Raw genomic sequence first — 53,896 nt, forward strand, 5'->3', positions numbered from 1 at the left:
TATTTTTTTTACTAATTTTCTGTGGATAAGTTTAATTTTGTATTTTGCAACTATCTATTTATGTATTTAACAATACACAATGAAATAAATTCTATTTCTTTCCCATATCTCCACCTTTCTGTCTAAATTTTATTTCATTTTGTGTTGCATTTACATTTTACGACACCTTGCGACGTTATTCAAGTAAAATTATGTAAAAATCTTGTGACAACTTTGTGACGATTTAAACCACTAATTATTTTCTTACTTTTTTGACAATGTTTTTGGTAGGCATAATTGACTTATTAACGATTAACTAATAAAATAAAAATAAGTGTAATTTATTAAACAATTGTAATTATTTTTAGTCAAATATTAATTTTGGCTATATTTCCTACTTTTCAATTTAAACTAGTATAGGAGGAGTAAAATGAAATACGATTTTGATAAAATTATTGATCGCTGGAATACACATTCAGAAAAATGGGATGGTATGCTTGAAAAATTTGGTACAAATGACCTTTTACCAATGTGGGAAGCTGACATGGACTTTGAAGTTGCCCCACCTATTAAAGAAGCTATGATTAAGAGAGCTGAGCACGGAGTTTATGGATATACAGTACGTGAAGACTCTTTCTTTGAAGCTATAATAAATTGGCAGAAAAGAAGAAATGGTTGGGATATACAAAAGGATTGGATTAGAAATACAGCTGGAGCTATCCCTGCTATTGCAGTCGCAGTTAATGCATTTACTAAGCCCGGCGAAAAAGTAATCATTCAAGACCCTGTATATTATAGATTTTTTAACTCTATCACTATGAATGGTAGACATGTAGTGCATAACACAATGATTTATGAAGATGGTGAATATAAAGTAGACTTTGATGGTTTAATAAAACAAATAGACCCAACTGTAAAAATGATAATATTATGTAATCCACAAAACCCTGTAGGTAAGGTATTCACTAAAGAAGAATTGTTGAAAATAGGTGAAATTTGTTTAGAAAATGATATTGTTATAGTATCTGATGAACTATATTCAGACATAGTTTTCTCAGAAAATAAGCATATACCTATTGCATCTTTATCTAAAGAATTAGAGATGAATACTGTTACTGTATTTGGTCCAGGTAAAGGATTTAACTTATCAGGATTAAAGGCATCTATTACTGTTATACCTAATCCCAAATTAAGACAAGCCTTTGATTATGTAGCAGATGCGATGCAAATCTGTCTAAAAAATCTATTCTCTATAGAAGCTGTAGAAGCTGCTTATAATTATGGTGAAGAATGGCTAGACGAAGTTGTTAAATATTTAGAAGAAAATAGAAACTTTATGGTAGACTATATTGAAAACAATATACCTAAAGTTAAAGTCATAAAGCCAGAAGGAACATATATAGCGTGGATTGATTTCAATGAACTAGGTATGACTGATGAAGAACTTGAAAAGTTTGCAGTTGAAAAAATGAAGGTTGGTTTCAAATACGGATATACCTTTGGACGTGGTGGAAGCGGATTTGTGCGTATAAACTTTGGTTGTCCACGTTCCATGCTTAAGGATGGCCTTCAAAGAATTGAAAATGCAGTAAAGGAATATCTTAAAGAAAATAATATACAAGAGTAATTTTTAAGTATATACTGGGCTGGATCCAACCAGCCCATTTTCAATATAATTCCTGTAATGTACTTTTTCTATTGAATTTAAATAATTCTAAATCAGGTGATGGATTTCCTAGATATAAATCCCTTAGCATCTGTCCTCCTAATATAGCATAAAGAATACCATTTGCTCCGTATCCTAAACAAAAATAACAGTTAGGTAATCCCTCATATTCTCCGATATAAGGCAAACTATCATTTGTATCACCAAATATTCCATTAAAATTATATTCTATCTCTAAATCATTGATGTCAGGAAAATATGATTTTAAATTATTGAATAGGGTATTATATTTTTCCTTTGATATAGGGTCGCTATTAGTTAATTTAGATAGTTTACTTCCCCTATTTTTTATTTGTAAATCCTCTCCACCGATAATTATTCTATTATCTAACGTTGCTCTTAAATAAGTGTATGGTGATTCTGTATCCCTTATAATGCATTGATTATGCCATCCATTAAAGCTCTTTATAGGTTTAGTAACTACTGTAAAACTTCTATAAAGGTTAACTATTTTCTCTTTTACATAGTTTATAGCCTCAAATCCTGTTGCTATAATTACTTTTTTAGCCTTTATTTTAAATCTATTTCTTGTAGATAAAATTACATAATCATCTTTATTAATAATCTTTGAAATTTCAGTATTTTCATAAATTCTCATTCCATTATTCAAGGCATCAGATATAAGGGCATGGGTAAATCTATATGGGTCAATTTCAGCAGCACCACTGTTTGAATATATCCCTGCTTTTACTGGAAATGAAAATCTATTTTTTGCTGAGTTTTCATCTAAAAACTCCACATCAAAACCATTTTTCTTTCTTAATTCATATTCATCTTTCATACTTTTATATTCTGCTTCATTTTTACTATAATAAAAACAATCTCTATAGGTAAAGCTACACTTATCATCTAATGTATCAATAATACTCCCTATATCATATACTGCTTTTTCACATAATTTAAAACACCTTGTAGCTTTTTCTTCTCCTATCATCATCTTTAATCCAGTCAAATCTGTATCTATCTCATATTGAAGTATAGAAGTTGATGCACTGGTGCTACCATACCCTACAATATTTTTATCTACAATTACTGTATCAATTCCTGCTTTAGCAAAATAATATCCGCAAATAGCTCCTGTTATTCCCCCACCAATAATAGCAACATCACATTCAATATCTTCGCTTAAATATGTAAATTTCCTTGGTATATCATTTATTTCAGTCCAAAGGGTATTTTCTGATACTAATTCCATATTATATTATCCTCCTGTTTTTATATCTTCTGTTTATAATAGTTTTTTCATTAAGTTTAAATATATACTTATGTTTTCTGATATTATATAATTAAAAGAGGGTAATAAATATATATGAAATTTAACACAGTGTTGATGGAGACTAATAATCAAGTATGTTACAATTTTGTAAATACAGTTTATATTAAAAACTTCATAATCTTATTTGTTTAAAGGGGGATTTCTATCTTGACTAAAAAAACAAGAAAAACTTCTAAAACATTCTACAACTTTTTACAACTTACCCTTGGTACTTATCTAAAGAAAAGTCACAATATTAAGGCTGATACTAAAGATATAGATAATCTTAAACCACCGTTCTTACTACTCGGTAATCATACTAACTTTTGGGACCCTTTTTATATGGGGATATATATAGACGAGCCTGTATATTATGTAACATCAGATGCCCATTTTAGAATACGTAGCTTAAGATTTTTACTAAAATTGATAGGAGCTATACCAAAAACTAAGTTTTTATCTGACCTTAGAACAGTAAAAGAAATTATTAGAGTGAAAAAAAACAAAGGAATAGTAGGAATTTTCCCTGAAGGTAAAAGAAATTGGGATGGTAAAACAGAAAAAATACTATATCCTACTGCTAAACTTGTTAAAATGCTTAAAATTCCAGTTGTTGTATCTTTAATGAAAGGGGCTCACCTAGCTAAACCAAGATGGGCCAAACATTCACGTAAGGGTGAAATTTTCATTTCATATAAAAAAATATTAACTCCTGAAGAAATTTCGTCTTTATCAACTGATGAAATTTATGAAAAGCTCTGCCAAGCCCTTGCACATGATGAATATGAATATCAAAAGAAACATATGATTCCATTCAAAGGTAAGAAACTAGCAGAAAATCTAGAACTTTTTATATTCACTTGTCCTCATTGTAAGACTATTGGGTCTTTAAAATCTGATGACAACAAATTCTATTGTACAAGCTGTGGATACACTACCTATTATAATGAATACGGGTTCTTAGACAAGGGCTCTGAGGAATTTTATTTTAATAATACACGAGACTGGAATGAATGGCAACTAAAGAACCTTGAAAGCATAATATACAATTCTAAAGATAACTTAGAAGAAAATATTCTACAAGACAAAAAAGTGACACTTTTTAAAGGTCGTGGGCTAAAACCACTTAAGAAATTTTCTATTGGTGACATAAATATAAATCATAAAACCTTTAATTTTATTAGTTCATTAGGAGATAAGTTAACTTTTGAACTAGACAAAATTAATGGAGCAAATGTTCAATTAAATTACAAACTCGAATTTTATTATGAAAAAACTCTTTACAGGTTTATATTTGATGATTCTAGTGTTTCTGCTTATAAGTGGGTAAAAGCTCTAGAAATATTAAAGAAAAAAGCAGAAGTCTCTAAAAACATACCAAAAACAACTGTATCATAACAAATTAAAGGAGGACTTTAAGTGGATGCATCATGGTCAATTGTTGTAGATTTTACTTTATTATCTCTTTTTCTTGGAATAGCTACTTATCTTAAAAGAAGGGTTCATTTTTTACAAAGGTTTATAATACCTACATCTATGGTAGCTGGTTTTATTGGTCTTATACTTGGTCCAGAAGTATTAAATATAGTGGATTTGGATATTCAAAGACTAGGTAATATCGTATACCATCTTATGGCCATAGGATTTATAGCTTTAGCATTAAAAGACAGAAATCGTGAAAAAAACAAAGAAGTTACTAAAACTGGGGCTTATATTGTCTCTACATACCTAATTCAAGGTATAGTAGGCTTAGGTGTTTCTTTAATACTAGTCAATACTTTGTATCCTGACCTATTTCCTCCATTTGGTTTACTTTTACCATTAGGATATGGTCAAGGTCCTGGTCAAGCATACTCTATAGGTACACAGTGGGAACAACTTGGTTTTTCTAATGGTGGAAATATTGGTTTATCTGTTGCAACATTAGGTTTTTTATGGGCTTGTATTATAGGTATACTTCTTATAAACTTCTTAACCCATAAGAAAAAGGCTTATAAGATTCTTGAGCCAAAAACTACTGAACCTAAAAAAATTTATGAAGAAAGTGAACAAGGAGATATACCCCTTAGTGGTTCGATAGATAGAATCTCTATTCAGTTGTTTTTAATAGGAATTGTATATTTAGCTACTTATCTTACTCTTAGAGGTTTATCTATTGTATTAAACCCATTAGGTAATTTCGGACAAACTCTATCTCAGCTTCTTTGGGGATTCCACTTTATTATAGGTACAATATATGCTATCCTTCTTAGAGTAATATTTGATTTTCAAAAGAAAAGAGGAAAAATGACACACAATTATCCAAATAACTACTTGCTACAAAGAATATCAGGTGGAGCCTTCGATTTTATGATAACTGCTTCAATATCTGCTATATCTATTTATACTCTTAAAGAATATATAGTGCCTATATTATTGATAACTTCTTTAGGAGGATTAGTTACGGTATTATATACAATCTTTTTATGTAAAAAAATATTTAAGAAACATATTCTTGAATACATAGTTGCTTTATATGGTATGTTGACTGGTACAATCTCTACTGGACTTGCTTTATTAAAAGAGGTTGACCCTAATTTTGAAACACCAGTTGCAGAAAATCTCGTATTAGGAAGTGCAATTGGATTATTCCTTGGACTACCTCTAATGTTAATATTAAATATACCTGTATTTGCATATGTATCTAATCAACCTCAAATGTATGCTTATACTTTTCTTGCATTCATAGGTTATTTAAGTGTATTATATATCTTTGTTTTAAGGAGGAAATAATGAAAGCAGGTAACTTGCTTTTAGCTGTTCGCTTTTTGCTAAAAACAAAGGTGTAAAAAGTAAAGCGGTCCTTTAAAGGACCGCTTTATGCTACGCAGCTTTTTCTTTTCTGTGTAATGAAATTGCTCTTTCTATTACATAAGAGGTGACAAGGAAACAAGCTTTCAACGCATGGACTAAGTCATTATCTATATTCCATTTATTATTTTTATACGATTCTTCAACAGATAATATAGTTTTTAATAAATTACTTCTCTTAAGCTTTCCTAGTTCATAGTCAGAAATATTTAATATGTCTTTTTTATTTATCTTTTTGAATCTATTATGTATACGGTATTCGTACATAATATGCTCCATCATATTACCTTCTATTTCATCTTCATAATAATGGGCACTACAGAAAAAGTCAGTCATAAAGTGATTTATTACTCCTAAATCTACGGAAAATTGTTTTAATGTAATATTTTCAGCATTAATTATTCTATTAATTTCTTCAATTACAAAACCTAATGAATCCTTCATAGTATGAGATTTAGTAAATAACCTATATGCTATATCTGGCTTTACATTACCATACATGAAATGGTTTTTGTCCAATTCAATGTTAAAATGTGTCTTAACGTAATCATATATCTTCAAAGATATTAATCTGTGTGTAGTTATGAACACATTAATCATCTCCCTATATCCTTGTAATATAATTTTATATTTATAATGTTAATTTCTTAAGAAGTTTTTGTAAAAGTTATATAAAGATATATATTTCAATAAATTTTGTATTGCATTTACCCATTCTATATTTTACATTTTTTGTATAGTTTGTATGCTTTACTGTTTTTTATTCTGATTCAATGTAAATAAATAAAGTTTTTATGTCAATGGTGTTTATTTGTAACATTTAAATAAGTTATAATAAATGTATAATATATCCTTTCATTATATTAGTATCTTATAAGGGGGTTATCACTTTGACTATAAAAACAGAACAAAAACTAAAGATTCATCAAAAAATATTATTTGGTATTGGGGATTTAGCTGGTTGCTTATCAAATACCATAATAGGCTTTTTTTATTTATTTTATTTAACTGATGTCGTAGGCTTAAGACCAGCATATGCTGGTGCAGCTATTCTACTAGGAAGAATATGGGATGCTATAACCGACCCTTTGATAGGCAATATTTCTGACCGCACTAACTCGAGATGGGGACGAAGAAGAGTGTTTCTATTATTTGGTTCTATTCCATTAGGATTAACCTTTTTCTTATTGTGGACAGTATCTAAAAATTGGACTCAATTCGAAATGTTTATATACACTACTATAACCTACATAATACACATGACAGCTTTAACTTCAGTTATGGTTCCTTATCAAACACTTACCGCAGAAATGACTAATGACTACGACGAAAGAACTTCCCTTACTGCTTATAGAATGTTATTTTCAATATTAGGTGGTTTAGTTGGAGTTATTGTACCTAAATTAATTGTTGATGGATATTCGTCTGATATTAAAGGATTTCTTATTATGGGAATCGTATTTGGTATAAGTGTAGGTTTAGCACCTCTTTTCCCTTTCTTAGGAGGTCGTGAAAGAGGTAAACCTATCAAATCTTCATTTTCAGTAAAAAAAGATATTAAAACAATATGGGAAAATAAACCCTTTAGATTTATATTACTAATGTTTTTAATGACATGGACTGCTATTAACTTACTTGAAGCTATGTTTATGTATTTCTTTAAATACTGGCTAAAGTTGGACAATCAATTTGAAATAATCGTAGGTCTTATATTCATTGTTGCAGCTATATTTATACCCTTCTGGGTTAAGGTCAGCAAACATCAAGGCAAACGTCGTGCCTACATATTAGGTATAGGTTTTTTTGGAATCTGTATTATTGGTATTACATTCATTCAACCTGGAATGCTTGTAACAACCTTTATCATGGCAAGTTTAATAGGTATAGGGGTTTCAGCTGCCCATGTTATACCCCATTCTATAATTCCAGATAGCATTGATTATGGACAAGTTCAAACTGGAGAACAACGTGAAGGTATGTACTATGGAGTTTTAACATTCCTACAAAAGGTTGGTACAGCTTCTGCTATAGGTATTTCTGGTATGGTACTTGATTATGTAGGATATATACCTGATACTGTACAGTCTAGTCAAGTATTATGGACAATTAGAATTTTATTAGGTCCTATACCCGGCATTTTTCTTTTAATAGGTATAATTTGTATATACTTTTATCCAATTGACCGAAATATGTTCCAAGAAATGATTCTTGAAATGGAAACATCAAAGGGGGAGGCTTAAATTATGATAGACATTATAGAAGTTAAAGATAAAAAGGGATTAAAAGCATTTATTGACTTACCGTGGGAATTATATAAAGATGACCCTAATTGGGTTCCTCCACTGAAACATAGCATGTATAAAACTCTAAAGGGAATAAATAATCCATTATTTATGTGTGGTCCTCATACATTCTTTTTAGCTTATAAGGATAATAAACCAATTGGTAGAATACTTGTTGGCATTAATGAAAAGCTAAACAAAGAAAAAAACAAAAAGGAAGGTTATATAAGTTTATTTGAATCTATAAATGATAAAAAGGTTGCTTTTTCATTACTTGACCAAGCAATAAATTGGTTAAAAGAACGTGGAATGAACTCAGTTACTGGCCCTGTATCTCCTACTAATGGAGATGACAATAGAGGACTGCTTGTTAAAGGTTTTGATGGGCCTCCTGTATTAATGAACTCATATAATCCTAGTTACTATCCTGAATTTTTCGACCAATATGGCTTTGTTAAAGACATAGATTTATTAGCATATTATTTTGATCCTAATACTGTACCAGAAAAAAAATTTAAACGAGTAGTAGAATATGCTATGAAAAAATTTGATTTTAGAGTAGATAAATTTAATTTTAAAAATCTAGATAGAGAAATTAAAGATATGAAAAAGGTCTTAGATGTGTCAATGCCTGAATCTTGGGAACATCTTACTCCACCATCCTTAGAAGAATTAAACGCTGAGGTTAATGCATTAAAATCCTTTGCAGACCCAGACTTACTTTATATGGCTCGTTCTAATAAAGACAATGAACCCATAGGTTTTGTAATAGCTTTACCAGATTATAATCAGGTGCTAAAAAAACTAAATGGTAAATTACTACCATTTGGTTTCTTAAAGTACCTATGGTATAAACATAGAATTACAGGCATGAGAATATTTGTTCAGTTTGTAGTTCCTAAATTTAGAAATAAAGCTGTAAATGGAGCAATCTTTTATAAATTAATGGTAGAAAGCAAACGTAAAGGTTATACATATGGTGAAGGCTCAACTATAGGAGAAATGAACATAGAATCTAGGCGTAGTGTAGAGGGTGCTGGAGGACAGCTTTATAGAATATATAGGCTTTACAAAAAGGATATTTAAACTATACATTAGAAAGTAGGTAAATGATATATGGAATATAAAAACATACTAAAAAAATTATCTTTAATTATTTTAATACCACTCGGAATACTAATTACTCATATTTCTTCCCATCATCCTACTTTTGTAGAGAAAATATATTCAACTAAAATTAATAAAATATTTATTCAAATTTTAAGCTCAATAACTGGGATAGTAAGTTTTTCTATAGGTGAATTTATTGTTTTATCAATAATAATATTATTTATCATTACTTTAATTAAAACCATCACTAAACTTATAAACTCAAAATCAAACTGGCAATATACATTACTATCATTTATATTAAATATTCTTATGTTTATAAGCATTGTATATTTTATGTTTATAACTATGTGGGGACTTAACTATCACCGTCTATCCTTTGGTGAAATATCGGGACTTAATACATCTAAGGCTTCTATAGATGAATTGGAATTACTTTGTGAAGTACTAATAAATCGTACCAATAGACTAAGAGAAAAAGTTACTGAAAATGAAAACGGCATAATGACATTTTCATATCAAAAATCGATGCTATATAAAAGGTCTAAAATAGGGTATAACAAAGTATCTGACATTTTTCCAGAGCTTAGTGGTAACTATGGTATACCTAAAGGTGTATTTTTATCTGAAGCTTTATGTTATATGGGGATTACCGGTATATACTTTCCCTTTACCGGAGAAGCAAATGTAAATACAAAAACCCCTGCTCCAATGCTTCCTGCTACTATATGCCATGAAATGGCACATCAGCGTGGTTTTGCAAGAGAGGACGAAGCAAACTATATTGCATATCTTACATGTAATATGCACCCTGATATTGAATTTAAATATTCAGGAAATCTATTAGCGTTAATTCATTCAATGAATGCATTATACAAATATGATAGGGATAGATATATAGAATTAGCAAAGAAATATACTGATAAAGTATATCGTGATTTAAAATATATAAAAGAGTTTTGGAAGCAATATGAAGGTCCATTGAAAAAGCATCTACTGAATTAAATGATACTTATCTTAAATCTAATATGCAAAAGGATGGGGTTCATAGCTATGGAAGAATGGTTGATTTGCTTATTGCTGAAATGCGAAAGAGTAATTAAAAGCGGCCTACGGCCGCTTTATGGGGGATTGATAATGAGTTAATTTGGGTATATAGGTAACTAATAATTTAAGCTTTTAGCTTAATTATTAGCTGTCCTGACTCAACTTGTTGACCTTCTTTAGCTATTACTGCTTCTACTGTTCCAGATGTTGAAGTTGTAATATTTGTTTCCATCTTCATAGCTTCAATAATAGCTATAGTCTGATTTTCTTTCACTTTTTCACCTGGACTAACTAACATTTTTGTAACTGTACCAGGAATACTAGCTCCTATCTCTAATGGATTATTAGGGTCAACCTTTTGTACTAAATCAGATTTTTCTGCTGCTACAGTACTAGCTTTATCACGTATCTTTATGGCTCTTCTACTATCATTTACTTCAAATTGAAGTGTTCTATTGCCTTTTTCATCTAGTTTCCCTATTTCTAATAGTTTGATAGCTAATACTTTCCCCTCTTCTATTTCAACTTGACATGTTTCTCCTTCATTTAAGCCATGGAAGTAAATATCACTTCCCATTTTACTTAAATCCCCGTGTTCTTTAATATATTTGAGATACTCTTCAAATACCTTTGGATATAAAGCGTAACTTAAAATATCCTTCTTAGTAGGCTCTATATCAAACTTTTCTTTTAGTTTTTGTGCTATTTTATCGAAATCCTCTGCTTCAAGTAGCTCCCCAGGTCTACAAGTAATAGGCTTTTCACCCTTTAAGACTAATTGCTGTAGCTTCTCAGGGAATCCACCCATAGGCTGCCCCATCATTCCTCTGAAATAGGTAACTACTGAATCAGGGAAACTCATATCCTTAGCTTTTTCATATATGTTTTCAGGTGTTAAATCATTTTTTACCATGAAAATTGCCATATCCCCTACTACCTTTGAAGATGGGGTTACTTTAACTATATCTCCTAACATTTCATTAACCTTTTTATACATTTCCTTTACTTCATCGAATCTATGACCAAGTCCAAAGCTTTCAACCTGAGGTCTAAGATTAGAATACTGACCTCCTGGTATCTCGTATTTATATATTTCTGCTGTACCTGATTTCAGTCCTGATTCAAATTGACTATATACTGGTCTAACTGCATTCCAATAATTAGAGATTTTTTGAATGTCATCTAATATTAACCCTGTTTCCCTATCTGTATTTTCTAATGCTGCAACTACTGAATTTAATGGTGGTTGACTCGTTAAACCTGACATACTATCAAAGGCAGTATCTGCTATATCTAATCCTGCTTCTGCTGCCATTAGTATTGTCGCTACACCATTTCCACTTGTATCATGGGTATGAAGATGAATTGGTATACCTATTTCATTTTTCAGTGCTTTTACAAGCTTATATGCAGCATAAGGCTTTAATAACCCAGACATATCCTTTATTCCTAAGATATGCACACCTGTTTTCTCTATCTCTTTAGCTAAGTTTACATAGTAATCTAAAGTGTATTTATCTTTTTTATCATCTAATATGTCCCCTGTATAGCATATACATGCCTCTGCTATTTTCCCACATTTTAATACTTCATCAATTGCTACTTCCATTCCCTTAAGCCAGTTTAAGGAATCAAATATTCTATATACATCTATCCCACTTTCTGCTGATTCCTTTATAAACTCTCTAATTACATTATCAGGATAATTTTTATATCCTACGCCATTAGACCCACGAATAAGCATTTGTAGTAATATATTTGGCATTAATTTTCTTAATTCTTCTAGTCGTTTCCATGGAGATTCCTTTAAGAATCTATAGGCTACATCAAATGTAGCTCCTCCCCACATTTCAACTGAAAATAAATCCTTAGCCAATACTGAAGTAGCTTTGGCTATTTTAGTCATATCTATAGTTCTCATTCTTGTAGCCATAAGGGACTGATGAGCATCCCTCATAGTTGTATCTGTTAATAATAGCTTTTTCTGATTCTTAATCCAATCTACAACTCCGTTAGGTCCTTTGTCATCTAGTAGTTGCTTTGTACCTGATAACAATCTGTCTTCTACTTTAGGCACTATAGGTACATCAAAGTCCTTTTTATTTCCCTTTGTCTCATTAACTACCTTTTCACCTATATAGTTTAATACCCTTAGCTCTACATCTACCTTTGGAGTTATATCAAATAGTTCAGGATTATTTTCAATAAAGTTAGTATCACACTGACCTTTCAAAAAGGTTTCATGATTTAAAACATTTATAAGAAAAGCTGTATTTGTTTTTACTCCTCTAATCTTAAGCTCCCCTATTGCCCTAACCGATTTTCGAACGGCATCTTCAAAGGTTCTAGCCCAAGAAGTGACTTTTACTAATAAACTATCATAATAAGGACTTATTACTGAGCCTGTAAAACCATTACCTCCATCTAATCTAATACCAAATCCTGAACTAGTTCTATATATATCAATAATTCCTGTATCTGGTGCAAAGTTATTAAGTGGGTCTTCTGTTGTTACCCTACATTGTATTGAATAGCCTCTAGGCTGTATATCCTGTTGACTCTTAATCCCAATCTCTTTAGAATCTAAAGAATAACCTTGAGCTATTAAAATTTGACTTTGTACTATATCTATACCTGTAACCATCTCTGAAACGGTATGCTCAACTTGTATCCTAGGATTCATTTCAATAAAGTAGTGGTTTCCATCCTTATCTAAAAGAAACTCTACTGTTCCTGCTCCTCTGTAATTAACTGCTTTTGCAAGTTTTAATGCATCATTACAAATAGCTTCTCTTTGCACTTGTGTAAGACAAAGTGCAGGAGTGAATTCTATTACCTTTTGATGACGTCTTTGTATTGAACAGTCCCTTTCATATAAGTGGACTACATTCCCATATTTATCTCCTAAAATTTGTACTTCTATATGTTTAGGCTTTTCTAGATATTTTTCTATGAAAATATCATCTATTCCGAAAGCTTTTTTAGCTTCATTTTTAGCACTTTTAAATTGAGTTAATAAATCCTTTTCATCCTTAACTATCCTCATTCCTCGTCCACCGCCGCCGGCAGCAGCTTTAAGAATTACTGGATATCCACATTTTCTTGCAAACTCTAAAGCTTCTTCCTCTGATTTTATTGGTTTTTCAACTCCAGGAATAGTTGGTACTCCAACATTTTGTGCTAAAAGTTTAGATTTAATCTTATCTCCTAGTTCTTCTATCATTTGATAGCTAGGTCCAATAAACTCTATTCCAGCCTCTTCACATTTCCTAGCAAACTCTGCATTCTCAGATAAAAAACCATATCCCGGATGTATAGCATCTACTCCTTTGTTTAAAGCGAGGCTAATTATCTCATCTATATTAAGGTAAGCTTCAATAGGCCCTTTATTTTTACCTATCAAATATGACTCATCTGCTTTAGTTCTAAAAAGAGAGTTCTTGTCTTCTTTTGAATATATAGCCACTGTTCTAATTCCTAATTCTTTACATGCTCTAAATACCCTTATTGCAATTTCTCCTCTATTCGCTACTAAAACTCTTTTAAATTTCTTCATTCAAACACCTCACCTTAATTTGATTAGCTAATAATATAATATTATTATTCCATTCTTTTGATTATCTCATTAGCAAATTCTCTAGTTCCTAAATTTCCTCCTAAATCCTGTGTTAAGCTTTTTCCTTCTTTGATTACTTCAGATAATGCTGTTTCTATTTTTTCAGCTTCTTCATACTTTCCTAAATATTTAAGCATCATTATTCCAGATAATATAGTAGCAGTAGGATTTGCTATATTTTTTCCTGCTATATCTGGAGCTGACCCGTGTACTGGTTCAAATACAGCTATATCGTCACCAATATTTGCTCCCGGCACTACTCCTAATCCCCCAACTAATCCAGCTGCCATATCTGATAGGATATCACCATATAGATTAGGAGCTACTATTATATCATATTTTTGTGGCTGTTGTATTAATTTCATACTCATTGCATCTACTATCATGTCTTGAAATTGTATATCTTTATATTTTTTTGAGCTTTCTATGGCACTTTGTAAAAACATACCATCTGAAAGTTTTAAGATATTAGCTTTATGCACTGCTGTTACTTTCTTATATCCTTCTTTTTTAGCATATTCAAAGGCAAACTTAATGATTCTATCACAAGCCTTTCTCGTTACAATCTTTATACTTTCAGATGCATCATTTCCTACCATATGCTCTACGCCTGAATACAATCCTTCTGTATTCTCTCTTACTATAATTAAATCTACATTATCATATAAAGATGGTATCCCTGCATATGACTTTATAGGTCTAACATTAGCATATAAATTTAGATTCTGACGTAAAGCCACATTCACACTTCTAAATCCCTTACCTACTGGAGTTGTTATGGGTCCCTTTAGTGCCACTTTATTCTTTTTTATACTTTCAATAACATACTGAGGAAGAGGGGCTCCATAAGCAGGCACTACTGAAGAACCTGCAGTTACTATCTCCCACTCAATATCTACACCACTGGCATCTATTACATCCTTTGTAGCTGATGTTACCTCTAAACCAATCCCATCTCCTGGGATTAATGTAACCTTTAAAGCCATTTATATTCTCCTTTCAAGTTATCTATATTTTTTCATTAAATTTAATAATCCTCCAGCCTTTAAAATATTTTTTTGTCTTTCTGTAACATCTAACGTCATAGTGTATTCAACATTCTTGGTTACATTTTTTACAATAATCACGCCTTTGTCGATGCTCTCTAAAATATTTTCAATTGCTAAATCATTCATTATGTCTATATCTTCATAATCCTTTTCAGATTCGAAGGTAAGTGGTAAAATTCCGTTATTAATCAAGTTCTGTTTGTGTATTCGTGCAAATGATTTAGCTAGAACTGCTTTTATTCCTAGGTATAATGGTACTAATGCAGCATGTTCCCTACTAGAACCCTGCCCATAATTTATACCTCCTATTATCATTCCACCACCTAATTTTTTTGCTCTTTTAGGAAAATCTGAATCACATGGGGTCAAGCAATATTCGGATAGATACGGTATATTAGATCTGAAAGGCAAAAGTTTTGCATTTGAAGGCATAATATGATCAGTAGTAATATTATCTCCTACCTTTATAAGAGTTTTACCGCCTACTTTATCTTTAAGAGGCTCTGTCTTTGGAAAAGGCTTTATATTTGGTCCTCTTATTACCTCTACATCATTATTTTCAGGTGCAGGTGAAATAATTAAGTTATCGTTTATAAAGAATTTTTTAGGCATATCGATTGCATTTATTTTTTTATCTTTTAAATAGGTAATTGGGTCTGTAATATATCCTGTTAATGCAGATACTGCAGCTACTTCAGGACTTATTAAATAAACATCTGCTGATACTGTTCCTGACCTGCCTTTGAAATTTCTATTAAATGTTCTTAACGAAACTCCATTAGTATTAGGAGCTTGTCCCATACCAATACATGGTCCACATCCACATTCGAGTACCCTAGCTCCTGCTTTTATCATTGTAGATAATGCACCGTTATCCGCGAGCATATTTAGTACCTGCTTTGAACCCGGTGATATCACTAGTGAAATGTTCTCTGCTATAGTTTTGCCCTGTAGAATCTGTGCAACCTTCATTAAGTCCATATATGAAGAATTTGTACAGCTTCCTATGGCTACTTGATTAACTTTTTTACCTTCTAATTCCTTAACTGTTACTACATTATCAGGGCTATGGGGACAGGCTATCAATGGTGTTAATTGATTAAGATTAATCACTATTTCTTCATCATAATGTGCTCCTTCATCAGCTTTTATCTCAACAAAGTCTTGTTCTCGTCCCTGTGCCTTTAAAAACTCATAGGTAACTTCATCAGACGGAAAAATCGATGTAGTAGCACCAAGCTCTGCTCCCATATTTGTTATTGTAGCCCTTTCAGGTACAGTCAAGTTTTTAACTCCTTCGCCACAATATTCAAATATTTTATTAACTCCACCTTTTACTGTATATCTTCTTAAAACTTCTAATATGATATCCTTTGCTGACACGCCTAGACATAATTCCCCTTTTAGCTCTACTTTTACTATTTGTGGCATATTGATATAATATTCTCCACCTGCCATCGCAACAGCCACATCTAGTCCTCCTGCTCCAATAGCTAGCATTCCTAATCCTCCAGCAGTTGGTGTGTGACTGTCAGAGCCTAAAAGAGTCTGCCCTGGTATTCCAAATCTTTCTAAATGTACTTGATGACAAATTCCATTACCTGGTTTTGAAAAATATATACCATATTTCTTAGCTACTGTTTGTATATATAAATGGTCATCGGCATTTTCTGGTCCTGTTTGAAGCATATTATGGTCGATATATGCTACTGACCTTTTAGTCTTTACCCTATCCACTCCAATAGCTTCAAATTGAAGATATGCCATTGTACCTGTAGAATCTTGAGTCAAAGTCTGGTCAATTTTTATTCCTATTTCACTACCCCTATTTAAACTACCTTTGACTAAATGCTGTTTTATAATCTTTTCAGTTACAGTGAGTTTCATATTTTAACTCCTTTCTCTTTATACTGCTTCTACTTCACCTTTATTAACTAATTCAGGAAAATAAATTTCAACTATTTTTTTAAGTTCCTTATTTCTAATCGAGGACGTTCTACCGTTATCGTATTGGTCATCTATCCATTTTTTTATTTGAAAAACTCTTGGGTCATTTTTCTGTATTTTATCAACACCCTTTATTCTAAAATAGCTATTTATCCACGCTGCTATTCCTGCTAGTCCAGAATACTGATTTACTGCTACTACTACTGGTTTATTAAGTATCTTTTCAGTATCAAAGGCATTATATATTTCTTCATCCTTTAATAAACCGTCTGCATGTATTCCTGCTTTAGTTACATTGAATTCACTACCTACAAATGGAGTACGAGGATGTATTTTATAGTTCATTTCTTGCTGAAAATATTCTGCTATTTCTGTAATTATATTTAAATTCATATTTTTCATAGTTCCACTTAATTGTGCATACTGTATAAGCATTGCCTCTAGTGGACAATTTCCTGTCCTTTCACCTATACCAAATAAAGTTGCATTAACAGATGATGCTCCATATAACCACGCTGTAGTTGAATTAGTAACTACTAAATAAAAGTCATTATGCCCATGCCATTCTAAGCTTTCAGATGGAACGCCACAATAATATTTAAGTCCATGTATAATAGCTGGAATACTTCTAGGTAATTCCACACCAACATAAGGCACTCCAAGTCCTAATGTATCACAGGCTCTTATTTTTACCTCTGTTTTATACTTTCTTGATAACTCCATCAAATTACTCACCAAAGGAATTACAAACCCAAAGAAATCTGCCCTTGTTATATCCTCTAAATGACATCGTGGTTTTATACCACTAGCTAAAGCCTCCTCAGCTATTTGTAAATAATTATTTAATGCTTCCTTTCTATTCATTTTCAACTTCTTAAATATATGATAATCAGAACAAGACATAAGCATTCCTGTCTCCTTTATTCCCATATCCTTTACCAATTTTAGGTCCTCTTTTTTTGCTCTTATCCAAGATGTTATTTCTGGATACTTATATTCCCTATCCATGCAGGCTTGTACAGCTAATCTGTCCTTTTCAGTATATAAAAAAAATTCAGTTTGTTTGATTACTCCAGAATTATTATCTAATTTATTGAGATAATCATATAATGTAACTGTTTGTTCAACTGTAAAAGAGGATAACGACTGTTGCCCATCTCTAAACGTAGTATCAGTTACCCATATACTTTCTGGTAAATCCATTGGTTGATGAACGTTATTAAAACTAACCTTAGGTATTTCAGAATAAGGAAATGTATCTTTAAATAAATTAGGCTTGATTGTATCTACTACACTATAAGTACTTTTCTTAGATATGTTATTATTTGATTTTGCCATTAGGCTACCTCCTTTTCTCCCCGCCCTTATTTGCAAGTTTCATTTCATTTCTTGCAATAAATTTTATTTTTTCATTTGCTTTAATTTGTTTATTTATGCATTATAATATATTTTTATTATTGTAAATAGTATTATTCTCTACTTTTAGGCAAGAGTTGTTAAAAAATATTCGTATATTTTTTATATTTTTGTAATATTTACTTAAAATGATTGTAACATATTTCTATATAAATAACAAGTTATATATGCAAGAAAATTTTGGTTACTTGCATTAAAGAAAACAAAATCGGCTAAAGCCGATTTATTAGTTAGTAGCATTTGATTCAGTTCTTAGTTCTCAGGAGAGTATTAGAAAGAATTGGGCTATTCGCTGTTCGCCTTTCGCTTTTCGATAATAATCTTACAAATATTCTCTCTACCTTTAAAACTTGTATTCAACTTAATTACAACCTATAATGTAAATATACTTTTTTAGTCAATAAAAAAACGGTGGAGCTTTTCCACCATTTTTTGCTAATTTTTATTGAGTAATATATGAATAGTAGGATTATCTAAAACTTTTTTCGCTATTTTATAAACATCTTCTGTTTGAATTTTATCTAATAATTCTAAATCATCTATAAATGCGTCTATTCTTTTTCCCATAAGTTTTTGATGTAAAACATAATTTCCTAACCCTTGTGAGTTTTCTAATATTGATGCAATTGCAGTCTTAATAATTTTTCTCATAAGCTCTACATCTTTTTCATCAATTCTAATCTCTCTATTTTTTATTTTATCTATACATTCCTGTATTATTTCTTTTGCATTATATACATGTTCTTTTCCTACTGCAGTGTATATATATAATGTCTTTATTGACTCAGTAGTATCCATTTGTGAGTAAACATCATATGCTAATCCCTTTTTCTCTCTCAATTCTCTAAAAAGTATAGAATTTGAACTTTCTCCAAGTCTGTGATTTAATATATCAAGTGTTAATTCTTCTAAGCGTGTAAGTCCATGAAATGTATATAAGTATACTAACGTGTTCTGTTCAATGTGCTTTTTATAGGTCACCTTTTCAATACCAATGTTTTTCTCTACAACTACATCCTTCTCAATTATCTCTTTTTTTGTCCATTCAATAAAATACTTTTCTATTAATGTCTTAACATCTTCATGGGCATACGGAGATACAACGCTAATTACACATCTATTTGGTACATAGTATGAGTGATAAAATTCTACTAACTGCCCCCGAGTAAAACTTTTTACTGTACTAACTTCACCTAATATATCATGTCTAAGGGGGCTTTTTTTAAAGGCATATTCATGGGCTTTATTTATACTATATTGCTCTATATCATCAACGCTACTTCTTATTTCTGCTAATATTACTCCTTTTTCCTTTTCAACCTCTTCTTCTGGAAATGTTGAATTGATTATAATATCATACAAAACTTCTATAGATGATTCTAATTCATCAGATAAAGAAGTAATTGAATATACAGTACTTGTATAATCTGTATAGGCATTATATGAGCCTGCTCTTTCCTCTAAATCTTGATTAACCTGTGCGTTATCTCTTTTTTCAGTACCTTTAAACAACATATGCTCTATAAAATGACTAATACCCTTTTCATCCATATCTTCATACAATGAACCAACTTTTAAACCTATATGAATAGATGCAAGCTTTGTTTCCTTTTTTATTGTAACAAGCTGTATTCCATTATCTAATATATATTCCTTAGCATCAAATAATCTTTCTCTCATGCTATACTACTCCTTATTTTGGCATCTATTTGTAATATATTAAAAAAGGTTACTGAACAATTATAAATTAAATTTTAATGTTTGTACATATGTTTTTTGAGAAATATAAAAGCCACTCTATTCACCTATGTGTAAATAAAGTGGCTTTTACTGAACTTTTAAAATACTTCTTTTGGAATTATATATGGTCTACTATCTTCAGACAGTTTAATCAATTCTACATCTACTCCATATACTTCCTTTATTATTTCCTTCGTTATTACTTTTTCTGGCGTATCCACTATTTTGACCTTGCCTTCATGAAGAAGAACTATATAATCACTATATCTACTAGCTAAATTAATGTCATGTAAAGTTGTCAATATAGTTAAGCTCTTTTCTGTATTTAGTTTCTTACATAAATTTAATATGCTAATTTGGTGTTTAATATCTAAATGTGAAATAGGCTCGTCTAAAAGTAATATTTCAGGCTGTTGTGTCAATGCCCGAGCAATCATAACTCTTTGTTTTTCTCCTCCACTTATTTCATTTATGTTTTTTTCTTTTAAATGCCAAGTTGAGGTGTTCTTCATTGCTTTTTTAGCAACTTCGATATCTACCTTTTGCTCTTGTTGAAATTTCTTTAAATATGGAAACCTTCCCATTAATACAATGTCAAATACAGAAAAATTAAATCTTATGTCATTTCCTTGATGTACTACAGCCATTTTTTTAGCTAATTCCTTATATTTTATTGTTCTAACGTCCTTATTATCAATTAGTACATTTCCTTTATTAGGCTTTAACAAATTACAAATATTTTTAAGTAATGTAGTTTTACCACTACCATTTGGTCCCAGAACACTTACAAAGCTACCTTTAGGAATACTAAAGTCTATGTAATCTAGTACTTCAATTGCTCTGTCATAGCTAAACTCTAATTCCTTTATTTGAACTGAATTTTTCATATATATACCCCGCTATACCAATTTTTTACTTTTGCTCTTCTTTAATAAATACAAGAAGAATGGGCCTCCAAATATAGAAGTTATTATACCAACTGGTATTTCTGCTCCTTCTAAAGCTGTTCTTGCTATTGTATCGCAAGTTACTAGAAAAATTGCTCCTCCTACTAATGTAACAGGTAATAATATTCTATGGTCTGCACCAAATATTAATCTAAATAAATGTGGTACAATCAACCCTACAAACCCAATAATACCACTTACTGATACTGCACAAGCTGCAAGAAAAGATGAAACCACAAGGATTAGTTTCTTAGTACGTTCTACATTGATTCCAATGTTTTGTGCATCCTCTTCCCCTACAACTATAGCGTTCATTTCTCTAGATAAGGATGTTAATACTATTAATCCTATTATTGAAGGAATTAATATTACTATTATCTGTTTCCAATTGGCTCCATTAAAACTTCCCAATGTCCAAGAAATAATATTGCCTAATTCATCATGATTAAATATCATCATTAATGAAATTATAGACGATAATAAGGAGCTCATAACTATACCAGCAAGCAAAATCGATGTTGTCGATATCCTATTTCCATTTCTGGCTAGATTATAGACTATAATAGTTGTCACCAAAGCTCCAGCAAAAGCAAGGATAGAAACAAAACCAAATCCCCAGTATCCTGTATTTAATCTTAAGATTATTCCAATAGTAGCTCCAAAAGCTGCTCCAGATGATACCCCCATAACATAGGGTTCAGCCATTGGGTTTTTGAAAATAGCTTGGTAGGATGCACCTACTAAGGATAGAATCGCTCCTACCAAGCCTGCTAGTATTATCCTAGGAAGTCTTAGATTAAGTATAATAAATACATCTGATTTTTTTATATCGCTTATATCTACTTCTTCTCCTATTAGCTTTATCTTACTTAACAATATTTTGGCCACATTAGAAACAGGAATATTTACTGTACCTAATGACGTAGATATTAAAACTAATGCTATTAATACTATTATTAATAAACTGATATATACTTTATGTAATCTTCTATTATTAATATATGACATTTTACACACCACTTTAGAAGTTTAATTCTTCAATCTTGTTTTCATGAAATATTTCTAATAATAGTTTTAATCCTTCATTTACTGCCCTTGGTGAAGGTCTACTGAATATATCAGGATTTACTATTACAAAATTCTCCTCCTGAATAGCTGTTAATGCTTTATAATTTTCTCCTGTTTTCATCGTGTCATACGCAAACTCTGGTCCAAACATAATTTCTGGGTCATGCTGAATTAACTTTTCTAAGCTATACTTCCATCCAGTTACATCATCAGCTACGTTTATTCCTCCTGCAATAGAAATAAACTCTGAAATAAAGGTATCTCTACCTGCACTATATTCCCCCCACTGACCTGTTCCTACTACATAGTAAGCTGCTGGTCTTTGATTGTTTGGTATATACTTTGTAACTTCTTTTGTTCTCTCTACCTTAGCTTTCAGACTCGAAACTAATGCCCTTGCTTCATACTTTTTATTTACTATTAAACCTAAGTCTATAATGTATTGATACATTTCATCAATAGAATTAGGTGAAGATTGTGCTACTATTGATATTCCTGCTTGTTTAAATTTATTTAATACCTCCTCTTTATAGTGAGTTGCAGCTATAACCATATCTGGTTGTAATCCAATAACTGTTTCTATATTAGGGTCTGTCATATTACCAACTTCTTTTATAGATAATGCTTCTTCTGGGTAATTACAATATTGAGTCCTTCCCTTTATTCTATCTCCTGCTCCTATTGCGAATAAAGTTTCAGTAACACTTGGAGCTAATGACACTATTGATTCAGGTTCTCTGTCAACAGTATATTTATTATCACCATCTGTGAAAGTTATAGGATAACTAATTTCATCTATTTTTTCTGCAATAACTTTTTGATTTTCTCCATCCCATCTTATTTCGTATCCTACTGTTTCTAGTATAAACCTTAAAGGAAGATATATTTTCTCCTCTTTTACGTAAGATGTTGCATCTAAAGTTAATGGTACTCCATTAACTGTTACATCATTAGAATTTAAAGTAAACTTGATTTCTACCTCTTCATTCTTAACTATTGCTGTATCACCTGTTTTAAAAGCTTCAAGACCAAATTGTTCTAAACTGTTCTCTTCAACATACGTTCTTCCATTTTTAAGCTCTGTTATTATTTCCTTATCTTGACCATCTAAACTCAAGTTTACTGATGAAGCAAATGATATTGTTGAAAAAGCAACTAAAAACACTAATAATAATGATAAAATTTTTACATTACGTTTCATATTTGCTCCTCCTTTTATTTTTGTTTAGTTTTGAACATAATTGTTCAAAATTTTTATCAATTTAACATTTTCATGATGACTTCTAACTGCAACACGGATATATGTATGATTTAACCCATAAAAGTCCTCACAAGTTCTAATATAAATATTTTCATTTAATAAATCTTCTTTCATCTTTGTAGCACTACCCTTTAACAGCTTACATAGAAAATAGTTAGCTTCACTTTTATATACATATATATTTTCTGTGGCTTTTAACTCGTTAAATAGATATTGTTTCTCTTTTGTATACCATTTTTTCGTTTGTTCTAAATATTCATAGTCTTTTAGCAATATAGGTATTGAATTTAATGCAAAACTATTAATTGTCCAAGGCTCTTTTATCTTATTCAACCTGAATATAAGCTCTTTATTCCCTACACCATAACCTAGTCTAAGTCCTGGAATTGCAAATATCTTTGTCATAGACCTTATAATAAAAATTTGATATTCATTTATTAATGATATATAAGAACTCCCATTAGAAAAATCAATAAATGACTCATCAAGAAACAAACAAGCATTTATTTCCTTAAGCTTATCTAACACTATCTTAAATTCCTCTATATGGGTAAATGTTCCCGTTGGATTATTGGGATTACATAGTACAATTAAATCTGGTTTTATCTCTTCGATTTTTGATAATAATCTATTCAAATTAATATTAAATCTATTTTCAGGGTTAGTTAAAATATTATGTACTTTGCAATCAACCAGTTTTAAAGCTCTTTCATATTCAGTAAAGGTTGGTTGTATTATCAAAGCTTTTTTAGGTCTCATAGCCCTTGTAAACAAATATATAAGTTCTGTTGCTCCATTTCCTATAATAATTTCTTGCTCATTAATATTCTCATACTCAGCAATTAAACTTTTCCCTTTCCCTCCATCTATTTCAGGATATCTTACTAGTTCTACGAATCTATCACTTAGGTGGTGAATTAATTTTTTGGGTACTCCAAGTGGATTTACATTAACACTAAAGTCTATTACTGTATCTGTTTTTTCACCAAAGTATCCCCCGTGTTTATTCAAACCTATCACCCCCTTTCTATATGAAAATCATTAATAATATTAAAAGTATAAAAATACATTGTGCTCCATACATAATTTTGATAGAATCCACAATATTTATTGCTGTTAACTTTTTGTTTTTATCACCAATAGTCGGTTTATAAAGTATTTGTCCGAAATATGTATTACTTCCCCCTAATTGGACATCAAGTAATCCGGCAACAACTGACTCAGGGTATCCACAGTTAGGACTTTTATGATTTCTTCTATCTCTAATTAGAATCTTAGCTCCATTTATAACGTTATATCTAAATATAAAGCCTGATAAAAGCATTAAAATACTTCCAACTCTAGCTGGTATAAAGTTTGCTATATCATCTAACTTAGCAGATGCGTAACCTATATCCTTGTATGATTCTTGAATATATCCAACCATAGAATCTAAAGTGTTGATAGTTTTATAAAGAATAATCATATGAACTGGATAACCTATATATACACCGACTATAAAATAGAACATTGGAGCTAATACTCCATCTATTGTATTTTCTGCTACAGTTTCTACCGCCCCTCTAATTATCTCTTGATAGTTTAAATTGGTAGTTTCACGTCCTACTATATATGAAAGCATTTTTCTACTAAGCTTTATATCATCTGATTTAACTGCTGTATAAACTTTTTTAGCTTCCACATGAAGACATTTAGTCGCTAATGCTGTATATGTAAAATATATTGAAACAATACTATTAAACACCGGGTGAATAATTTTAGTTACTTCCGATAATAAAGTTACTATAAAAACTACTGTAATCAATGTTAATGCAGTTAAAAAAAAGCCTCCAACTTTTAGATTAAACCACTTTTGTTTTCTAATAGCTTTTTCATATACCTTAATAACACTTCCTATATATCGAATGGGATGTGGCCAATTAGGAGGGTCACCTATTATAATGTCAAAAATGATTGCTATTAGTAATATTTTAATCCAATCCATATCTATAACCCCATTATCTTTTTTATAGCTTCTATATTTACATTTTTTCTAACAGCATCAGCCAATTTATCATATTCTCTTTCCTTGAAATCCTTATAATTTTGTAAACAGTTGTAATTTTTTGAATTCTTTTTCTTTCTTAACATGCTAATAATATTTCTTCTAAAGCTATCGTTGTCAAAAACACCATGTAAATAGGTTCCAAGCACGTTTCCATCTTCATTAACAGCTCCATCTAACCTACCATCTTTTAATTCAATTACTGGTTTGCTGGTGCCAACAATATTTGTATCTCCCATGTGTATTTCATATCCAGTTACTTGTTCATTTTCTCGTATGTTAAATTCTTTAAGATAATTAAGTGTTTTTCCATTCACTTGTCTTGTACTCTTCTTTTTTAGCATAGTGGTTTTTATATCAAGTAAGCCTAGTCCATTTATTCTTTCAATACTAGACTCTACACAATAAGGGTCCTTAATCTCTAGTCCTAGCATCTGATATCCACCGCATATTCCTATAATGGGTATACCTTGTTTATGCTTCTTATATATTTCTTTATCTAATTCATTGTCTAAAATATGTCTTAAATCGTTTATTGTATTTTTACTTCCTGGTAAAATTATCAAATCTACATCTTCAAATTGCTGTTTATTATAGACGTACTTGACACTAACCCCTTTTTCTAATTCCAATGGAGTAAAATCTGAAAAATTAGATATATAAGGTGTCTTTATTACTCCAATAATTATTTCCCCATCACTTGAATTGTGAAATCTAGTTGTTACACTGTCTTCATCATCGATATTAATTTCTATATATGGTACTACTCCTAAACATGGCTTTTTAACCAACTCTTCAATTTTCTTAATTCCTGGATTTAATATTTCAATATCTCCTCTAAACTTATTAATTATAAATCCCTTTATCCTATCCCTATCCTCTTCTGATAAAAGCATGATAGTTCCATAAATTGATGCAAATACCCCTCCTTTGTCAATATCACCAACTAAAATAACTGGAGAATTCACCATTTCTGCTAAACCCATATTAACTATGTCATTATGTCTTAAATTAATTTCAGCTGAACTTCCTGCTCCTTCTATAACGATCGCGTCAAACTCTAAGTCCAGCTTGTTATATGAATCTAGAATAATTTTCTTAATAGAATCCTTTTCTTGATAATACTCTGATGCCTTCATGTTTTTATAAACTACTCCATTAATTATGACTTGACTTCCTATGTCACTTGTAGGTTTTAGTAATACTGGATTCATTTCTACTCTCGGCTGTATCCTTGCAGCTTCAGCTTGAACCGCCTGCGCTCTTCCTATTTCCTTTCCATCAAATGTAACAAAGGAATTTAACGCCATATTTTGTGACTTAAATGGTGTAACCTTTAAACCTTCACTATTTAAAATTCTACATAAGGCAGCAGTTAACACACTTTTTCCCACTGATGATGCTGTACCCTGCAACATTATGTTTTTAGCCAATAAACCAACTCCTATCTTAGTAAAATATCATTAAGTTAAACTAAAACCTTTCCCTAATACTTCTCTAACATTTGAAACTGTAACAAAAGCACTATTGTCCTTATTCCTAATATATTTTTTTAGTTTAATAAACTCTTTTTTATTTAGCACTGTAGTTATTACAGTTCTATCCTCTTTGGTATATGAACCTTCGGCTTTATATATAGTAGCTCCCCGATTTAAATCTTTGTTTATATATTCCTTTATTTCCTGCGGGTAAGAAGTAATTATAGAAACATTAATTTTCATATTTAGACCTTCAATAACGTAATCTATAACAAATGCATTAATAATAACTCCAAGTAGTGCATATAACCCAAGTTCTAACCCAAATGTAATTCCTGCTAAAAAAGTTACAACAAAATCAGCAAGTAATAGTGCCTTTCCAATATCAATTGCAAAGAATTTATTTAATATCTTAGCTACAATATCAGTTCCACCAGTTGATGCATTTTGATAAAAAACTATTGCCATTCCTATTCCCTGAATAAGTATCCCAAAGGTTAAATTCAAAAACATATCATTTACTAAAGGTTCCTGAATATGTACTATACCTTCTATTGACCATATAGCTCCTGACAATGCAAAGCTAGCATATATTGTCTTAGCTCCAAATTGAAAGCCTATTAAAATAAAACCTACAATAAATAGTATTAAATTTAGAATAAACATAAACGCTCCAATAGGTATTTGAGGAAAAACATTATTAATAACCATTGCAAGTCCTGTTACCCCTCCAACTGCTAAATCTGCAGGTACTAAAAAAAATGAAAGTCCTAACGCTACTATAACAACCCCCAAAGTTATAATAATGTAGTCTTTTATAAGTTTTTTCAAATTAACCCCCTCCGTTTGAATTTTTTCCTCTTACAGCTCCTTTATAATGTACATGTCAAATTAAATAATGCTTTATATTAAATTTAAACAGATAACCTCAGTAAAAATAGAATAAAGATAATCATTCCAAATAATGCAAATGGATAGGTAGCAGCATATCCTGCAGCTACATCATCGCTATTTACTGAATCAATTGCCGCTCCTAATCCAGGTGTACTAGTCATTCCTCCACAAAGAACACCTGCAAGCATAATCCAATTTATTTTAAATAAATATCTGCCTATTGCAAATCCTATTAATATTGATACATTAGCACATGTAAGTGCAATTATTAATAAATAAACTCCTTCGCCTTTTATGGAGGTTATAGTCGAGTATCCATATCTCAATCCCACAATAGCAAGAAATATTGAAAGGGTTAGCTCTCTTATAGCACCTAGAGTTTTAGGACTCATTCTAAAGTTCATAAAGCCAATCTCTCCAATATGTCCTAGAATTAAAGCTGATATTAGCACACCACCTGTAGATCCTAAACTAAAGTAACCAATTGTATTTCCCATATAAACTTCAATTTGTCCTATTAGAAAACCAACTAAACACACTAAAATAAATGATAATACATCAAAACGATTATATTCTGAAATTGACTGTTCTTCATCGTTTTTCATTATCTGCTTAAAAAACTCTTTTTCTTTTTCTATATCAATATTAAAAATCATGGGGAAAATCCTCATAGCAAAAATCACTACACTAACCCCTGGAATATAGCCTACTGCATAACCAAGTCCAACCATTGCCTCTGTTTCCTTTCCAAAACTAGATACTGATTCAAGTGCTGCTGCTAAGCCTGGAGAACTCGTTAAAGCACCTACATATGTTCCTGCAATGGCATAAATGTTTGTATCTCCACCAAACCTACTCATTATATAGCAAGTTGCTGCACCAGTAAAAGTAATAATAAATCCAAGTAAAACAAATTTTAATCCATATTTCTTTATAACTTTACCGATGTCTTTAGACGCTAGTAACCCAACTGATGCTATAAAGCATATCAATGTAAAAAGGAATAACTCTCTTGGTATCATCCCATTTAATAATATTTTTTTAACATATAAAGGTACATTTTCAGTATGTTCATAAGGAAGAATATATTTTTTATAAACAACCCATCCTATAAATAAGCCTGTAAATAATCCTCCTGAATTCCCTAGTTTAAAATTTTTTATCTTTATCCTTCCAATAATTAATCCTGAAATAACTGATAAAAAAATCAGTACAAATGGATTAGTAATAAATTGAGTATAATTAAAATTCATAGTTATTAAGCCTCCTTTAAATTAGCAAACAAAAAACACCCTTGGAGGAACTTAAGGGTGTTGTATACAAATAAGCACAAAAACAAACGCATATTAAGCGTCACTACGCTTATCCGTAACACCTCCCCATCCTCGTGAGTTATATCGGTGTTGTTCTTTATGGCAGGTCTCCTGACTTAGGGTCATAGTAAACCTATACCTTCCCATTTCTATTTTGAAACAGTGGCACATATAGATTTACTCCCCATCACAGTGGCGGGACCGTGTTGGATTTTCACCAAACTTCCCTTTTAAATTCTTGATTTAAATTTAAATCAAGAATACCATAAAGCACCATATTAAGTTTTATTAATTAAATTTTAAATTAATTAACTAGATAAGTCAATGTTTAGTTTTTTAACTTTTCTTTACATTTTAAATTTTCTAAAATAGTTTGTGATTTATTTCCAACCAATATAATAACATAACTTATTATAGTTCTAATAAAAAATTATGTGTTAAAATATATTATATAAGGCGAGGAATTTAAATTTTCCCCACCTTATCATTGGATTTCACTTGATTTATTGACTTTTTTTCTTAATGTATATATAAACAGGTAAACCTACTAGAGTCATCGCTATACCTATAAGTGCATTTGTCGTATCTGTAAATAAAGTATTAATTAGGATGTATGCTCCTCCACATATACCTATCAATGGAACTATAGGATAAAGTGGCACTTTATAAGGTCTTTCGATGTGCTTATATTTAGTTCTTAATATAAATATACCAGCAACTGTCATAGTAAAGAAAATCCAAAGTACAAACATTACTAATGTAGTCAACGTTTCAAAAGAACCTGTAAATACATATATACATGCAAGTAACACTTCTAACATGAATGCATTAAGAGGAGTATTGAATCTCTCATCTACTTTACCTATTTGCTTTGAGAAGGGAAGCAATCCATCCTGTGCCATAGCGAATGGAATTCTAACACCTGTTAATAAATATCCGTTTAAAGCTCCGAAAACTGATATTAAAATACCTGCTGATACTAAACTTGCTCCTGTACTACCAAACAATACAATAGCTGCATCAGATGCAGGTGATTGAGATGCTATAACTTCTTGAACTGGAATTACATTTATTATTGCTAGGTTAATTAAGACGTAAACAGTAATTATAGTTAATAGTCCAATTACAATTGCTTTAGGTAAGTCTTTTCTAGGATTTTTAAGCTCTCCAGCTATATTTCCTACTCCTACCCAACCGTCATATGCCCATAGAGTTCCAAGTATTGCAGCTCCAAAACCTGTAACTGTAGCTGAACCCACTGCTGTACTTGACATACTATGAGCTGTACCTTTAAATAAACCGTAGAAAATAATTATAAATATAGGTAATAATTTTCCTACTGTTGAAATAGATTGTATTTTACTTCCAACTTTTGTAGACAGCACATTACCTATCATAATTGTAAATAATAATACAACTGCTAATATCTTTTGCTGTATTTCAGTCATAGGCACAAAATATGTTGCTTGAGTAGCTGTAATTATAGCAAGAGCTGCAGCTGCACCTGGTACATATATCATAGTTTGTACCCAACCAAATAAAAATGCCCATTTCTCACCATATAACTCTTTAAGGTATACAAAAACTCCACCAGTCTTAGGAATAGCAGTAGCAATTTCTGCTATCGTGAGTGCTGATGCCATAGTTATAAGTCCGCCAGCTATCCATGCTAATATTCCAAATAAAGGAGTTCCTGCATTACTGAAAACTGAAGATGCTTTAAAAAAAATTCCAGAACCTATTACTACACCTACTACTACAGTTATCGCATCAAATAGTCCTATCTCTTTTTTCAGAGAATTTCCTTGATTTTTAGCATTTACATTTGTAACCTTAACTTTTGCCTCCATATTTTTATTCACCTCTTTTTCTTTAGTATTTTTAATGTTAAGTAAATTAAATGTTTGTTTATATTACCTCCCCTCTTTCATTGGCAAACGTTCCCATATCCAGCATACTGACCTAAATCTTTTTTAAAATATGCACTCTCTAATTTTATTTTAATAATCCCTTTATAGTCAACAAATTTCGACATGTATTAATTTTTTTTAAATTATATGGCAATTTAATGTGACGAATACTGTTTTTTCCTAAAGAAGCCACTTAAGTAGCTTTTAGGTGCTGGGTACAAGAAATGTAAATGATGATAAATAATAATACAAAAATAGTAGCTCACATTAAAGTACGAGCTACTTAGCTATTCATATACCTCTTCTATATCTTTTAAATCTGAAAAATTAGATATTTTTATAACATTTTTATTCTTTAAAAGTATTTTATTGCCTTGAACTACTTTATACTTTTCTAATGACTTCGGAAAGGTTAAACAAGCAAGCCTCTTTTTATATTTCCTTGTAAATTTAACTGTATGCATTGTCCCACTATCTACATCAGTTTCAATAACTATAACTACTTTAGAAAGAGCAGCCTGTAATCTATCTCTTTCTATAAACTGATAACCTTTTATCTGTGTTTTAACTGGGTATTCCGATATAATGCAACCATCATTCTCTATTATCTTCTCTGCTAGTTGCATATTTTCTTTAGGATATATATTTAATACATCACTTGGAAGAGTTACTATTGTCTTTCCATTGTTTTCTACACAGCCTCTATGTCCATATGTGTCACATCCATTGGCAAGTCCGCTGACTATAACATAATCTCTGTTGGTAAAATATTGTGCAATGTCATACGCATACTTTTTTCCTCTATTGGTAGGATATCTAGTTCCTATAATGGCTATTTTTTTATCATGTAATAGTAAGTTGTGATTACCCCTTGAATAATATAATATTGGTGGCGCATCTATCTCTCTAAATTCATTGGGATAATTCTTATCTTCAATAGTAGTTATTTTAATTTTATTTTTAATACAGTCATCAATAATCTTATTCGATTTCTCATCTGCTACTTTTAACTCATCGATTGTTGGAACTTTTATTCGTTTATCAATACTTTTTATATTTCTATAAACCTCTATAATATCTGTATTATCTAAAGTGTTCATTTTTATATTATTGTCTTTTATGTAACCTCTGAATAATAACATGGATTTTCTTCCTATACCCTCTATTTGACTTAACTTAATATATATTTGCTTATACATGAAATTCTCCTATCTATAATTTTTATAATATAATTGTATCAAACTATCAGTTAAGATTGAATAAAAATCGGCAAAACCGATTTTTGGCTATTGACTACTAGCTATTAGCTGTTGGTTTAAATACTTTGTTATACAATAAAAAAGCAGCTAGGCTGCTTATTTAATAAGCCCAGCTGCTCTTTTTACTTGAGTCTGATGACCTTCATCTATTCTGTTAGATGAATGGGTTCTACTGTTTTTAAAATGTAAGCACACATGCCCATCGAATCCATTTCCTTTAACTGTATCATAATTAGTTCCTGCTCCATAGCCTCCACTTCTCCAATTAACCCAAACTCTAGAAGGCTTATTATCAACTCCAGCATGAGGCATTCCGTTCATAGAAGCTGCAATAGCTCTTCCTTTTGTATAAACAACTACAGCTCTTCTTATCCAGCTATATGTTCCACCCCAAGCCTTTTTTAATGCTTGAGCATCCTTGACTGTTAATGGTTCTACATCCGCATGATGTGAGCCACCAGTTACTTTCACTTTAAAAGTTATACCAGTATCTAAATCCCTTATAGTCAATATATCATACCAGTTAACTAATGACCCTTTTACCTGTGTCCACCAATCTAAATATTCTCCATATCTTCTATAACCTCTTCTGCTTGTATAAGTTTGTACGTCATTAAATAAACCTAAACTCCTCATTTTTTTTATCGTATTTGGACCTACTATACCATCAACTAATAAACCATATTTTCTCTGAAAGTCCTTTACTGCTTTTTCTGTAATAGTACCATAATAATTTGTAATCTTGTAAAAATTAAATGTCCCCGCTTTTTTTAATGCCTTTTGTATGTAGGCTACCTCTTCGTGCCTATCCCCTTTTTCATATATACTTTTTGAAAACACAATTTGATTGCTTGCTTGATAAGAAGTATTTGAATCATCGATTAATCCTAAGGACTCCATTTTATTGATAGTTTGTTTTCCTGCTATTCCATCTACTAATAAACCATATCTTTGTTGAAAACTCTTTACTGCTGATTCAGTTAAATTTCCATAGTAATCTGTTACGTTTCTTATGTTTAATACTCCTTCTTCCTTTAATGCCTTTTGTATCTGTATAATATCTTCGTGTCTTGTCCCTTTTTTATATATAGGCAATGAAAAATCATATGCATAGGCAGGCAAACTAGAAGAGATTAATATCGAAGTAGCTACTGTTAACGACGCGATTATTTTTTTCAAAGAACCACCCTTTCTACTACTGTTTTGACTTTTGTACTCATACATATAAATACTTTATCTTTTTTGTGCTGAATTTTCAAATAATTTTACCAGTATTTACTATGGTAATTTATGTTCATAGAAAAATTTATGGCATTATAAAACCCCAAGATTTGCAATTTTGCAAATCTTGGGGTTAATATTTGGTGGAGGCGGTGGGACATGATATCCATAAGTTTCCTTATGGCACTGACTATATCTTGAACTCTTTAGAGTTCCCTGGCGTGTTATGAAAGGTATATTATAGTGTTAACCCTTCCATCCTAGTACTGCATATCTCTATTAGAAACTTAGCAGCCTATGAGTCGATACAGGGCCTGTTGGGTTTCCCCACACACCCCTCGGTGTTAGCATAGCTATATACCTTAGCCTTCACCGATTAAGCCAGGTTTTCACCTGTAAATCACTTTACAGGGCGACTCCTTACGAATCGAACCCACGTCCGAAAGCACTTCACCAAGAGCTTCTCCGAGTGCAGTTGCTGATTTACATTCGCCTTATATGCCGCCCAACAACAGGCTTCATATAAAACTATCTCCGAGTATTCTACTACAGGTCGGAGCTCCCCTGCAGCAGTTCCCCGCAAATGATGGCCCTTATACTCTAATAGGCGGGACTATTAGAGGAAGGGAGCTGCGTGTTCTTACGCAGCTAAAGCGTAATTTTCTTCAGCGTTTATCTTTATGCTTGGCTTTTTTACGTGGTACCAAACCAACCACGACTCGCTACTCTTGGCTCCATACCCCCGTCGAAACCTAATTCGCCCCCACGATATTTAGTTTTATATAAAATACTAACATTAATTGTTAGTAATTATAAACTTATTAACAATCTATCTGTATTTAGCACTTAAATGCTTTTGTATTCTTCTCTGTGCATCTTTCTTAGCAATATCTGCTCTCTTATCGTATAATTTCTTACCTTTAGCAATAGAGAGCTCTATCTTAACAAGACCATTCTTTAAATACAATCTAAGTGGTATAAGTGAATATCCTTTTTGAGTTGTATAACCTATAAGCTTTCTTATTTCCCTTTTATGAAGTAGAAGCTTTCTAACTCTCAAAGGGTCTACATTGTATATATTCCCTTTTTCATAAGGACTTATATGCATATTGTATATAAACACTTCTCCGTTCTCAACAATGGCATAACTATCCTTAAGATTTACTTTTCCTTGTCTAACAGACTTTACCTCTGTTCCTTTTAATACTATACCTGCTTCAAAAGTTTCTTCAATATAGTAGTCATGTCGTGCTTTCTTGTTATTAGCTATTATCTTTTTATTACTGTTTTTAGCCATCTTTATCACCACTATTGTTTACAGTCTATATTTTAGTTTATCAAATATTATGTTAATTGTCAACAGTTTCTTTACGATATTGGTTTAGTACCAAACTTTTAATATTATCTAGATTACCATATACATTTACTTTATCACCTATTACAAAAACATAGTTACTTTTAGGAAAATGAATCATTTTTGAACCCTTATCTATGTTTAATATCTGTATATTTCTCTTTGTTAGCCCTAATTCTTTAAGACTTTTACCTACAAGAATACTTCCTTCTTCAATAACAAACTCAACTACACCATATTCTTCATTTAACTTTAAAACCTCTTCTACAGTTTTAGATTTTTTCTTCTTCATTTTACCTAACAATTGCTTTTCAATTAACTGTTCTAAGCTTCTACTCACCCATTTATATCTAATAAGCATAAGCACAAAGAAAGCTATAACTATTATTGTTATTGTTATATATAAAAACCTATTACTACTCTGCAATATATTTAATACTAACGCTATTAATGCTGCATATCCAACATAACTTATCAGCATAAGTATTTGTGCTATTTTTCTCCTTGTAGGATGTTGGGTTATAAGTTCTGATTCCTGTGTAGTAAAGCCTGTATTTGTTATTATAGATATCACTTGAAATCTTGCTTTGTCAATATCTAAACCTGTAATTTTTAAAGCTATAGAAAAAACTTCAACAATAAGTAATAAAATTATAAACAACAATATAGCACCTATAGTCCCCATATAAGTCCCCCTTGTAATACTTATTATATCATCTTTTCTTATATTCTTATAGTCATTATATAGTCAATATGCAACTTCGCCTATTAACTATAGCTATTGGCTATTCGCCTTTCGCTTTTCGACAAAAGCATTGGTTAAATATTAGATATAAAAATTAAGGCTAATTATGAAGTATTTCATAATTAGCCAATTATTTATTCTTCTATTAATATAAAATCTATTTCTCGACTACTGATATCTGCTTTTACTAGCTGAACCTTTACTACATCTCCTATCTTGTATGTCTTCTTAGTTCTTTCTCCTATTAAGCAATAGTTTAACTCATCATATTGATAGTAATCGTCAACTAATGTACTCACATGCACTAGACCTTCAATAGTATTATCAAGCTCTACAAAAATACCGAAGGAAGTAATCCCTGAGATAATCCCTTCATAAATCTCTCCAATTCTTTCTGACATATATTCAACCTTTTTAAGATCTTCTGTTTCTCTTTCTGCTTCTTCTGCTATTCTTTCTCTTACCGATGACTGTTCTGCTACCGAAGGTGCTCTTCTTTTTAATTTTTCTATTCTAGATTCTGTAATTTTACCATTTAGAAGCTCTTTTATTATTCTATGAATCTGTAAATCAGGATATCTCCTTATAGGTGAAGTAAAGTGACAATAATATCTTGCTGCCAATCCAAAGTGACTTTGACTGTCACTACTATATCTAGCCTTTTTCAATGACCTTAACATCAATGTATTAATAACTGTTTCTTCTTTAGTACTTTCAACTTTCTTTAATAACTGTTGTAATTCCTTTGGATGTATGTCTTGTGTGCCCTTTAATACATATCCAAAGTTATGTATAAACTTATTAAATTCATTAATTCTTTCTACATCTGGGTCTTCATGTATTCTATATATAAAAGGTGTATTTGTCCAGTACATATATTCAGCTACTGTTTCGTTACAAACCAACATAAATTCCTCTATCATTCTATTAGCAATCCTACGTTCTCTTTTTCTTATATCTACAGGCTTACCATCTTTATCTAGAACTATTTTAGCTTCATCAAAATTAAAATCTATACTTCCTCTCTTTTCTCGTTTTTCTTGTAATATGTTACATAACTCCTCCATAAGTTTAAGTTCTTCTAATATATGCTCATATCTTTGCTTTAATTGTGGGTCATCTTTTTCTAAAATATCTGATACATCTGTATAAGTTAATCTTTCTTTACTTTGTATTATGCTTTCAACTATTTCGTGACTTAAAACCTTACCGTCTTCATTTGTTTCCATAAATACACTTAAGGTAAGTCTTGGAACCTTAGGATTTAAGCTACATACACCATTTGATAGCTTCTGCGGTAACATAGGTATTACTCTATCTACTAAATAAACACTAGTTCCTCTTTTTAGTGCTTCCTTATCTAACTTAGAACCTTCTTTCACATAATATGATACATCAGCAATATGTACACCTAACTTGTAATTTCCATTATTGAGCTTTTCAATAGATACCGCATCATCTAAATCCTTAGCATCTGCACCATCAATTGTAAATATTGTCATATCTCTCAAATCTCTTCTACGCTTTATTTCACTTACTGGAATAGTATCTGGTATGCTTTTGGCTTCATTAATAACCTTTGTTGGAAACTCTTGAGATAAACCATATTTTTTAATTACAGCTAATATATCTGTTCCAACATCATCTTTATCTCCCAATATTTCTACTACTTTACCTTCTGGACTTCTTCGTTTTTCAGGCCATTTTGTAATCTCTACTACTACCTTTTGGTCGGTTTTTGCTCCATTAATTTCAGACTTAGGTATAAATACATCCATATTAATTCTGTTGTCATCTGGAACAACAAAACCGAAATTTCTACTCTTCTCAAATGTACCTACTATCTTTTTATTAGCTCTTTCTAGTATTCTGATAACTTCTCCCTCTGGTTTTCTTAAATCTTCATATGTTCTAGATACACGTACTACAACCTTATCTCCATGCAAAGCTCCATTTAAGTCAGAAGGAGAAACAAAAATGTCCTTTAAGTCTTCGTTATCAGGTATAACAAATCCATATCCTTTGGGATTACCTTGTAATTTCCCTACAACTAAATTCATTCTTTCTGGTATTCCGTATCTGTTATTTCTAGTTTTAATTATTCGTCCTTCTGCTTCCATTTCATCAAGTATCTTATAAAACTCTTTTACTTCATCACGATTAATCTGAAAAAAATCAGCAAGCTCTTCCCTGAGCATAGGCTTATAGGCTTGTTCCCTCATAACCTCAACTATCTTCTCTTTAGTATTCATAAACACTCCTCCATATCTTAATATTATAGACCTAAATCCTTATGAATCTTTTGCATTGATTCAAGACCTATACTAATAAATTCTTCTAATTCTAAACCTAATTCTCTACATGCTTTAATTTGTTCTCTATTAGCACCTCTAGCAAATGACTTCTCATTAAAACGATTCATTACAAATTGAGTATCGATATCATTTAATTTTTTAGTTGGTGAAATAAGTGCTGCAGCAACTATTAAGCCTGTTAAAGGGTCACTACAATAAAGTGCTTTATCCATTAATGATTTTCTCTCTAATCCATGTGCATCATTATGTACCTTAACAGCATATACAACATCGTCTTCATAACCTAGTTCTTGTAGCATTTCAGCTCCAACTATGCTATGTCTGTTAGGGTCATCGGCAGTTTCTTCATAATCTATATCGTGTACTAATCCAGCTAACCCCCATTTGTCAACATCTTCATTAAATTTTTCTGCTAGTCCTCTCATTACTGCTTCTGCTGCTAGCATGTGCTTAACAAGGTTTTTGTTTTTTACATTTTTCTTAACTTGCTTTAAAGCTTCTTCTCTATTCATTATATTCCCCTCCCAAGTATTATTTTAGTCATATTTAAGTATTGTCATAATTAAAAATATGAATACATTCCTATAAGTGAATTTATTCTTCAACTATTCCTATATCTTTAATAAATTTATTTATTTCCTTAAAAGCTTTATCCCTTTCACAATCAACAGTTACAACATGTCCACTTTTTTCTAAGAAAACTAATTTTTTTATTTCAGAACCAACTTTATTAAATATATATTCTGCACTATCATATTTTACAGTGTTGTCATTCTTTGATTGTAAAATAAGTACAGGAGCCTTTACTTTTCTTAATCTCCACTTTGTTTTTCTAATCAATTTTAATAAATGAGGTACTACTGACACTGGTGTTTTATCATATCCTATAAGATAATCTTCTATATCTTTTGCTAGTTCTTTTTTAGGCTTGTATTCATATTTTTTAAAATACTTTAAAATAGATGAAAAGTATGCTTTTTTATTAGTTATATTTATTGGAGCAGATATACTAATAATACTATCTACTTCAAATCTCGCTGCCAGATTTAATGCTATTATTCCTCCCATTGAAAGTCCAATTACAATAATTTTGTCACATTTATTTTTAAGTTGTATCAATTCTGTTTCTGCAGAAGAAATCCAATCCTTCCAATTTGTCTGCTCCATATCTTCTACCTTTGTCCCATGTCCCTTCAATAATATGCCTTTAACTGTATAACCCTTATCTGCTAAATATTCACCTAATAATCTCATCTCTGCAGGTGAACCTGTAAACCCATGTATTAATAAAATTCCTATATTATTACCTTTAAAATAAAAAGGTTTTGCATTCTCATGTAAATAATTCAATTTAACACCTACTCTCTTTTACTCCTATTCCATATTATAACATATATATTTCTGATTAAATATTATTTTCATTGACTGATTATATATGAAAGGCATGTAGACTAAGTTATCTACATGCCCCAGTATAAATATAATATCTTTATATTTTCGCTGAGTTGTTTGCTAAATCAATTTTCTTAAATAAATCAACATCATAAGAATACATATTTTTTTGTTTATCTTGGTATGTTACAAAAGCTATTTCTAAAAGCTCATTTATTAATTCTTTAAATGATATACCCATTGGTTCCCAAAGGTAATATGAAATAGAACCAGGCATAGTATTAATCTCATTAATATAAACTTTATCTTCTTGTACTAAGAAATCTATTCTAGCTACTCCTCTACAATCTATAGCCATAAATGCTTGTTTAGCAAGTTCCTCTATTTGCTCTTTTATATTATCTAGAATATCTGCTGGAATAACTCTTCTTTCTCCTTTAGCTCCTTTAGTATTACTCCTTACATACTTATCTTCGTATGATAATAATTCCTTCCATCCTAACGGTTCCTCGCATAAGGATGTCTTTAAGTTATCATCATATCCTAATACTGCACAATTTATCTCTCTAGGATTTTCTACACTTTTTTCTACTATAATTTTTCTATCATATCTTATAGCTACTTCTATAGCTTCTTCTAATTTTTCTCTATCTTTAGCTTTAGTTATTCCTATACTTGAACCTAGATTAGCAGGCTTCACAAATACAGGATAACCTAACTTCTCTTCTACTTCTTTTATCACATTTTCTTTGTTTTCATTCCATCTTTTTCTGAAAAACCATATATAATCTACTACAGGTAAATCGTAAGATTTAAATACAGATTTCATAACTACTTTATCCATTCCTACTGATGAAGCTAATACTCCTCCACCTACATATGGAATGTTCATTAGCTCAAATAATCCTTGTAAAGTACCATCTTCTCCATTAGTGCCATGTACAGCTGGAATAATAACATCTATACTATCTAATATCTTCTTCCCAAATAATTTTATTTTCTCTGGATGTGTGTATATTTTATTATCATTACTCTTTGGAATAACTACTATCTCTTTTAAATCATTTAACTTATTTTCTTTAAAGTTTTTAAAGTCTAGTAAACTATCACCTGTAAGCCATTTACCATCTTTATTTATATATATAGGTATAACATCATATTTTGATTTATCAATGTTTTCTATTATTTGTAATCCTGTTATAACTGAAACTTCGTGCTCTACACTTCTGCCTCCAAACACTACCCCTACCTTTTTCTTCATACAATATCTCCTTTCCAATATTATATATATTCAATGTATTTTATTCATTATACGTATCAGGTAAGTCATTTTCGAATAATACAACATCCTTAGGTTTTACAATCTGTTGAAGTTTATTTGTTGCTTGGTCTAATGTGCTTACAACAAATATATTATCTTTATTAAAGCCTTCATCTAATATTCCTCTGTATATAGGTTTTGTTCTATTTTTTCCTACAAGTATAGCATAATCACATACTTTAGCTATATTTCTTCCAAATTGTTCATTAGCTTCTTCTTCTTGTTCTCCTAATTCTACCATACCTGGTGTTATAACAATTTTTCTTCCCTCTTTAAATTGACTAACTACATCTAATGCTGCTTTAGAACTTATTGGGTTTGAATTAAATGAATCGTCTATAACAATAACTCCTGTACCAGGATTTATTAACTGCAATCTATGAGGTACTGGCTCTACTTTAGATATGCCTTCTGCTATTTCTTCTAAAGTCAATCCTAAAGCCTTTCCTGTAGCTGCTCCTGCTAATAGATTTGAAATGTTATGCTCTCCTAACAGCTTAGTATTACATTTTACTTTATTTCCTTCTTTATCATTAAGTATAAACGTTGAACCCATTTCTCCTACTTCTATATCTGTTGCATATATATCTAATTTTTCAACATCTTCCATACCATATAATATTTTTTCTTTAAATGTCTTATCAGCTAACTTTCTTACATATTCGTTGTCGTAATTGAATATAGCTATACCATCCGTTGGTAATTCTTCTATTAACTCATACTTAGTTTTCATAATATTATCTATGTTTTTAAATGTATCAAGATGTGTCGGTCCTACAGCAGTAAGTATACCAATTTGAGGACCAGCAAGTTTTGCTACTTCCTCTATATCACCTATTTGTCTAGCTCCCATTTCTACCACAAAGACTTCGTGTTCGTCGTTTAAAGTATTATTTATAACTTTACTTATACCCATAGGTGTATTATAACTCTCTGGAGTTTTTAGTACATTATACTTTTCTTCTAATATTTTAGCTGTAATAAATTTAGTACTTGTCTTACCAAAACTACCCGTTATTCCAACTACGTTTAAGTCTTTAAAGCTTCTAACCTTATTATAAGCTTTATCGTAATAATATTTATTAACCCTATTTTCAACTGGTCTAACTAGTATATTTGCTAAAATCATATTTTGAGGTATGAAATAATATATAACTGCACTAGCTAACAATATTACAGGATAGTAATATTTTAATCCAACAACTAAGAAAAATACTACAGCTATTAAAGCTAATTCTAGTAAATTAACTATGAAATTAGACACTAACAATCTTTTTGCTCTTTTAGTATAAACTAATTCTTTTTTAGCCTTTTCTTTTTTAAAGTTTATACTAAATAAAATTAATAGAGACCATAAAACTATATATCCTATCCATATGATTAAATTCTTTGTAAATAATGAAGAAATTAAATATAGTACAGATAAAATACTAATAGCTATGAAAGACATCTTTACTTTATTAGTAAAAACTTTATAACCGAACTCCTCAAGCCAGTTTATGTAATTTTTATTTTTATATCCTTCTAATTGTATCATATGAAGACAAAATCTAATTTTATAAAAAGCAGCTGTTAGCCATAATGCTCCAGTAACCACTGCTAAAATCCAAAATAAATTGTTACTAATCACATCCATCATTTTCACTCTCCTTGATAATATTGATGCTCATTGTTCTTTTAATTTTATTTATTAATCCTTTAAAAAGCTATCTAATATTAACTTAAATCTATTATATTGATCTACATATGAATAATGTCCTGCATTCTCAAGTACTACTAATCCACTGTCCTTTATCTCTTTTTCCATTATTTTTCCCATATAAACTGGAGTAGCTGTATCATCTTTACCCCATACAAGTAGTGTTGATGCTTTGATGCCTTTTAATAGTGGTCTTAAGTCTTGGTTTATAACTTTGACCATTATCTTTCTCATTATACCATCTGCTGCTCTATAATCTGTAGAACCAAATTTTTTATAAAATTTCTCCATTCTTTCTTCTTTATTAGTCCAAAACAACATAGTATTATATAAGAATTTTAAAGTCTTAAAGCTATATACTTTTAAGTAGTACTTCATAGAGCGTTTTGGTATTAAACCTGCACTATCAATAAGAACCATTTTCTTTACTAGTTCTGGATATCTATTAGATAATATAATCGAAATTCTACCTCCATGTGAATGTCCAATAAGAATAACTTCTTTCATTTCCATCTTATCTATAAACTTCTTCACTATATCTGCATATTCAAAATTCCCCCAAATCTCTTTTGGTTTATCACTCTCACCAAAGCCAGGTAAGTCTATTGCATATACTTTAAATCTATCCTTTAAATGATTAAGTATAGGTAGCATTGTAGTTATATTTGCTCCCCATCCATGCAATAGTAAGACATTTTTTCCTTCGCCTTCACAAACATAGCTTATATTCAAACCATCTATGTTTACTTTCATTCTATCATCCTCACTAATGTTGTAATATTATATTTATTAGTACATATTATTATCCTACTCTATATGATTATAACAAAACTTTCGATTAAATACCACATTTATTAATTATGGTTAGTTTTGTTGAAACTTTGTGCTGTCTTCGCCTGCAGTCGTTATAACAAAACTTTCGATTAAATACCACTACAGTACAATTTAAAATTGAAAATGTAAAATTTAAAATATTTTAGCTGTTGGCTTAAAAATAGCTTCGATTACTCGAAGCTCATCTTAACTCTATGAAATTACCCTGGCTTAAGCTCTTCTTTTTTGGATATATATGTACACAATTATTAATATTAAAGCTATAAAAATCATTGGAAATAATAAACTATTTTCATTATTCTCAATAACTCGGTTACTATTATTTTGTAATGAATCTTCACTTATTGTATCTGTATGATTTGACTCCTTATTTTCTTCGATGTCATTAATATCAGTAGGATATATTTGTATAGTTGAACCGTCATCATTTTTTATATAAACCTTATCTTCATCTATATAATAATTAGCTACCTTACAACCGTTGTTTATATAATGTTGAAAAATTGCATTATCTTTGGGATTTAGCCCTTTTTCTATTTTAAGAGTTTTGTAGTCTAGAGATGAAACCTTAAATACTCCCCATTTTACTTCATAATTTAAAAACTTCTTATCAATTGAAGCTATTATAAAATCTCCTTTTTCTGGTGTATACCAGTGGAATTTAGGCTCAATCTTTCTATTTTTATCAGCATATATTTTTATATGCTTATCAACCTCTATACCATTCAAAGTGCTTTAGATATCAACTTTAATCCAATCATCTTTAGCTTCAGTAACAGTCCCTAATACTAAAGCATCCTGGTCACCATGGGTTAATCTGTATAATAAATCTGCTCCATATACATTTACAGATAAACCTAAAACCAAAGCAATAATTAATATAAAACTAATCCATTTTTTCATTAATTCACCCTCTTGATAAAAAATTATTTATATTCGCACTTTTCCCAGGAAATAATACAATTTTCGTAATTCGATAGTAATACGATGCCATAACATGCAAAGTATTCCACTTTTATTTTATACCACATATATCAAGTTATCAATGCTTTATTATATTAATCTTGATTTCAAATAACAGCTATACTTACTTTTCTTTTTCTACACTACAATAAAACCCCTTCTCAAAAGAGAAGGGGTTTATCTTACTAGAATAATTTTAGAAGTAATCCACCCATTTGTAAGAATAATGGAGCGAATACTAATGCAACTATTGTCATAAGCTTGATTAAGATATTGATTGATGGACCTGAAGTATCCTTGAATGGGTCACCTACAGTATCACCAACAACTGCTGCTTTGTGAGCTTCGCTTCCTTTTCCACCATGATGACCTTCTTCAATGTACTTCTTAGCATTGTCCCAAGCTCCACCAGCATTAGCCATCATAATAGCCATAAGTACACCCGATACTAAAGCACCAGCTAATAATCCACCTAATGCTTCTGTACCTAATAATATACCTGTAGCTAATGGTGCTAATACTGCTAATAATCCCGGAACCATCATTTCTTTTAATGCAGCTGCTGTACTGATATCAACACATTTTTTGTATTCTGGTTTAGCTTTTCCTTCCATGATTCCTGGAATAGTTTTAAATTGTCTTCTTACCTCTTCAATCATACTGAATGCCGCTTTACCAACAGCTTCCATAGTTATAGCTGAGAATAAGAATGGTAACATACCACCTACTAATAAACCTACAATAACTGTTGGCTGTGTTAAATCTATTTTATCTAATTCAACTGCTTGTGTATAAGATGCGAATAAAGCTAATGCAGTTAGTGCAGCTGAACCTATAGCAAATCCTTTACCAATAGCTGCTGTAGTATTACCAACAGCATCTAATTTATCAGTAATATCACGTACTCCCCCTGGTAATTCACACATTTCTGCTATACCACCAGCGTTATCTGCTATTGGACCATAAGCATCAACTGCTACAGTCATACCAGCAGTTGATAACATACCTACTGCTGCTAAAGCTATACCATATAATCCTTCTCCAACGTTAGCTGCTCCACCACCTGCATAGAATGCAACTAATATTCCAATAGCAATCATTAATATCGGAAGAGCAGTTGATAACATACCTACTGCTAGACCACCAATTATGTTAGTAGCACTTCCTGTTTCAGATTTGTCAGCTATTGTCTTAACTGGCTTAAATTCACCTGATGTATAGTATTCAGTAAGTTGTCCAATTATAGTTCCTACTACTAGCCCTGATACTATTGCAATAAATGGTTTTAATGTACCCAATAGATATTGACTTAAGAAAAATGCAACAACTACTGTAACAATAGCACTTACATAAGTACCCATTTTAAGTGCTTTATGTGGGTCAGCACCTTCTTTTCCTTTAACAAAGAAGGTACCTATAATAGAAGCAATTATACCAGTAGCTGCAAGTAATAATGGATAAACTGCACCATTAAATTCAAAAGCTATAAATCCTAATGTAATAGCTGAGATAATAGAACCTACATATGATTCAAATAAGTCTGCACCCATACCTGCAACGTCACCAACATTATCTCCAACGTTGTCTGCTATAACAGCAGGATTTCTTGGGTCGTCTTCCGGAATACCTGCTTCAACTTTACCAACTAAGTCTGCTCCAACGTCTGCAGCCTTTGTATAGATACCTCCACCAACACGTCCAAAAAGAGCTATTGATGAAGCACCTAAACCAAATCCCGTAACAACTGCAGCATCTTTAAAGATTAAGTATAGAGCACCTACTCCTAACAATCCTAATCCAACAACTGACATTCCCATAACTGCTCCACCTGAGAATGCAACATCAAGTGCTTTATTCATTCCTGATTCCTTAGCTGCATTTGCAGTTCTTACGTTTGCTTTAGTAGCAACTCTCATTCCAAAGAAACCTGCTAATGCTGAGAATGTAGCACCTACTAAGAAACAAAAAGCTGTATTCCAATCAATTCCAAAACCTAAAACTACAAATAAAATTGCAACGAATACTATAAGCGTCTTATATTCTCTTGATAAGAAAGCCATAGCACCTTCTTGAATGTAAGAAGAAATCTCTTTCATTCTTTCAGTTCCTACATCAACTTTACCAATCTTGTTAGCTTTGTAATAAGCAAATAATAATGCAATGATACCTGCTATCGGAGCTAAATAAATTAGTGAATCCACTTCAATAACCTCCTTTACATATTCAATTTTATTATTGTAATGCTGCAAGTACTAGTGCAGATATAACAAAAAGAATTGCTGAAATTGCTGTTAGCTTTTCAAGGATGCCTTCATAGCTTCTTCCTTTATTTTTACCCCAAATACTTTCAGCACCACCTGCTATAGTACCTGATAAACCAGCAGATTTTCCTGGCTGTAATAAAATACTTGCAATAAGTACTAAACTTGTTATTATTAAAAGAATTGTAAATAATATTTGCATCGTCCCACCTCCCATACTAAAACTAACATACCTATTTTAACACAGTGCTATTTTAAAATCAACAATATTTCCCCCGTAAAATACAGTATTTATAGCTTTATTAATTATAACCAAGTATTTGGTTATTATATCCATTTTTTCAACATAAAATTAATAAAACCAAATAATAAGGGCTCAATTCCACCCTTATTATTTGGTAAATACTACTTTACTATTCAATTTATAAGCTTCCTACTTTAGGTTGTAGAATGCATCCATTCCTAAGTATTGTGCAGTAGTTCCAAGCATATCTTCTAATCTTAATAATTGGTTGTATTTAGCAACTCTATCTGTTCTAGAAGGAGCTCCAGTCTTGATTTGTCCTGCATTTGTAGCTACAACGAAATCTGCAATTGTTGTATCTTCAGTTTCACCTGATCTGTGTGATACTACTGCTGTATATCCAGCTCTCTTAGCCATTTCAATAGCTTCTAATGTTTCAGTTATAGTTCCTATTTGGTTAACTTTGATTAAGATTGAGTTAGCAACACCGTTTTCGATACCTTTTTTAAGTCTTTTAGTGTTAGTTACGAATAAGTCATCTCCAACTAATTGGATTTTATCTCCTAATTTTTCAGTTAATACTTTCCATCCTTCCCAATCTTCTTCGTCTAAACCATCTTCAATAGATACGATTGGGTATTTTTCTACTAATTCGCTGTAGAAGTTTACAAGTTCTTCAGAAGTAAGCTCTTTTCCTTCTCCAGCTAATCTATATATTTTAGCTTCTTTGTCGTAAAGTTCAGTCGCAGCAACGTCTAATGCAAGTTTTACTTCTTCACCTGGTTTGTATCCAGCTCTTTCAATAGCTTCAACGATAGTTGCAAGAGCTTCTTCGTTTGAACCTAAGTTTGGTGCAAATCCACCTTCGTCACCTACAGCAGTGTTTAATCCTTTTTCACCTAATACTTTTTTTAGATTGTGGAAAATTTCTGAGCCCATTCTTAATGCTTCTTTGAAGTTAGGAGCTCCTACTGGCATAATCATAAATTCTTGGATGTCTACATTGTTATCAGCATGCTCTCCACCATTTAAGATGTTCATCATTGGTACAGGTAAAGTTCTAGCATTTACTCCACCTATGTATTGATATAGTGGCATACCTAATGCATTAGCTGCTGCTTTAGCTACTGCCATTGAAACACCTAGAATAGCATTAGCACCTAATTTAGATTTGTTATCAGTTCCATCTAATTCTATCATTTTAGTATCTATTGCTACTTGGTCTAATGCATCCATACCAATGATTTCTGGCGCAATTACATCATTAACATTTTCTACAGCTTTAGTAACACCCTTACCTAAGAATCTTTCTTTATCTCCATCTCTTAATTCTACTGCTTCAAAAGCTCCTGTTGAAGCTCCTGATGGAACAGCTGCTCTACCGAATCCTCCACTTTCAGTCCACACTTCAACCTCTACAGTTGGGTTACCTCTTGAATCAAGTATTTCTCTAGCGTAAACATCAGTAATCATTGTCATTTTTAATCTCCTCCTTACATGTTTATAAATTGTATATTAAAAAGATTTTATATCTTTAATTTACTTAACTATTAGAGATTCTCCTGTCATTTCATTTGGCACACTAACATTCATCATCTCAAGTAATGTTGGTGCTATATCCGCTAATTTACCTTCTCTTAATTCTACATTTCCTTCTCCAATAATTATACAAGGAACTCTATTCGTAGTATGGGCTGTAATTTCTCCACCTGTTTTTTCATCTATCATTTCCTCTGAATTACCATGGTCTGCAGTAATTAATAGTTTTCCATCTACATTTTGTACTTCTTCTATTATTTCTCCTAAACACTTATCTACAGTTTCTATAGCTTTAACTGCCGCTTCTAAGCTACCAGTATGACCAACCATATCTGGATTAGCAAAGTTTAATACAATTAAATCATATTTCTCTTCTTTGATTCTCTTAATTACCTCTTCTTTAACTTCAACTGCGCTCATCTCAGGCTTTAAATCATATGTTGCAACCTTAGGTGATGGTATAAGTACCCTGTCTTCACCTTCATTTGGTGCTTCAATTCCACCATTGAAGAAGAATGTTACATGGGCATACTTTTCTGTTTCTGCTATTCTTAATTGCTTAAGTCCTAAACTGCTTACATATTCACCTAATGTATTCTTATGCTTCTGTGGCTTATATGCGATAGATACATTCTCTATAGTCTTATCATATTGAGTCATACATACGAATAACGTATTTACTTTCTTTTCTCTAGTAAAGCCATCAAACTCTTTGTCAACTATAGCTCTAGTTATTTGTCTAGCTCTGTCTGGTCTGAAATTGAAGAATATAATTGAGTCATTATCATCTATAGTTGCTATAGGCTCTCCATTTTTAACGACAACAGTAGGAACCACAAACTCATCAGTTACATCTTCTTGATAAGACCTATTCATTGCTTCAATTGCAGAACTAGCCTCTCTACCTTTACCGAGCGTCATTGCATCGTATGCTTTCTGCGTTCTATCCCATCTCTTATCTCTATCCATAGCATAATATCTACCTGAAACTGTAGCTATTTTTCCTACACCTATTTCTTCTAATTTAACTTCTAGCTCTTCAATATATCCTTTACCACTCTTCGGTGGTACATCTCGTCCGTCCATATAGCAATGTACATAAACCTCTTCTACTTCATATTTTTTAGCTAGTTCTAATAAAGCATATAGATGTGAATTGTGACTATGAACTCCTCCATCTGAAACTAGTCCCATTAAATGTAACTTAGATTTGTTTTTCTTTACATTTTCTATAGCTTTAATAAACTCTGGATTATTAAAGAACTCTCCATTTTCAATGGACTTAGTTATTCTAGTAAACTCTTGATATACTATTCTTCCAGCGCCTATATTTAAGTGACCAACCTCTGAGTTACCCATTTGTCCCTCAGGTAACCCCACTTCAAGTCCACTTGCCGCAAGTGTTGTGTTTGGATAAGTTTCTAATAATTTATTAAAGTTTGGAGTATTAGCTTTGCTTATAGCATTTCCATCGTATTCTTTACCAATTCCCCATCCATCTAATATAACTAATGCTGCTAATTTGTTAGACATTTTTGACCTCCTCTTAGAAGTTCACAATATCAGTAAAATCTTCTGCCTTTAGACTTGCTCCACCTACTAATGCACCATCTATGTCAGGTTGATTCATAATGTCTGTAACATTTTTAGGTTTTACACTTCCACCATATTGAATTCTAACTTCTTCAGATATGTCCACACCATATTTTCCTTCTATAGTGCTTCTTATATATTCAATCATTTCGTTTGCGTCTTCACTTGAAGCTGTTTTACCTGTACCAATAGCCCAAATTGGTTCATATGCTATAACTACTTTTTTAACATCTTCAGCTTCTACATCTTCTAACGCTTTTAAAACTTGCTCATTAACTACTTCTTTTTCTTCACCATTTTCTCTTTGCTCTAGAGTTTCACCTACACACACTATTGGATTTATGCCATGTGCTATTGCCGCTTTTATCTTTTTATTAACAGTTTCATCTGTTTCATTAAAGTATTGTCTTCTTTCAGAGTGACCGATAACAACATAGTCTATTCCAATTTCTTTAAGCATTAAAGGTGATATTTCTCCTGTAAAAGCTCCACTTTCTTCCCAATGCATATTTTGTGCACCTAATTTAACCTCTGTTCCTTCTAATTCCTTCTTTATAGCATCAAGAGAAACAAAAGGAACACAAACTACAACTTCTACATCTGTTTTAGCTGCCACATCTTTAATTTTATTTACTAATTCTACACCTTCACTTATAGTTTTATTCATTTTCCAGTTACCAGCTATTATTGGTGTTCTCATAAGTTTACCTCCTAATATCTTAGTACTTAAACATTACATTTGGTGTTTGATGCCATATAGTAACTTTTTAAACACCATGACACCAAACACCTTATTTTTATACAATTACTTATCGCTAATTGCAGCTATACCTGGTAATATCTTTCCTTCAAAGAATTCTAATGAAGCTCCACCACCAGTAGAAATGTGAGTCATTTTTTCGTTTAATCCAGTTTTATCTACAGCAGCTGCACTATCTCCTCCACCAATGATAGTAGTAGCATCTGCTTCAGCCATAGCTTTAGCTACTGCTTCTGTACCTTTTGCGAAGTTTTCCATCTCGAATACACCCATTGGTCCGTTCCATACTACTGTTTTAGCGTTTTTAATTTCTTCAGCGAAAAGCTTGCAAGTTTCTTCACCTATATCTAATCCCATCATGTCTTCTGGAATTTCTTCTACGCTAACAGTTTTGAATTCAGTATCATTTTTAAATTCTTTAGCTACTACTGTATCTACTGGTAATAATAACTTAACTCCTTTTTCTTCTGCTTTTTTAATTAATTCTTTTGCTAAATCAATTTTGTCTTCTTCTAATAGAGATTTACCGATGTTTAATCCTTTAGCCTTTAAGAATGTAAACATCATACCTCCACCGATTACAAGAGCGTCAACTTTGTCTAATAGGTTTTCAATTACACCTATTTTGTCTGATACCTTAGCTCCACCTAAAATAGCTACAAATGGTTTTTCTGGATTTGACATAGCTTTACCCATAACTTCAATTTCTTTTTTCACTAAAAAACCAGCAGCAGATGGTAAATGTTCACTAACTCCTACGTTTGAAGCATGAGCTCTGTGAGCTGTACCAAATGCATCATTGATGAATACTTCCCCTAATGAAGCTAATTCTTTAGCAAATTCAGGGTCGTTTTTCTTTTCTTCTTTTCTGAATCTAGTGTTTTGTAATAAAACTACATCGCCTACATTCATGTTTTCAACTGCTTTTTTAGCATTTTCTCCTACTACTTCGTCGTCTGCAGCAAAAACTACTTCTTTTTCTAATAGCTCTGATAATCTTTTAGCCACTGGCTCTAAGCTAAATTCAGGCTTTGGCTCTCCCTTTGGTCTTCCTAAGTGAGACATTAAAATAACTTTTCCGCCTTCTTCAATGATATGCTTTATAGTTGGAAGTGCACTTCTTATTCTTCTATCGTCAGTAATTTCACCATTATCGTTCATAGGAATGTTAAAATCACATCTAACTAAAACTCTTTTATCTTTTAATTCCATATCAGTAATTGACTTTTTATTTAACATTAGAATCACCCCTTAATCAAAATATAACACATATATAAGTGTTTAGGCATAAAAAGGGAGAAGCCGGTTAAGTAGCTCTGCTACAAAACCGGACTCCTTTTATTTTTGAGAATTAAAGTCCCTTTTTAGCTATATATTTAATTAGGTCAACAACTCTTGTTGAGTAACCCCACTCATTGTCGTACCAAGAAACAACTTTTACCATGTTTCCGATAGCCATAGTAGAAAGTCCATCTACTATTGAAGAATGTGGGTCTTTTCTGTAGTCAACAGACACAAGTGGCTCTTCTGAGTATCCTAAAATTCCTTTTAATTCTCCTTCTGCTGCTTCTTTTAATGCTTGGTTAACTTCTTCAGTAGTAACTTCTTTTTCCACCTCGAAAGTAACGTCTACAACTGAAACAGTTGGAGTAGGAACTCTCATAGCCATTCCGTTTAATTTTCCTTTTAATTCAGGTAATACTAATGCAACTGCTTTAGCAGCTCCAGTAGTTGTTGGAATAATTGATTCTGCTGCAGCTCTTGCTCTTCTTAAATCCTTTTTATGAGGAGCGTCTAATATTCTTTGGTCATTAGTATACGAGTGAACAGTAGTCATTAAACCTTTTTTGATACCAAATTTTTCTAATATAACTTTAGCTACAGGAGCTAAACAGTTTGTAGTACAAGAAGCATTTGAAATTACGTGGTGATTAGCTGGGTTATATTCTTCTTCATTTACTCCCATAACCACAGTTACGTCTTCGTTTTTAGCTGGTGCACTGATTACAACTTTTTTAGCTCCAGCCTTAATGTGTTTTTCAGCTTTTTCTTTATCTCTGAAGATTCCAGTTGATTCTACAACAACGTCTACTCCTAATTCTCCCCATGGTAAGTTTTCTGGGTCTCTTTCGCTAGTCACTTTTATTTTTTTACCATTTATTACTATGTACTCACCTTCTACTTCTACAGTTCCTTCGAACTTTCCAAAGCATGAATCATATTTGAATAAGTGTGCTAAATCTTCTGGGTTAGCTAAGTCATTGATTGCTACTACCTCAAATTCAGTTACTCCACTTTCAACAGCTGATCTTAAAACATTTCTACCAATTCTTCCAAAACCATTAATACCAACTTTAATTGCCATTAAAAAAACCTCCTTAATTTTTTATTTATATTTAGTGCTACTTTTATGTAGCTAATTAATTAACTCAATAATTTTCCTAGCTGCCCCTTCATCTGTTACAAGGGTCATATCTTTTTTCAGTGCACATATCGCCACAATTGCTTTTGCCTTTCTAGCTCCACCTGCTACTCCTATCACATTGTTAACTTTTTCAAAATCAACTAGTGACAAGCCAACTGTATTTGATTCCCAAATTATTTCACCTTTTGTATTAAAATAATGTCCAAAAGCCTCTGCTACAGCACCTTTTTCCTTCAGCTCTTTAATTAGCACATTTGATAACTGTCTCCTTCTCGCCATATCATCTGCTCTTCCTATACCAAATACCAATACATTCATCTTTTTAATCTTCTTCACTGTATCATCTATATCTGGTAGTTGCAACAGAGTTTCTAAAGCCTCTTTACCAATATTATCAGGCACATGCAATAATTTATATGAACCACCAAGTTTTTCAGCCAATTTAGCCGCTACGTTATTCGCCTGAGTTTCTAGATACTTACCTAATCCACCACGAGCTGGCAACACCAACACATTCTTTTTACCTTTTTGTTTTGGCATTTCTTCTGAAACTTGGGCCATAGTAGTGCCACCTGTCACTCCTATTATATAATCATTATGTATAATGTTCTTTATGACTATAGAGGCTTTTTTCCCTAAGTCTTTTAATATCAACTTATCATTATCACAGTCACCAGGAACTATATACACTTTTTCTATACCCAATTTTGATTCCAATACGTTTTCTAAATCTCTCAAGCCTTTCAACTCATATATATAATCCTTAAGCTTTTCTATTATAGCTAATCCTTCTTCTGTTATATTCATCCCCATCGACTTTATATCTAATAAACCTTGCTCCTTTAGAATATTTACTTCAGTTCTAATTATCCTTTCACCCAAGCCTAAATTATGGGATAATGTACGCCTACCTATAGGCTGATTGTGCATAACGTTTCTCAAAATATTGTACCTTTTTTCTAAAATTTCTATTACTTCTGGTACTATTTTTTTTTGTAATTCTATTAAATCTTTTAAATCTTTCATAAAAAGCTCCCCT

The 53,896-nt window shown here is 31.3% G+C and carries 41 protein-coding genes, 1 other RNA gene, 1 pseudogene and 1 riboswitch; of the genes and pseudogenes, 6 read left to right on the top strand and 37 right to left on the bottom strand.

The genetic code is table 11. The annotated features are described in order from the left end of the window. Positions 1-409: 409 nt before the first annotated feature. Positions 410-1,606, top strand: coding sequence for a MalY/PatB family protein (locus tag L21TH_RS05890; RefSeq protein ID WP_006311767.1), 1,197 nt, complete (start codon positions 410-412; stop codon positions 1,604-1,606). 40 nt (positions 1,607-1,646) lie between these two features. On the opposite strand, the gene L21TH_RS05895 is transcribed toward L21TH_RS05890, so the two are convergent. Further along, positions 1,647-2,900: an NAD(P)/FAD-dependent oxidoreductase gene (locus L21TH_RS05895; RefSeq protein ID WP_006311768.1), complete on the bottom strand. Its 1,254-nt coding sequence runs from the start codon at positions 2,898-2,900 to the stop codon at positions 1,647-1,649. Positions 2,901-3,128: 228 nt separating this feature from the next. On the opposite strand from L21TH_RS05895, the gene L21TH_RS05900 reads away from it, so the two are divergent. Then, positions 3,129-4,358 (top strand): lysophospholipid acyltransferase family protein, encoded by a 1,230-nt coding sequence (locus tag L21TH_RS05900; protein WP_006311771.1) that lies wholly within the window; start codon positions 3,129-3,131, stop codon positions 4,356-4,358. Positions 4,359-4,379: 21 nt separating this feature from the next. Then, positions 4,380-5,732, top strand: a complete 1,353-nt coding sequence (locus tag L21TH_RS05905; RefSeq protein WP_006311772.1) for a sodium/glutamate symporter — start codon at positions 4,380-4,382, stop codon at positions 5,730-5,732. Positions 5,733-5,822: 90 nt separating this feature from the next. On the opposite strand, the gene L21TH_RS05910 is transcribed toward L21TH_RS05905, so the two are convergent. After that, complete coding sequence (locus tag L21TH_RS05910; RefSeq protein ID WP_006311779.1) at positions 5,823-6,401, bottom strand: zinc dependent phospholipase C family protein; 579 nt, start codon at positions 6,399-6,401, stop codon at positions 5,823-5,825. A 299-nt stretch (positions 6,402-6,700) separates the two neighbouring features. On the opposite strand from L21TH_RS05910, the gene L21TH_RS05915 reads away from it, so the two are divergent. From L21TH_RS05915 to L21TH_RS15205, 3 genes and pseudogenes are all read left to right on the top strand, one after another. Further along, positions 6,701-8,050, top strand: coding sequence for an MFS transporter (locus tag L21TH_RS05915; RefSeq protein ID WP_006311780.1), 1,350 nt, complete (start codon positions 6,701-6,703; stop codon positions 8,048-8,050). Between the two features lie 3 nt (positions 8,051-8,053). Then, positions 8,054-9,178: a GNAT family N-acetyltransferase gene (locus tag L21TH_RS05920; protein ID WP_006311781.1), complete on the top strand. Its 1,125-nt coding sequence runs from the start codon at positions 8,054-8,056 to the stop codon at positions 9,176-9,178. 30 nt (positions 9,179-9,208) lie between these two features. Beyond that, positions 9,209-10,305, top strand: a pseudogene (locus L21TH_RS15205) (DUF3810 domain-containing protein). Between the two features lie 68 nt (positions 10,306-10,373). Here the strand turns inward: L21TH_RS15205 and L21TH_RS05930 are convergent. From L21TH_RS05930 to L21TH_RS06090, 35 genes are all read right to left on the bottom strand, one after another. Beyond that, the gene (locus L21TH_RS05930; protein WP_006311783.1) at positions 10,374-13,805 is read right to left on the bottom strand and encodes a pyruvate carboxylase; all 3,432 of its coding nucleotides are present in this window, start codon (positions 13,803-13,805) and stop codon (positions 10,374-10,376) included. Between the two features lie 44 nt (positions 13,806-13,849). After that, on the bottom strand, positions 13,850-14,851 hold the full coding sequence (locus L21TH_RS05935) for an isocitrate/isopropylmalate dehydrogenase family protein (protein ID WP_006311784.1): 1,002 nt from the start codon (positions 14,849-14,851) through the stop codon (positions 13,850-13,852). 18 nt (positions 14,852-14,869) lie between these two features. Then, complete coding sequence (locus L21TH_RS05940; protein WP_006311786.1) at positions 14,870-16,801, bottom strand: aconitate hydratase; 1,932 nt, start codon at positions 16,799-16,801, stop codon at positions 14,870-14,872. An 18-nt stretch (positions 16,802-16,819) separates the two neighbouring features. Further along, complete coding sequence (locus tag L21TH_RS05945; RefSeq protein WP_006311795.1) at positions 16,820-18,199, bottom strand: beta/alpha barrel domain-containing protein; 1,380 nt, start codon at positions 18,197-18,199, stop codon at positions 16,820-16,822. 513 nt (positions 18,200-18,712) lie between these two features. Then, complete coding sequence (locus L21TH_RS05950) at positions 18,713-19,957, bottom strand: M16 family metallopeptidase (protein WP_006311797.1); 1,245 nt, start codon at positions 19,955-19,957, stop codon at positions 18,713-18,715. A 158-nt stretch (positions 19,958-20,115) separates the two neighbouring features. After that, the gene (locus tag L21TH_RS05955) at positions 20,116-20,904 is read right to left on the bottom strand and encodes an ABC transporter ATP-binding protein (RefSeq protein ID WP_006311798.1); all 789 of its coding nucleotides are present in this window, start codon (positions 20,902-20,904) and stop codon (positions 20,116-20,118) included. A gap of 12 nt (positions 20,905-20,916) precedes the next feature. Next, positions 20,917-21,972: a FecCD family ABC transporter permease gene (locus tag L21TH_RS05960; protein ID WP_006311800.1), complete on the bottom strand. Its 1,056-nt coding sequence runs from the start codon at positions 21,970-21,972 to the stop codon at positions 20,917-20,919. Positions 21,973-21,985: 13 nt separating this feature from the next. Beyond that, positions 21,986-23,233, bottom strand: a complete 1,248-nt coding sequence (locus tag L21TH_RS13755; RefSeq protein ID WP_006311802.1) for a helical backbone metal receptor — start codon at positions 23,231-23,233, stop codon at positions 21,986-21,988. 24 nt (positions 23,234-23,257) lie between these two features. Continuing rightward, positions 23,258-24,304 (bottom strand): pyridoxal phosphate-dependent aminotransferase, encoded by a 1,047-nt coding sequence (locus tag L21TH_RS05970; protein ID WP_006311805.1) that lies wholly within the window; start codon positions 24,302-24,304, stop codon positions 23,258-23,260. A 16-nt stretch (positions 24,305-24,320) separates the two neighbouring features. Beyond that, on the bottom strand, positions 24,321-25,277 hold the full coding sequence (gene cbiB / locus L21TH_RS05975) for an adenosylcobinamide-phosphate synthase CbiB (RefSeq protein WP_006311810.1): 957 nt from the start codon (positions 25,275-25,277) through the stop codon (positions 24,321-24,323). Positions 25,278-25,279: 2 nt separating this feature from the next. Next, the gene (locus tag L21TH_RS05980) at positions 25,280-26,770 is read right to left on the bottom strand and encodes a cobyric acid synthase (RefSeq protein WP_006311811.1); all 1,491 of its coding nucleotides are present in this window, start codon (positions 26,768-26,770) and stop codon (positions 25,280-25,282) included. 30 nt (positions 26,771-26,800) lie between these two features. After that, the gene (locus L21TH_RS05985) at positions 26,801-27,646 is read right to left on the bottom strand and encodes a YitT family protein (RefSeq protein ID WP_006311812.1); all 846 of its coding nucleotides are present in this window, start codon (positions 27,644-27,646) and stop codon (positions 26,801-26,803) included. An 83-nt stretch (positions 27,647-27,729) separates the two neighbouring features. Then, entirely contained in the window at positions 27,730-28,962 is a 1,233-nt protein-coding gene (locus tag L21TH_RS05990; RefSeq protein WP_006311813.1) for an aspartate-alanine antiporter-like transporter, read from the bottom strand. 144 nt (positions 28,963-29,106) lie between these two features. Further along, a riboswitch (cobalamin riboswitch) is annotated at positions 29,107-29,305 on the bottom strand. 220 nt (positions 29,306-29,525) lie between these two features. Next, positions 29,526-30,872: an APC family permease gene (locus tag L21TH_RS05995; protein WP_006311815.1), complete on the bottom strand. Its 1,347-nt coding sequence runs from the start codon at positions 30,870-30,872 to the stop codon at positions 29,526-29,528. A 347-nt stretch (positions 30,873-31,219) separates the two neighbouring features. After that, positions 31,220-32,131: a DNA-processing protein DprA gene (locus tag L21TH_RS06000; RefSeq protein WP_006311816.1), complete on the bottom strand. Its 912-nt coding sequence runs from the start codon at positions 32,129-32,131 to the stop codon at positions 31,220-31,222. Positions 32,132-32,287: 156 nt separating this feature from the next. Continuing rightward, positions 32,288-33,370, bottom strand: a complete 1,083-nt coding sequence (locus L21TH_RS13760; RefSeq protein ID WP_006311817.1) for a peptidoglycan-binding domain-containing protein — start codon at positions 33,368-33,370, stop codon at positions 32,288-32,290. A gap of 465 nt (positions 33,371-33,835) precedes the next feature. Beyond that, positions 33,836-34,168: a transfer-messenger RNA gene (ssrA, locus tag L21TH_RS14030) on the bottom strand. A gap of 73 nt (positions 34,169-34,241) precedes the next feature. Beyond that, a complete protein-coding gene (smpB, locus tag L21TH_RS06010; protein WP_006311818.1) occupies positions 34,242-34,709 on the bottom strand; it encodes an SsrA-binding protein SmpB in 468 nt (155 codons plus the stop codon). A gap of 52 nt (positions 34,710-34,761) precedes the next feature. Next, on the bottom strand, positions 34,762-35,451 hold the full coding sequence (locus L21TH_RS06015) for a cation:proton antiporter regulatory subunit (RefSeq protein WP_006311819.1): 690 nt from the start codon (positions 35,449-35,451) through the stop codon (positions 34,762-34,764). 194 nt (positions 35,452-35,645) lie between these two features. After that, positions 35,646-37,763, bottom strand: coding sequence for a ribonuclease R (gene rnr / locus L21TH_RS06020; protein ID WP_006311820.1), 2,118 nt, complete (start codon positions 37,761-37,763; stop codon positions 35,646-35,648). A 23-nt stretch (positions 37,764-37,786) separates the two neighbouring features. Beyond that, the gene (locus L21TH_RS06025; protein WP_006311821.1) at positions 37,787-38,338 is read right to left on the bottom strand and encodes an HDIG domain-containing metalloprotein; all 552 of its coding nucleotides are present in this window, start codon (positions 38,336-38,338) and stop codon (positions 37,787-37,789) included. A gap of 82 nt (positions 38,339-38,420) precedes the next feature. Further along, entirely contained in the window at positions 38,421-39,176 is a 756-nt protein-coding gene (locus tag L21TH_RS06030) for an alpha/beta hydrolase (RefSeq protein ID WP_006311824.1), read from the bottom strand. A gap of 139 nt (positions 39,177-39,315) precedes the next feature. Next, on the bottom strand, positions 39,316-40,479 hold the full coding sequence (locus tag L21TH_RS06035) for a D-alanine--D-alanine ligase family protein (RefSeq protein WP_006311826.1): 1,164 nt from the start codon (positions 40,477-40,479) through the stop codon (positions 39,316-39,318). Between the two features lie 40 nt (positions 40,480-40,519). After that, the gene (locus tag L21TH_RS06040; RefSeq protein WP_205617964.1) at positions 40,520-42,175 is read right to left on the bottom strand and encodes a UDP-N-acetylmuramoyl-tripeptide--D-alanyl-D-alanine ligase; all 1,656 of its coding nucleotides are present in this window, start codon (positions 42,173-42,175) and stop codon (positions 40,520-40,522) included. A 54-nt stretch (positions 42,176-42,229) separates the two neighbouring features. Then, positions 42,230-42,991: an alpha/beta fold hydrolase gene (locus tag L21TH_RS06045; RefSeq protein ID WP_006311829.1), complete on the bottom strand. Its 762-nt coding sequence runs from the start codon at positions 42,989-42,991 to the stop codon at positions 42,230-42,232. A gap of 291 nt (positions 42,992-43,282) precedes the next feature. Then, positions 43,283-43,801, bottom strand: a complete 519-nt coding sequence (locus L21TH_RS06050; protein WP_006311830.1) for a hypothetical protein — start codon at positions 43,799-43,801, stop codon at positions 43,283-43,285. A gap of 6 nt (positions 43,802-43,807) precedes the next feature. Further along, entirely contained in the window at positions 43,808-43,975 is a 168-nt protein-coding gene (locus L21TH_RS14255) for a hypothetical protein (RefSeq protein WP_006311831.1), read from the bottom strand. A 245-nt stretch (positions 43,976-44,220) separates the two neighbouring features. Continuing rightward, complete coding sequence (locus L21TH_RS06055; RefSeq protein WP_006311832.1) at positions 44,221-46,236, bottom strand: sodium-translocating pyrophosphatase; 2,016 nt, start codon at positions 46,234-46,236, stop codon at positions 44,221-44,223. 31 nt (positions 46,237-46,267) lie between these two features. Next, positions 46,268-46,498, bottom strand: a complete 231-nt coding sequence (gene secG / locus L21TH_RS06060) for a preprotein translocase subunit SecG (protein ID WP_006311834.1) — start codon at positions 46,496-46,498, stop codon at positions 46,268-46,270. Between the two features lie 231 nt (positions 46,499-46,729). After that, positions 46,730-48,019, bottom strand: a complete 1,290-nt coding sequence (gene eno / locus L21TH_RS06065; protein ID WP_006311835.1) for a phosphopyruvate hydratase — start codon at positions 48,017-48,019, stop codon at positions 46,730-46,732. Between the two features lie 60 nt (positions 48,020-48,079). After that, the gene (gene gpmI, locus L21TH_RS06070; protein ID WP_006311836.1) at positions 48,080-49,612 is read right to left on the bottom strand and encodes a 2,3-bisphosphoglycerate-independent phosphoglycerate mutase; all 1,533 of its coding nucleotides are present in this window, start codon (positions 49,610-49,612) and stop codon (positions 48,080-48,082) included. 13 nt (positions 49,613-49,625) lie between these two features. Continuing rightward, positions 49,626-50,372, bottom strand: a complete 747-nt coding sequence (tpiA, locus tag L21TH_RS06075; RefSeq protein WP_006311837.1) for a triose-phosphate isomerase — start codon at positions 50,370-50,372, stop codon at positions 49,626-49,628. A 105-nt stretch (positions 50,373-50,477) separates the two neighbouring features. Next, positions 50,478-51,671 carry a phosphoglycerate kinase gene (locus tag L21TH_RS06080; RefSeq protein WP_006311842.1) on the bottom strand — a complete coding sequence of 398 codons (1,194 nt, stop codon included), beginning with the start codon at positions 51,669-51,671 and terminating at the stop codon, positions 50,478-50,480. A 112-nt stretch (positions 51,672-51,783) separates the two neighbouring features. After that, entirely contained in the window at positions 51,784-52,797 is a 1,014-nt protein-coding gene (gene gap, locus L21TH_RS06085; RefSeq protein ID WP_006311844.1) for a type I glyceraldehyde-3-phosphate dehydrogenase, read from the bottom strand. A gap of 51 nt (positions 52,798-52,848) precedes the next feature. Further along, entirely contained in the window at positions 52,849-53,883 is a 1,035-nt protein-coding gene (locus L21TH_RS06090; RefSeq protein WP_006311846.1) for a sugar-binding transcriptional regulator, read from the bottom strand. Positions 53,884-53,896: the final 13 nt, after the last annotated feature.

Origin of the sequence: Caldisalinibacter kiritimatiensis, from assembly GCF_000387765.1 — a bacterium.
Classification (GTDB): Bacteria; Bacillota; Clostridia; order Tissierellales; family Caldisalinibacteraceae; genus Caldisalinibacter; species Caldisalinibacter kiritimatiensis.

Excerpts from the sequence above, each read along its gene's own strand:
- rnr (WP_006311820.1), bottom strand. The coding sequence starts at position 37,763 with ATGAATACTAAAGAGAAGATAGTTGAGGTTATGAGGGAACAAGCCTAT.
- L21TH_RS13755 (WP_006311802.1), bottom strand. The coding sequence starts at position 23,233 with ATGAAACGTAATGTAAAAATTTTATCATTATTATTAGTGTTTTTAGTT.
- L21TH_RS06090 (WP_006311846.1), bottom strand. The coding sequence starts at position 53,883 with ATGAAAGATTTAAAAGATTTAATAGAATTACAAAAAAAAATAGTACCA.
- gpmI (WP_006311836.1), bottom strand. The coding sequence starts at position 49,612 with ATGTCTAACAAATTAGCAGCATTAGTTATATTAGATGGATGGGGAATT.
- L21TH_RS05930 (WP_006311783.1), bottom strand. The coding sequence starts at position 13,805 with ATGAAGAAATTTAAAAGAGTTTTAGTAGCGAATAGAGGAGAAATTGCA.
- L21TH_RS05920 (WP_006311781.1), top strand. The coding sequence starts at position 8,054 with ATGATAGACATTATAGAAGTTAAAGATAAAAAGGGATTAAAAGCATTT.
- secG (WP_006311834.1), bottom strand. The coding sequence starts at position 46,498 with ATGCAAATATTATTTACAATTCTTTTAATAATAACAAGTTTAGTACTT.
- L21TH_RS05990 (WP_006311813.1), bottom strand. The coding sequence starts at position 28,962 with ATGAATTTTAATTATACTCAATTTATTACTAATCCATTTGTACTGATT.
- L21TH_RS05955 (WP_006311798.1), bottom strand. The coding sequence starts at position 20,904 with ATGAAAAATTCAGTTCAAATAAAGGAATTAGAGTTTAGCTATGACAGA.
- L21TH_RS05890 (WP_006311767.1), top strand. The coding sequence starts at position 410 with ATGAAATACGATTTTGATAAAATTATTGATCGCTGGAATACACATTCA.
- gap (WP_006311844.1), bottom strand. The coding sequence starts at position 52,797 with ATGGCAATTAAAGTTGGTATTAATGGTTTTGGAAGAATTGGTAGAAAT.
- L21TH_RS06000 (WP_006311816.1), bottom strand. The coding sequence starts at position 32,131 with ATGTATAAGCAAATATATATTAAGTTAAGTCAAATAGAGGGTATAGGA.
- L21TH_RS05940 (WP_006311786.1), bottom strand. The coding sequence starts at position 16,801 with ATGAAACTCACTGTAACTGAAAAGATTATAAAACAGCATTTAGTCAAA.
- tpiA (WP_006311837.1), bottom strand. The coding sequence starts at position 50,372 with ATGAGAACACCAATAATAGCTGGTAACTGGAAAATGAATAAAACTATA.
- L21TH_RS06025 (WP_006311821.1), bottom strand. The coding sequence starts at position 38,338 with ATGAATAGAGAAGAAGCTTTAAAGCAAGTTAAGAAAAATGTAAAAAAC.
- L21TH_RS06035 (WP_006311826.1), bottom strand. The coding sequence starts at position 40,479 with ATGAAGAAAAAGGTAGGGGTAGTGTTTGGAGGCAGAAGTGTAGAGCAC.
- L21TH_RS05950 (WP_006311797.1), bottom strand. The coding sequence starts at position 19,957 with ATGAGAGAAAGATTATTTGATGCTAAGGAATATATATTAGATAATGGA.
- L21TH_RS05960 (WP_006311800.1), bottom strand. The coding sequence starts at position 21,972 with ATGTCATATATTAATAATAGAAGATTACATAAAGTATATATCAGTTTA.
- L21TH_RS05935 (WP_006311784.1), bottom strand. The coding sequence starts at position 14,851 with ATGGCTTTAAAGGTTACATTAATCCCAGGAGATGGGATTGGTTTAGAG.
- L21TH_RS06040 (WP_205617964.1), bottom strand. The coding sequence starts at position 42,175 with ATGGATGTGATTAGTAACAATTTATTTTGGATTTTAGCAGTGGTTACT.
- L21TH_RS05895 (WP_006311768.1), bottom strand. The coding sequence starts at position 2,900 with ATGGAATTAGTATCAGAAAATACCCTTTGGACTGAAATAAATGATATA.
- cbiB (WP_006311810.1), bottom strand. The coding sequence starts at position 25,277 with ATGGATTGGATTAAAATATTACTAATAGCAATCATTTTTGACATTATA.
- L21TH_RS06015 (WP_006311819.1), bottom strand. The coding sequence starts at position 35,451 with ATGGGGACTATAGGTGCTATATTGTTGTTTATAATTTTATTACTTATT.
- smpB (WP_006311818.1), bottom strand. The coding sequence starts at position 34,709 with ATGGCTAAAAACAGTAATAAAAAGATAATAGCTAATAACAAGAAAGCA.
- L21TH_RS06045 (WP_006311829.1), bottom strand. The coding sequence starts at position 42,991 with ATGAAAGTAAACATAGATGGTTTGAATATAAGCTATGTTTGTGAAGGC.
- L21TH_RS14255 (WP_006311831.1), bottom strand. The coding sequence starts at position 43,975 with ATGAAAAAATGGATTAGTTTTATATTAATTATTGCTTTGGTTTTAGGT.
- L21TH_RS05945 (WP_006311795.1), bottom strand. The coding sequence starts at position 18,199 with ATGGCAAAATCAAATAATAACATATCTAAGAAAAGTACTTATAGTGTA.
- L21TH_RS05995 (WP_006311815.1), bottom strand. The coding sequence starts at position 30,872 with ATGGAGGCAAAAGTTAAGGTTACAAATGTAAATGCTAAAAATCAAGGA.
- eno (WP_006311835.1), bottom strand. The coding sequence starts at position 48,019 with ATGACAATGATTACTGATGTTTACGCTAGAGAAATACTTGATTCAAGA.
- L21TH_RS06080 (WP_006311842.1), bottom strand. The coding sequence starts at position 51,671 with ATGTTAAATAAAAAGTCAATTACTGATATGGAATTAAAAGATAAAAGA.